At 74.3% G+C, this 56911-nt stretch carries 50 protein-coding genes and 1 rRNA gene (1 of these 51 cut by a window edge); 35 read left to right on the top strand and 16 right to left on the bottom strand.

Annotated elements, in window-relative coordinates; translation table 11 throughout:
• The 4 genes from NJC10_RS09685 to NJC10_RS09670 form a co-directional block, all read left to right on the top strand.
• Nucleotides 1-294, top strand: partial view of a cysteine desulfurase family protein gene (locus NJC10_RS09685; protein ID WP_319076246.1) — the 3' portion only. 927 nt of this gene lie to the left of the window's left edge; the window shows 294 of its 1221 coding nt (coding positions 928-1221); its start codon lies beyond the left edge, outside the window; the stop codon is at nt 292-294.
• 310 nt (nt 295-604) lie between these two features.
• Complete coding sequence (gene mnmA, locus NJC10_RS09680; protein ID WP_248117201.1) at nt 605-1741, top strand: tRNA 2-thiouridine(34) synthase MnmA; 1137 nt, start codon at nt 605-607, stop codon at nt 1739-1741.
• A gap of 10 nt (nt 1742-1751) precedes the next feature.
• Complete coding sequence (locus NJC10_RS09675) at nt 1752-2168, top strand: chorismate mutase (RefSeq protein WP_319076244.1); 417 nt, start codon at nt 1752-1754, stop codon at nt 2166-2168.
• Nucleotides 2161-3267 carry a hypothetical protein gene (locus tag NJC10_RS09670; RefSeq protein WP_319076243.1) on the top strand — a complete coding sequence of 369 codons (1107 nt, stop codon included), beginning with the start codon at nt 2161-2163 and terminating at the stop codon, nt 3265-3267. The genes NJC10_RS09675 and NJC10_RS09670 overlap by 8 nt, the downstream gene beginning before the upstream one ends.
• Before the next feature lie 20 nt (nt 3268-3287).
• On the opposite strand, the gene NJC10_RS09665 is transcribed toward NJC10_RS09670, so the two are convergent.
• Both NJC10_RS09665 and NJC10_RS09660 read right to left on the bottom strand, forming a co-directional pair.
• Entirely contained in the window at nt 3288-4349 is a 1062-nt protein-coding gene (locus NJC10_RS09665; protein WP_319076241.1) for a CU044_5270 family protein, read from the bottom strand.
• Entirely contained in the window at nt 4340-5056 is a 717-nt protein-coding gene (locus NJC10_RS09660; protein ID WP_319076240.1) for an RNA polymerase sigma factor, read from the bottom strand. The genes NJC10_RS09665 and NJC10_RS09660 overlap by 10 nt, the downstream gene beginning before the upstream one ends.
• A 168-nt stretch (nt 5057-5224) precedes the next feature.
• Here NJC10_RS09660 and mtrA point away from each other — a divergent pair, with 168 nt between their 5' ends.
• The 6 genes from mtrA (at nt 5225) to secA (ending at nt 14168) form a co-directional block, all read left to right on the top strand.
• Entirely contained in the window at nt 5225-5905 is a 681-nt protein-coding gene (mtrA, locus tag NJC10_RS09655; RefSeq protein ID WP_248117191.1) for an MtrAB system response regulator MtrA, read from the top strand.
• 59 nt (nt 5906-5964) lie between these two features.
• Nucleotides 5965-7662 carry an MtrAB system histidine kinase MtrB gene (gene mtrB / locus NJC10_RS09650; protein WP_413466425.1) on the top strand — a complete coding sequence of 566 codons (1698 nt, stop codon included), beginning with the start codon at nt 5965-5967 and terminating at the stop codon, nt 7660-7662.
• A complete protein-coding gene (locus NJC10_RS09645; protein ID WP_319076239.1) occupies nt 7659-9443 on the top strand; it encodes an LpqB family beta-propeller domain-containing protein in 1785 nt (594 codons plus the stop codon). Before mtrB ends, NJC10_RS09645 begins: the two co-directional genes overlap by 4 nt.
• Before the next feature lie 98 nt (nt 9444-9541).
• Complete coding sequence (locus NJC10_RS09640) at nt 9542-10333, top strand: ComF family protein (protein WP_319076238.1); 792 nt, start codon at nt 9542-9544, stop codon at nt 10331-10333.
• 209 nt (nt 10334-10542) lie between these two features.
• A complete protein-coding gene (gene hpf, locus NJC10_RS09635) occupies nt 10543-11232 on the top strand; it encodes a ribosome hibernation-promoting factor, HPF/YfiA family (RefSeq protein ID WP_248117171.1) in 690 nt (229 codons plus the stop codon).
• Nucleotides 11233-11432: 200 nt separating this feature from the next.
• A complete protein-coding gene (secA, locus tag NJC10_RS09630) occupies nt 11433-14168 on the top strand; it encodes a preprotein translocase subunit SecA (protein WP_298713777.1) in 2736 nt (911 codons plus the stop codon).
• A gap of 15 nt (nt 14169-14183) precedes the next feature.
• On the opposite strand, the gene NJC10_RS09625 is transcribed toward secA, so the two are convergent.
• Together NJC10_RS09625 and NJC10_RS09620 are read right to left on the bottom strand one after the other, a co-directional pair.
• Nucleotides 14184-14702: an Rv3235 family protein gene (locus NJC10_RS09625; protein ID WP_319076237.1), complete on the bottom strand. Its 519-nt coding sequence runs from the start codon at nt 14700-14702 to the stop codon at nt 14184-14186.
• A gap of 83 nt (nt 14703-14785) precedes the next feature.
• A complete protein-coding gene (locus NJC10_RS09620; protein ID WP_319076236.1) occupies nt 14786-15559 on the bottom strand; it encodes a hypothetical protein in 774 nt (257 codons plus the stop codon).
• Between the two features lie 197 nt (nt 15560-15756).
• On the opposite strand from NJC10_RS09620, the gene NJC10_RS09615 reads away from it, so the two are divergent.
• Nucleotides 15757-16320, top strand: a complete 564-nt coding sequence (locus NJC10_RS09615) for a hypothetical protein (RefSeq protein ID WP_248117162.1) — start codon at nt 15757-15759, stop codon at nt 16318-16320.
• Nucleotides 16321-16341: 21 nt separating this feature from the next.
• Here NJC10_RS09615 and NJC10_RS09610 read toward each other — a convergent pair whose 3' ends face one another.
• Nucleotides 16342-16578 carry a helix-turn-helix domain-containing protein gene (locus NJC10_RS09610; RefSeq protein WP_248117160.1) on the bottom strand — a complete coding sequence of 79 codons (237 nt, stop codon included), beginning with the start codon at nt 16576-16578 and terminating at the stop codon, nt 16342-16344.
• Between the two features lie 256 nt (nt 16579-16834).
• Between NJC10_RS09610 and NJC10_RS09605 the strand changes: the two genes are divergently transcribed.
• Genes NJC10_RS09605 through NJC10_RS09595 form a run of 3 tightly spaced genes read left to right on the top strand, consistent with a single transcriptional unit; the run spans nt 16835 to nt 20582 of the window.
• Nucleotides 16835-17476, top strand: a complete 642-nt coding sequence (locus NJC10_RS09605; protein ID WP_319076301.1) for a flagellar biosynthesis protein FlgA — start codon at nt 16835-16837, stop codon at nt 17474-17476.
• A gap of 2 nt (nt 17477-17478) precedes the next feature.
• Nucleotides 17479-19104: an ATPase gene (locus NJC10_RS09600; RefSeq protein ID WP_319076235.1), complete on the top strand. Its 1626-nt coding sequence runs from the start codon at nt 17479-17481 to the stop codon at nt 19102-19104.
• Entirely contained in the window at nt 19074-20582 is a 1509-nt protein-coding gene (locus NJC10_RS09595) for a sensor histidine kinase (protein ID WP_319076234.1), read from the top strand. Before NJC10_RS09600 ends, NJC10_RS09595 begins: the two co-directional genes overlap by 31 nt.
• Before the next feature lie 15 nt (nt 20583-20597).
• Here NJC10_RS09595 and NJC10_RS09590 read toward each other — a convergent pair whose 3' ends face one another.
• Nucleotides 20598-20846, bottom strand: coding sequence for a WhiB family transcriptional regulator (locus NJC10_RS09590; protein ID WP_248117155.1), 249 nt, complete (start codon nt 20844-20846; stop codon nt 20598-20600).
• 369 nt (nt 20847-21215) lie between these two features.
• On the opposite strand from NJC10_RS09590, the gene NJC10_RS09585 reads away from it, so the two are divergent.
• Nucleotides 21216-21635, top strand: coding sequence for a hypothetical protein (locus NJC10_RS09585; protein WP_298713762.1), 420 nt, complete (start codon nt 21216-21218; stop codon nt 21633-21635).
• An 87-nt stretch (nt 21636-21722) separates the two neighbouring features.
• Here NJC10_RS09585 and NJC10_RS09580 read toward each other — a convergent pair whose 3' ends face one another.
• Nucleotides 21723-22094 (bottom strand): DUF1844 domain-containing protein, encoded by a 372-nt coding sequence (locus NJC10_RS09580; RefSeq protein WP_319076233.1) that lies wholly within the window; start codon nt 22092-22094, stop codon nt 21723-21725.
• A 285-nt stretch (nt 22095-22379) separates the two neighbouring features.
• Here NJC10_RS09580 and infC point away from each other — a divergent pair, with 285 nt between their 5' ends.
• The 4 genes from infC to NJC10_RS09560 all read left to right on the top strand — a co-directional run bounded on the left by infC (nt 22380) and on the right by NJC10_RS09560 (nt 25357).
• Nucleotides 22380-23558 carry a translation initiation factor IF-3 gene (infC, locus tag NJC10_RS09575; protein WP_319076299.1) on the top strand — a complete coding sequence of 393 codons (1179 nt, stop codon included), beginning with the start codon at nt 22380-22382 and terminating at the stop codon, nt 23556-23558.
• 117 nt (nt 23559-23675) lie between these two features.
• Nucleotides 23676-23870, top strand: coding sequence for a 50S ribosomal protein L35 (gene rpmI, locus NJC10_RS09570; RefSeq protein ID WP_248117147.1), 195 nt, complete (start codon nt 23676-23678; stop codon nt 23868-23870).
• An 86-nt stretch (nt 23871-23956) separates the two neighbouring features.
• Nucleotides 23957-24343 carry a 50S ribosomal protein L20 gene (rplT, locus tag NJC10_RS09565; RefSeq protein WP_248117145.1) on the top strand — a complete coding sequence of 129 codons (387 nt, stop codon included), beginning with the start codon at nt 23957-23959 and terminating at the stop codon, nt 24341-24343.
• 126 nt (nt 24344-24469) lie between these two features.
• Nucleotides 24470-25357, top strand: coding sequence for an RNA methyltransferase (locus NJC10_RS09560; protein WP_319076232.1), 888 nt, complete (start codon nt 24470-24472; stop codon nt 25355-25357).
• 112 nt (nt 25358-25469) lie between these two features.
• Here the strand turns inward: NJC10_RS09560 and NJC10_RS09555 are convergent, their stop codons facing one another.
• Both NJC10_RS09555 and NJC10_RS09550 read right to left on the bottom strand, forming a co-directional pair.
• Nucleotides 25470-25745, bottom strand: coding sequence for a GlsB/YeaQ/YmgE family stress response membrane protein (locus NJC10_RS09555; RefSeq protein WP_319076231.1), 276 nt, complete (start codon nt 25743-25745; stop codon nt 25470-25472).
• 119 nt (nt 25746-25864) lie between these two features.
• Nucleotides 25865-27094 (bottom strand): MFS transporter, encoded by a 1230-nt coding sequence (locus NJC10_RS09550; RefSeq protein ID WP_319076230.1) that lies wholly within the window; start codon nt 27092-27094, stop codon nt 25865-25867.
• A gap of 56 nt (nt 27095-27150) precedes the next feature.
• Between NJC10_RS09550 and NJC10_RS09545 the strand changes: the two genes are divergently transcribed.
• A complete protein-coding gene (locus NJC10_RS09545) occupies nt 27151-27633 on the top strand; it encodes a (deoxy)nucleoside triphosphate pyrophosphohydrolase (RefSeq protein WP_319076229.1) in 483 nt (160 codons plus the stop codon).
• An 18-nt stretch (nt 27634-27651) separates the two neighbouring features.
• On the opposite strand, the gene NJC10_RS09540 is transcribed toward NJC10_RS09545, so the two are convergent.
• Complete coding sequence (locus NJC10_RS09540; RefSeq protein WP_319076228.1) at nt 27652-28764, bottom strand: Rv2578c family radical SAM protein; 1113 nt, start codon at nt 28762-28764, stop codon at nt 27652-27654.
• Between the two features lie 72 nt (nt 28765-28836).
• On the opposite strand from NJC10_RS09540, the gene NJC10_RS09535 reads away from it, so the two are divergent.
• Nucleotides 28837-29493: a pyroglutamyl-peptidase I gene (locus NJC10_RS09535; protein WP_319076226.1), complete on the top strand. Its 657-nt coding sequence runs from the start codon at nt 28837-28839 to the stop codon at nt 29491-29493.
• Between the two features lie 89 nt (nt 29494-29582).
• Here the strand turns inward: NJC10_RS09535 and NJC10_RS09530 are convergent, their stop codons facing one another.
• Both NJC10_RS09530 and NJC10_RS09525 read right to left on the bottom strand, forming a co-directional pair.
• Nucleotides 29583-30017, bottom strand: coding sequence for a hypothetical protein (locus NJC10_RS09530; RefSeq protein WP_319076224.1), 435 nt, complete (start codon nt 30015-30017; stop codon nt 29583-29585).
• Entirely contained in the window at nt 30014-30436 is a 423-nt protein-coding gene (locus NJC10_RS09525) for a CHY zinc finger protein (RefSeq protein WP_319076222.1), read from the bottom strand. Before NJC10_RS09525 ends, NJC10_RS09530 begins: the two co-directional genes overlap by 4 nt.
• Nucleotides 30437-30522: 86 nt before the next feature.
• Between NJC10_RS09525 and pheS the strand changes: the two genes are divergently transcribed.
• From pheS to NJC10_RS09510, 3 genes are read left to right on the top strand one after another with little or no spacing between them, the layout of a single operon-like run.
• Nucleotides 30523-31605 (top strand): phenylalanine--tRNA ligase subunit alpha, encoded by a 1083-nt coding sequence (pheS, locus tag NJC10_RS09520; protein ID WP_248117127.1) that lies wholly within the window; start codon nt 30523-30525, stop codon nt 31603-31605.
• 4 nt (nt 31606-31609) lie between these two features.
• A complete protein-coding gene (gene pheT / locus NJC10_RS09515) occupies nt 31610-34186 on the top strand; it encodes a phenylalanine--tRNA ligase subunit beta (protein ID WP_319076219.1) in 2577 nt (858 codons plus the stop codon).
• An 11-nt stretch (nt 34187-34197) separates the two neighbouring features.
• Nucleotides 34198-34851 (top strand): 4'-phosphopantetheinyl transferase superfamily protein, encoded by a 654-nt coding sequence (locus NJC10_RS09510; protein WP_319076217.1) that lies wholly within the window; start codon nt 34198-34200, stop codon nt 34849-34851.
• A 28-nt stretch (nt 34852-34879) separates the two neighbouring features.
• On the opposite strand, the gene NJC10_RS09505 is transcribed toward NJC10_RS09510, so the two are convergent.
• The 3 genes from NJC10_RS09505 to NJC10_RS09495 form a co-directional block, all read right to left on the bottom strand.
• On the bottom strand, nt 34880-36280 hold the full coding sequence (locus NJC10_RS09505; protein ID WP_319076216.1) for a M1 family metallopeptidase: 1401 nt from the start codon (nt 36278-36280) through the stop codon (nt 34880-34882).
• Nucleotides 36277-40278 (bottom strand): Pls/PosA family non-ribosomal peptide synthetase, encoded by a 4002-nt coding sequence (locus NJC10_RS09500; protein WP_319076215.1) that lies wholly within the window; start codon nt 40276-40278, stop codon nt 36277-36279. The genes NJC10_RS09505 and NJC10_RS09500 overlap by 4 nt, the downstream gene beginning before the upstream one ends.
• A 185-nt stretch (nt 40279-40463) precedes the next feature.
• Nucleotides 40464-41468, bottom strand: a complete 1005-nt coding sequence (locus NJC10_RS09495; RefSeq protein WP_319076214.1) for a quinone oxidoreductase — start codon at nt 41466-41468, stop codon at nt 40464-40466.
• Nucleotides 41469-41530: 62 nt separating this feature from the next.
• Between NJC10_RS09495 and argC the strand changes: the two genes are divergently transcribed.
• The 6 genes from argC (at nt 41531) to argR (ending at nt 47515) form a co-directional block, all read left to right on the top strand.
• The gene (gene argC, locus NJC10_RS09490; RefSeq protein WP_319076213.1) at nt 41531-42571 is read left to right on the top strand and encodes an N-acetyl-gamma-glutamyl-phosphate reductase; all 1041 of its coding nucleotides are present in this window, start codon (nt 41531-41533) and stop codon (nt 42569-42571) included.
• Nucleotides 42568-43728, top strand: coding sequence for a bifunctional glutamate N-acetyltransferase/amino-acid acetyltransferase ArgJ (argJ, locus tag NJC10_RS09485; RefSeq protein WP_319076211.1), 1161 nt, complete (start codon nt 42568-42570; stop codon nt 43726-43728). Before argC ends, argJ begins: the two co-directional genes overlap by 4 nt.
• Before the next feature lie 11 nt (nt 43729-43739).
• Complete coding sequence (gene argB / locus NJC10_RS09480) at nt 43740-44711, top strand: acetylglutamate kinase (RefSeq protein ID WP_319076210.1); 972 nt, start codon at nt 43740-43742, stop codon at nt 44709-44711.
• Entirely contained in the window at nt 44708-45967 is a 1260-nt protein-coding gene (locus tag NJC10_RS09475; RefSeq protein WP_319076208.1) for an acetylornithine transaminase, read from the top strand. The genes argB and NJC10_RS09475 overlap by 4 nt, the downstream gene beginning before the upstream one ends.
• A 73-nt stretch (nt 45968-46040) precedes the next feature.
• Complete coding sequence (gene argF / locus NJC10_RS09470) at nt 46041-47027, top strand: ornithine carbamoyltransferase (protein WP_319076207.1); 987 nt, start codon at nt 46041-46043, stop codon at nt 47025-47027.
• Nucleotides 47027-47515 (top strand): arginine repressor, encoded by a 489-nt coding sequence (gene argR / locus NJC10_RS09465; RefSeq protein ID WP_298987419.1) that lies wholly within the window; start codon nt 47027-47029, stop codon nt 47513-47515. Before argF ends, argR begins: the two co-directional genes overlap by 1 nt.
• Before the next feature lie 135 nt (nt 47516-47650).
• Here argR and rpf read toward each other — a convergent pair whose 3' ends face one another.
• Complete coding sequence (rpf, locus tag NJC10_RS09460; protein ID WP_319076204.1) at nt 47651-48670, bottom strand: resuscitation-promoting factor Rpf; 1020 nt, start codon at nt 48668-48670, stop codon at nt 47651-47653.
• Between the two features lie 575 nt (nt 48671-49245).
• On the opposite strand from rpf, the gene NJC10_RS09455 reads away from it, so the two are divergent.
• The 5 genes from NJC10_RS09455 to NJC10_RS09435 all read left to right on the top strand — a co-directional run.
• Entirely contained in the window at nt 49246-50487 is a 1242-nt protein-coding gene (locus tag NJC10_RS09455) for an argininosuccinate synthase (RefSeq protein WP_319076203.1), read from the top strand.
• Nucleotides 50488-50503: 16 nt separating this feature from the next.
• On the top strand, nt 50504-51964 hold the full coding sequence (gene argH / locus NJC10_RS09450; RefSeq protein ID WP_319076201.1) for an argininosuccinate lyase: 1461 nt from the start codon (nt 50504-50506) through the stop codon (nt 51962-51964).
• Nucleotides 51965-52150: 186 nt separating this feature from the next.
• On the top strand, nt 52151-54439 hold the full coding sequence (locus NJC10_RS09445; RefSeq protein WP_319076199.1) for a HelD family protein: 2289 nt from the start codon (nt 52151-52153) through the stop codon (nt 54437-54439).
• 92 nt (nt 54440-54531) lie between these two features.
• Nucleotides 54532-55860 (top strand): tyrosine--tRNA ligase, encoded by a 1329-nt coding sequence (gene tyrS / locus NJC10_RS09440; protein WP_413466428.1) that lies wholly within the window; start codon nt 54532-54534, stop codon nt 55858-55860.
• Nucleotides 55861-56586: 726 nt separating this feature from the next.
• Nucleotides 56587-56911 (top strand): 16S ribosomal RNA (locus tag NJC10_RS09435); the annotation flags it as partial.

The following is a 56911-nucleotide window of genomic DNA, read 5'->3' as shown; positions in this document are numbered from 1 at the left end:
GAGCGGCTGCCCGCCGGGACACGGCGGCTGCCGGGGAACGTGCATGTCACCGTGCCGGGGAAGAGCGCGGATGCGCTGCTGTTCGGCTTCGACATGGCCGGGCTGGACACGTCCTCCGGCTCGGCGTGCACGGCCGGCGTCGCCGAGCCGTCCCACGTGGTGCTCGCGCTGCCGGGGCGGACCGAGGCGGATGCGCGGGCGACGCAGCGGTTCACGCTGGGGCACACGAGCACGGCGGAGGACGTGGCGGCGCTCGTGGGGGCGCTGGGGCGGCTGCGTCCTTCCGGACGGTGAGCAGTCGATGAAGCCCCGCGTCCTGGGGGCGCTGAGGTGATCGTCTGCCCTGGGGTCGCGTGAGCGCGCGGCAGATGGAGGGGACATGCCGACGGGGACGGCGCCGAGTGCAGAGGCGTCCCTGTCGTCACTGAGCGGCTGGGACGCTCTTCTGGTGGGGGTTGGGCCTCTCTGCGGTGCTGGTGGCTGCGCTCCTGATCCCCCCCGCGCCTTCGCGGCAGGAGGACCCATCGGGCGGCGGCGACCATGCACGGTCTTGGGGCCGGCTCGGTAGACTGTCCAGCCCTGCTCCCCGTCGAAAGGCATCCCCATGAAGGTCCTCGCCGCCATGTCCGGGGGAGTGGACTCGGCCGTGGCCGCCGCGCGGGCGGTGGACGCCGGTCACGACGTCGTCGGGGTGCACCTGGCGCTGTCTCGCATGCCGGGCCTGCTGCGGACCGGCTCGCGGGGCTGCTGCACCATCGAGGACGCGCAGGACGCGTGGCGCGCGTGCGAGCGGCTCGGCATCCCCTTCTACACGTGGGACTTCTCCGAGCGGTTCCAGGAGGACGTGGTGGACGACTTCGTGGCCGAGTACGCCGCGGGCCGCACGCCCAACCCGTGCCTGCGCTGCAACGAGAAGATCAAGTTCGCAGCCCTGCTCGAGCGTGCCCTCGAGCTCGGCTTCGACGCCGTCTGCACGGGCCACTACGCCGCCGTGCGCCCCGGCGCGGACGGGGCGCTCGAGCTCCACCGCGCCGCCGACGACGCGAAGGACCAGTCCTATGTCCTCGGCGTGCTGACCGCGGACCAGGTGGCCCACTGCCTCTTCCCGCTGGCGGACACCCCGTCCAAGGCGCTCGTGCGCGCCGAGGCGGCCGAGCGCGGCCTCACGGTCGCCCAGAAGCCGGACTCCCACGACATCTGCTTCATCCCTGACGGGGACACGCGCGGCTGGCTCGCCGAGCGCATCGAGCTCGAGCCCGGCCCCATCGTCGGCCCCGACGGCGAGCGCCTCGGCACCCACGCCGGCGCCCAGGCCTACACCGTGGGCCAGCGCAAGGGGCTGGCCATCGGCCGCCCGGCCGCCGACGGCCGGCCCCGCTTCGTCCTGGAGGTGCGCCCGAAGGACAACACGGTGGTGGTCGGCGGCCGCGACCTGCTGGACGTGGACCGCATCACCGGCATCCGCCCGACGTGGGCGGGGTCGCCGCTGCCGGAGGCCGCCGCCGGGCACTGGTTCGACTGCGAGCTGCAGTTCCGCGCCCACGGCGAGATCGTCCCGGCCCGCGCCCGCCAGGCCGCCGGCGACGACGGCGCCCCCCGTTGGGAGATCGAGCCCGCCGCGGCACTGCGCGGGGTCGCCCCCGGACAGTCCGCCGTGCTCTACCGGGGCACGCGCGTGCTCGGCCAGGCCACCATCGACGCCGCGCGCAACGCCCGCCTCGCCGCTCCCGCGGGTGCGTAGTCTTCCCGTCATGAGCGCCGACTACGACCCGCATGCCAGCTCCCTCGACGCGTCCACCGACCCGGCCGTCCTCGACGAGCTCTTCGCGATCCGCGGAAGCATCGACAACATCGACGCCTCGCTCGTCTACCTCCTCGCCGAGCGCTTCAAGTTCACGCAGCGCGTCGGCCGGCTGAAGGCCGAGCACGACCTCCCTCCCTCGGATCCGGGACGAGAGGCCGCGCAGATCGAGCGCCTCCAGCGCCTCGCCCACGACGCCGAGCTCGAGCCCGCGTTCGCCCAGAAGTTCCTGAACTTCATCATCGCCGAGGTCATCCGTCACCACCGCGCCATCGCGGCGGGCGAGGACGTCGGCCCCCGCACCGGAACGATCCCCGTGGTCCGGCAGGACGCCGCCCGTGATGCTGACGGAGGGGCCCGTGCCTGAGCCGGTCGCCACTGAGCCACCGTCGGCGACGTCGGTGCGCGCCCTCGGCGGGTCCCCGTGGTCCGGGACCGATGCCGCGGAGGCCCACCGCGCGACCCACGGGGAGCTCGAGGGCCAGCACTGGCCCGTGCTCCCCGAGCTGCCGGACCGCGGCCCCGGCGCGGACGACGTGGGACGCTCGGCCGCCCTCCTGCACGAGCTCCCCGTGGACCTGCAGCCCCACGGCTGGCGGGTGAGCCCGCCCGGTGTCGTCGGCTCCGGCATGGACCGGCGGCGGGCGGTGTCCTTCTGGCGCGAGGACGCCCACCGCTGGGCAGACACGGCCGGCGCCGAGGGGGTCTCCACCGAGCGTCTCGCGGTGCGCGTGCGCGGGCCGCTGAGTCTGCTCGGGGCGCTGTGGCTGCCCGGCGGTGAACGCGTGCTCATCGACGCCGGTGCACGCCGCGACGTCGCCGAGTCCTACCGGGAAGGGCTCATCGAGGCGCTCGGGCGCCTGCGGGAGACCACCGGGGCGCGCCGTCTCGGCGTCGTGCTGGACGAGCCGTGGGCCGCCGCGGTGCTCGCCGGAGCCCTGCCCACCGCGAGCGGCTACCGCACCGTGCGCTCGATGCCCCGGGACGAGGCGCGGCACGTGTGGCGCGAGCTGTTCACCGGGCTCATGGCGCGCGGGGGGATCGAGGATGCGTGGCTCGCTCCGGGCCGGGCGGGCGTGGGGTCCGAGGACGGCGCGCCGGACCATGCCGCGCTGGCTGCGCTCGCGGCCGAGGCGCTCCCGGACGCGCCGCCCCCGTCGGAGACGGTGACGACGCGGCAGCCGGTGTCCCTCATGCTCCCCGTGGGCGCGCTCGAGGGGCCGGGCTCCACGCCTGAGGAGTGGGGCGTCGTCGCGGGCTGGGCCGACGCCGGCCGCCGCGTCACCCTGCGCACCGCCGAGCGGCCCGCGACGATCGTCCGGACGTGGGACCGGATGGGCATGGACCCCGCCCTGCTGCGCCGCGTGACGCTGACGGTCGGCGGGCGGCACGACGCAGCCGTGCTGCGCCGGCTGCGCACCGACGCCGAGGAGCTCGACGCGCGGGTCGGCGAGCTCCTCGGCTGAGACGTCGGGTGTCCCGGGGTTCAGGGGAGGTGGGTGATGTCCTCCCCGTTCGGCCCCATGTGGTCGTCGATGTGCACCTGGGCCCTCGGGGCCTCGTCGACGATCGAGAGCCGGGTGGTCGACTCCGAGACGACCTCCGTCGTCCCGAACTCCCCGACGCCGAATCCGACGAGATCGCGCTCGCCGATCACCTGCCCCGTGGTCGGGTCCAGCACCATCTGCTCGACGGCCCCCATCTGCAGGACTTCGGCGCGGCTCACGCCGACACCCGTGCGCCCATCGGACAGCGTGACCGCCTCCTCCACCCGGACCCCGGGTGCCTGGGCCAGGGCCGCGACGAGGCCTCGACGCAGGTCGGCGGGGAGGCCGGGCTCGCGCAGCGTGTCGGTCAGCTGCACGAACAGGTTCTCGTCCCTCGAGGCGGAGCCGCCGTGATACCGGTCCCGGAAGAACCGGATCAGCTGGTCGGGATCCCGGGGCACGTCCTCGAGAGTGTCGACCTCGAGCCTCCGCGGCAGGCTGCCCGGCCCCATCGCGTCCGCCCGGTAGGAGGTCGAGGGCTCCTGGGAGAGCACGCTGCCGTCCGCCGCGAGCGTCGGATCGGGCACGTCGACGGCGTCGCGGCCCGGGTCGGCCGGGAGGTAGCGGGCCCGGCCGTAGGAGAGCGCCTCCTGCACTCCGCCCGGCCCCGACATCGCCTTCTGGGTGTGGCGGTAGTCCACTCGGATGTACTGGCCCGGCCCGGGGACCAGGTCGTCGGTGAACCGGATCCCCGCGGCCGTGTCGGTGAGGACCTGGCTCGCCTCCGCCTCCGCGACGGCACCCGGCACCACGCCGAGGCCCGTGACGACGACGGCGCCGACGGCGGCCGCGGCGAGCCACCGCTGAGCGCGGGGACGGCGCGAGGAGTCGGTCTCCGAGGCCTGGAGGACCGCCTCGGACGAGGCGTCCTCCAGGATGCGCTCCCGCAGCGCCGCGACCCGATCGGGGGAGGGGGAGCGGTCTGCGCGGCCGAGCAGTGCGGAGTCGAGGGCGGGGCCGAGCGCGTCGGCAGGGGGCTGGTGACGGGTGCTCACGGACATGAGGCGGTCCTCTCGGTGAGGGTGGGCGACGCGGGGCGGGTGACGATGCGAGGCGTGTCGGAACGGCGGGCAGGGACGGGGCCGGCGGCCGGCACCGAGGGGAGGGCGGTGACGGGGGCGTCCGGTGCGGTGTCCTCGAGGGCCCGGCGCAGGCTGCGCCGGGCCCGGTTCAGCCGTGACTTCACGGTGCCGACGGGACAGCCGAGCACCTCGGCCGCAGCGGCCATCGGGTGGTCCTCCAGCACGCAGAGGGTCAGGACGTCCTGGGCGATCGGGTCGAGCCGCGCGAACGCCCGCCGGACGGTGTCGGCGCGCCGCTCGGCGTCGACGAGCTCGGCGACGTCGTCCGCGTGGTCGGGGGCCGACGTCGCGCTGCGGCGGCGCAGCCGCTCCATGGCACGGCTGCCGCGCACGGCGGAGCGGGCACGATTGCGCTGGACGTTGTTGGCTGCGGCGAGGAGCCAGGGGAGGACGGATCCGTCCACGACGCTCACGTCCTCCCGGCGACGCCATGCCTCCAGGAATACGGCGGCCACGAGGTCGTCGGCGTCGTGCGGCGTGACCGTCCAGCGCCGGGCGTGACGGTGCACTCGCGCCTGATGGCGATCGAAGGCGGCGGCGAAGGCGTCGGCGTCGTCGCCCCGCACGAGGGCCCAGAGGGCGACGTCGCCGAGGTCCGTCAGCGGCGGAGTCGAGGAGGTGTCCATGCCCCATCATGTCCGCGGGCGGCGCAGGGTTCCCACCGGGGTCGGCCGTCGTCACGAATCGGTGACGTTCCGGGCGGCGGTGACGGCCGAGGGCGCCCGGCGTCCGCCCGGGGCGCTACGATCCGAAGTGTCGGGGACGCCCGGACGTGAAGCGGACGAGGAGGAACGATGAGCAGGGCCAAGATCCTGGTGGTGGACGACGACGAGGCGCTCGCGGAGATGATCGGCATCGTCCTGACCAACGACGGCTTCGAGCCCGCGTTCGCCGCCGACGGCACGTCCGCTCTGCCGACGTTCCGCGCCGAGCGCCCGGACCTCGTGCTGCTGGACCTCATGCTGCCCGGCATCGACGGGATCGAGGTCTGCAAGCTGATCCGCGCCGAGTCGGACGTGCCGATCGTGATGCTCACGGCCAAGTCCGACACCGCGGACGTGGTCCGCGGGCTGGAGTCCGGCGCGGACGACTACGTGCCCAAGCCCTTCAAGCCGGCCGAGCTCGTGGCCCGGGTGCGCGCGCGCCTGCGCGAGGGCGAGACCCGCCCCGCGGAGCTGCTGCGCATCGGGGACGTGGAGATCGACGTGGCCGGCCACCAGGTCACCCGCGGCGGCACCGCCCTCTCGCTCACGCCCCTTGAGTTCGACCTCCTCGTGGCGCTGGCCCGCAAGCCGCGTCAGGCCTTCACGCGCGAGATGCTGCTCGAGGAGGTCTGGGGCTACCGTCATCAGGCGGACACCCGCCTCGTCAACGTCCACGTCCAGCGCCTGCGCTCGAAGGTGGAGCGTGACCCCGAGAACCCGTCCGTGGTGCTGACCGTCCGCGGCGTGGGGTACAAGGCGGGCCAGTCCTGACGCGCGCGTGGACGGCACTGCGCCACCGCTGGGCCCAGTCCCTCCGGCTGCGCAGCGCTGTGCTCGCCGCCCTGCTGACACTCGTGGCCGGCCTGGCCCTCTCCGGGCTCCTCACGCAGCAGATCACCCAGGCCCTCTTCCAGTCCCGGTACCAGCAGGTGGAGGCCGAGGCCCGGCGCGGTCTGAGCCGGGTGCACGAGACCTTCGCGGGCTCCACCGCCTCGGACGACCAGAGCACGGACGCGCTCGTGAGCCAGACGCTGCGTGCGCTCGAGGGGGACACCGGCACCACGATCCGCCGTCGCTTCCACCTGACGCCGCTGCCCGAGTCCGAGTCCGCCTATGTCGGCACCATCTCCTCCGCGCAGTTCGATCCGTCCGTGATCCCGGAGGACCTGCAACGGGCCGTGGCCCAGGGCCCCGGGGTGTACGACGCGAGCATCTCCCTGCCCGACGCCGCCGGCGTCCCGCGGCCCGCGCTCGCCTTCGGCACCCAGGTGGTGCTGCCCCCGGGGGCCGGCTACGCGCTGTACCTCGTCTACGACCTCTCCGACGTCCAGGAGTCCCTCGACTCCGTGCTGCGGGTCCTGCTCGTGTTCGGCGCGGGCTTCATCGTCCTCAACGTGGTGCTGTCCACGTGGGCGGCGGGCCGTCTCGTTCGCCCGGTCCAGGAGGCCGCCAGCGCCGCCGAGGCGATCTCCGGCGGGAACCTGGCCGTGCGGATGCCCGTGCGCGGCGAGGACGAGCTGGCGCGTCTGGGGACCTCGTTCAACCGGATGGCGGACAGCATCCAGGATCAGATCACCCAGCTGGCCCAGCTCTCCCAGATGCAGCAGCGGTTCGTCTCCGACGTCTCCCACGAGCTGCGCACCCCGCTCACCACGGTGCGGATGGCCGCCGACGTGCTCTACGGCTCCCGCGAGGACTTCGACCCCGTGAACCGACGCTCCACCGAGCTGCTGCACCACCAGGTGGACCGCTTCCAGGCCATGCTCGCGGACCTGCTGGAGATCACCCGCTTCGACGCCGGCGCGGCCTCGCTCGCGCTCGAGCGCACCGATCTGCTGGAGCTGGCGCGTGACGTGGTGCTCACCGCCCAGCCCCTCGCCGAGCAGGCGGAGGTGCCCGTCTACCTCGTGCCGCTCGGCCGGGCGGAGGGGCAGACCTTCGAGGCCCAGGTGGACCCTCGACGCATCGAGCGGATCCTGCGCAACCTCGTCAACAACGCGATCGAGCACGCGGACGGCGCGCCCGTCGACGTCGTGGTGGGCGCCGACGTCAAGGTGGTCACGGTGGCGGTCGTGGACCACGGCGTCGGGATGAGCCCCGAGCAGGTCCAGCGCGTGTTCGACCGCTTCTGGCGGGCCGACCCGTCGCGCAAGCGCACGACGGGCGGCTCCGGTCTGGGCCTCTCCATCGCGACGGAGGACACCCGGCTGCACGGCGGCCGCCTCGAGGCGTGGGGCGAGCTGGGCGTGGGATCATGCTTCATGCTCTCCCTGCCCCGCCGGCGGTCCGCCACCCCGGCCGGGATGGAGGCGCCCGAGCCGCTCGTGCGCGCCGCGATGAGCACCCCGCCCCAGTACTCCGAGTCCGGCCGGCGGCGCGCCGACGACCTGGACCGCCCGCTGCCCGAGACGCGCTGGAACGACGTGATCGCCGCGGCGGCCGCGGACGGCCGGAGTCCGGGGGGCGACCCCTCGGGGGCCGGATCCCACCCGATCCCCGCCCCGCCCCTGTCCGAGGAGGAATCGTGAGCGATCCACATCGAGCCGAGCCGCGCCGCCGAGCCCCGCTCCGCCCGCCCACCTCCCGCGGGCGGCGCACGGCCGCCCTGTCCGCGACCCTCGCGGCCTGCCTGGTGCTGGCGGGCTGCACGCAGATCCCCCAGTCCTCCCCGGTGCGCACCGGAGAGCCCCTCGCGGACAACCGTGCCTCCGCCGACACCCCGCAGTTCCGTCCGCCCGGCCCCGCCGACGGGGCGGACGCCGAGGAGGTGATCCGCGGGTTCATCCTGGCGGGCACGAGCCCGCAGGACGACTACGAGATCGCCCGCGAGCACCTCACCGGTCCCGCCACGCGGCAGTGGAACCCGGCCCAGCGCACGGTCGTCTACTCGGCGCAGCCCACCATCACGCGGGTGGCCGAGGACTCCTACCAGATCCAGGTGGAGGTGGACTCCGAGGTGGACGAGTACGGGCTGCGCACCATGGCCCCGCCCGGCAGCACACGCGCCTGGGAGATCACCCTCGACGAGACCGAGCAGGGCCCGCGGATCTCGGCGGTCGACGACGGCACACTGCTCTCCCTCTCCCAGTTCACCCAGGTCTACGCTCCGCACGACCTGGTGTTCTTCGACCAGACCATGACCTACGCCGTCGCGGACGTGCGGTGGTTCGTCAATCGCGGGACCACGGTGACGGCCGCGACGCGCGCGCTGCTCCACGGCCCCGCGCCCTACCTCACGGGGGCCACGGTGTCCGCGTTCCCCGTGCGCTCCGGGACCGACCTGACCCACCCCGCGGTCCCCGTGGACGAAGCCGGCGTGGCCCGCGTGGACCTCGTGGACGCCGCCGTCGAGGGCGCGGACGCGGAGGCGCGCTACCGCATGGAGGAGCAGCTGCGGCTCACGCTCACGGGCCTGGCCTCCGTGAACCGGGTGGAGGTCTCGGTGGAGGGCGCCCCCCTGGCCTCGAGCGGCGGCGACGCCACCCCCGTCCCGGTCCAGGTCGACCCGCCCGCCGAGTCGGTGCAGGTGGGCGTCGCCCCCTCCACCGGCGGACTCGCGTTCTTCCAGGGTCTGAGCGTGACGCCCGTGGGCGGGGTCCCGAACGTCGCCGACCTGCACCCCGCGGTCCCCGCGATGAGCCGTGACCGCACCCGGTTCGCGTTCCTCACTCAGGACCGGACCTCCCTCTACCTCGCCACCGCGGAGGGCAGGCTGGAGCAGGCCGTGAGGGGCACCGGCCTGACCCCGCCGAGCATCGACGCGCTCGGCTGGGCCTGGACGGTCGACGCCGGCGGGTCCGCCCGGATCCAGGCGAGCCCCCTCGAGCCCGAAGGAGACGGCTCCGGGCGCGTGGTCACCGCCCCGTGGCTGGAGGACGGCGAGAGCATCGTCGCCCTGCGGATCTCCCGCGGCGGCGCCCGGGCCGCGCTCGTGGTGGACGACGGCGAGCGGCGCACCGTGCGGGTGGCCGGCGTCGTGCGAGGCTCCGACGGCGTGCCCGCCTCCCTGACCGAGCCGCTGCTGCTGCCGAGCCAGGAGGATCCGGACCTGGTGGAGTGGGTGGGGGACACCAGCCTGATCGCCAGCGCGACAGCCGGGGACGAGGACGACCGGGTGACCCCGGAGATCATCGACCTCGACGGCACGACGCGTCAGCTCAACCCGCTCTCCGGGCTCACCGGCGTCTCGGCCGGGGACCGCGGCACGCTGTACGCCGAGACGCGGGACACCGTGTTCATGCTGGTCGGGTCCTCGTGGCGGGCACAGGAGCTCAGCCGGCCCGTGCGCGATCTGGCCTTCCCCGGCTGAGCCGCGAGGCCCCTGCACAGGAGTCACCGGGGGCGCCCTCGTCCCCAGCGGGGGCACGCGCGGGGGCGGGCCGTCCACGGCGGTGCTTGCCTGGTCCCATGCGGGGGAGTGAGAGCCGGCACGGGAGCGGTGCCGGAGGAGTCGGCGCGATCGTCGAGGGGCTGGTGGACCTGGTCCTGCCCGCGGAGTGCGTCGTGTGCGGGGAGCCGGCCACCCGGCTGTGCCCGGCGTGCCGCCGTGACCTGGAGGCGGCGCTCGCGCGGCCGCGGCGCGTGGAGGAGGGGGCGCTGGCGCTCCCGCTCGGCCCCGGCGGCGCACCCCTGCCCGTGATGGCCGCCGGGGTGTACGAGCCGCCGTTGTCCACCGCGCTCCTGGCCTTCAAGGACCACCACGCCCTGCACCTGCGTGCGCCGCTGGGGGAGGCCCTCGCCCTGGCCGCGGCGGCCCTGCGGTGCGACCCCGGCGTGCCGGACGCCGCTGCCGCCCTCCTCCTCCCCGTGCCGGGCAGCGCGGCCGGATTCCGCCGGCGCGGCTACGACCCGGTGGCGGAGCTCGCCCGTGGTCTCCCGCCGGAGTGGGTGCGCTCCGACCTCGTGATGGCGCCCCGGGGCGCGCTCACGGCCCTGCCGAGCTGGGCGGGCGGTGCGCCGCAGCATGCGGGATCCGGCGCCACGCAGCGCCGCCGCCGTTCCCGCCGCTGGCGGCCGATGCCCGGTCGCGTGCCCGCGGGGACGCCGGTGCTCCTGGTGGACGACGTGGTCACCACCGGAGCCACCCTCAGGGCGCTCGCCGCGGCCGCGTGGGAGGCCGGCGCCCGGCCCGTGGGAGCGGTGGTGGTGGCCGGGGTGGAGCCGGGGCGGCGGGGGACCACGACGAGACCTGGACCGTGAGGCGCGTCACGAATCCACTGGAATGCGGGAGCCCCGCGGCGTAAGGTGGCGGGCACGGAACCGGTTCCCCGGTTCCCGTCCCGCCGGCGGCTGGAAGGAGGTCTCCCCTCTGACCGGTCGCCGACCTGCAGGGTCGGGAGGCGGTCCGAGAGGTCGTCCACCCCTTCTGCGCGGCGGGGCGTCTGTGACTGTCGGACCAGGAGGACGCCATGACCATGGATGTCAGCTACATCGCCCACGACCTCAAGCTCACGGACGGGTTCCGCGAGCATGTGGCGGAGCGAGCGGCACGGCTGGAGCCGCTGGCCGGCGACGCCACCCAGCTCGAGGTGAAGGTCACCAAGTCCTCGCACCACCGACACTCCGAGGAGTCCGTGACCGTGGAGCTCACCGTGCGCGGGCCGCGGGACGTGATCCGGGCCGAGTCCTCGGCGGACGACAAGCTCGCCGCCTTCGACCTGGCCTGCGGGCGACTCGCCGAGCGCCTGCGCCGCCTGCGCGACCGTCGCAAGGACCGCCGGACGGGCCGCGGCGCGGCGTCCTCCCGCGGTGCCGGGGAGGTGGCCTTCGTCCCGCCGCTGCCCGCGACCGGAGCGGACCTTCCGGCCGCCGGCGCGGACGCCGCCGACGACGGCGAGCCCCAGCCCGGCACGCCCGTGCGGATCCGCGAGAAGGCGTTCCCCGCCACCCCGATGGGCGTGGACGAGGCGGTGGACGCCATGGAGCTGGTGGGCCACGACTTCTACCTCTTCCAGAACGCGGAGACCGGCGTCCCCTCCGTGGTCTACCGCCGCCGCGGGTGGAGCTACGGCGTCATCCGCCTCGACGAGTCCCTGCCGGCCGACCACGTGGCCGGCCAGAGGGTCCAGGAGCGGGAGTACCAGGCCTCCGCCGACTGAGCACGGGCACCCCGGCGGCAGGCACGTCGTCGCCGGGGTGCTCCGCGGACTGCCCCGTGCGCCGCGGCACCCGCGCCACCGAGCGGGCGCCGCGGCGCGTCCGGGCTCGGACCGTAGACTGTCGCAGAAGACCGCGCATCGGCCGGCCGAGGGGGCGCTCCCCGCGTGCTCGGCCACACCGCTAGGGAGCAGAGGAACCAGTGCCTTCGATCATCGACCGCGTCCTGAAGATCTCCGACAACCGTGTGCTCTCGCGCATGAGGGGGACGGTGGACGCCGTGAACCTGCTCGAGGAGGACTTCCGAGCGCTCAGCGATGCCGAGCTCCGCGCCGAGACGGACGCGCTCAAGGCGCGGCACGCGGACGGCGAGTCCCTGGACCTGCTGCTGCCGGAGGCGTTCGCCGCCGTCCGGGAGGCCTCGGGACGCACCCTCGGCCAGCGGCACTACGACGTGCAGCTCCTCGGCGGCGTCGCCCTGCACCGTGGCAACATCGCGGAGATGAAGACCGGCGAGGGCAAGACCCTCGTGGCCACCGCGCCGGCCTTCCTGAACGCCCTGACCGGCAAGGGCGTCCACGTCATCACCGTGAACGACTTCCTGGCGTCCTACCAGGCGGACCTCATGGGCCGCGTGTTCCGCTTCCTCGGCATGGAGACCGGCGTGATCCTCTCCGGCCAGGACCCGGCCACGCGCCGCGCGCAGTACAACGCGGACATCACGTACGGCACGAACAACGAGTTCGGGTTCGACTACCTGCGGGACAACATGGCCTGGTCCCTCGACGAGCTGGTCCAGCGCGGCCACCACTACGCGATCGTGGACGAGGTGGACTCGATCCTCATCGACGAGGCCCGCACGCCGCTGATCATCTCCGGGCCCGCCCAGGGCGAGGCCAACCGGTGGTACGCGGAGTTCGCCCGCGTGGTGCGGCGCCTCGAGGAGGGCACCCACTACGAGGTGGACCACAAGAAGAAGACGGTGGGCATCCTCGAGCCGGGCATCGAGGCCGTGGAAGACCACCTCGGCATCGTGAACCTCTACGAGTCCCAGAACACCACCCTCATCCAGTTCCTGAACAACGCCGTGAAGGCCAAGGAGCTGTTCAAGCGGGACAAGGACTACGTGGTGCTGGACGGCGAGGTCCAGATCGTCGACGAGCACACCGGCCGCGTGCTCGCGGGCCGACGCTACAACGAGGGCGTCCACCAGGCGATCGAGGCCAAGGAGGGCGTGGAGGTCAAGCCCGAGAACCAGACGCTGGCCACCGTGACGCTGCAGAACTACTTTCGCGGCTACGACAAGCTCTCCGGCATGACCGGCACCGCGGAGACCGAGGCCGCCGAGTTCACGTCCACCTACGGCCTGGGCGTCGTGGTGATCCCCCCGAACAGGCCGAAGCAGCGCGTTGACCGCAACGATCTCGTGTACAAGAACGAGAAGGTCAAGTTCGACGCCGTCGTCAAGGACATCGTCGAGCGCCACGCCGCCCGGCAGCCCGTGCTCGTGGGCACCACGTCCGTGGAGAAGTCCGAGTACCTCTCCACGCTCCTGGCCAAGGAGGGCATCCGCCATGAGGTGCTCAACGCGAAGAACCACGCGCGCGAGGCCGCGATCGTCGCGCAGGCCGGCCGCCCGGGCGCGGTCACCGTGGCCACCAACATGGCCGGCCGCGGCACCGACATCATGCTCGGCGGCAACGCCGAGTTCGCGGCCGTGGCCCGCATGCAGGAGCTCGGCCTCGACGCCACCGAGCATCCGGAGGAGTACGAGGCCCGCTGGCCCGCCGTGCTCGAGGAGGCGACGGCGGCCGTCCGGGAGGACCACGACGCCGTGATCGAGGCCGGGGGCCTCTACGTGCTCGGGACCGAGCGCCACGACTCCCGCCGCATCGACAACCAGCTGCGCGGCCGCTCCGGCCGTCAGGGCGACCCGGGCGAGTCCCGCTTCTACCTGTCCCTGACGGACGAGCTGATGCGCAACTTCAACCCGGGCGCGGCGCAGCGGATCATGAACAGCTCCTCCATCCCGGACGACATGGCCCTCGAGTTCAAGATGGTCTCCGCGGCCATCCAGAACGCGCAGACCCAGGTGGAGGGCCGCAACGCGGAGCAGCGCAAGAACGTCCTCAAGTACGACGACGTGATGAACCGCCAGCGTGAGGCCATCTACGCGGACCGCCGCTCCATCCTCGAGGGCGAGGACCTCGCGGCGCGGGTGCGCCAGTTCGTGGAGGACGCCGTCGGCGGCATCGTGGACGCCGCCACCCAGCACGGCCACCCCACGGAGTGGGACCTGGACGCCCTGTGGGCGGACCTCGCCCAGCTCTACCCGGTGGGCATCAGCCAGGAGGACGTGCTCGCCGAGACCGGCGGACGGGGCCGCCTCAAGGCCACGACCCTGCGCCGCGAGCTGGTCTCCGACGCCCTGCTGGCCTACGAGGATCGCGAGGCGCAGGTGGGCTCCGAGGCGCTGCGCGAGGCCGAGCGGCGCGTCGTGCTCTCCGTGATCGGGCGCAAGTGGCAGGAGCACCTCTACGAGATGGACTACCTCAAGGAGGGCATCGGCCTGCGCGCGATGGCCCAGCGAGAGCCGCTGGTGGAGTACCAGCGCGAGGGCTACACCCTGTTCCAGGCGATGCTCGCCGCGATCCGCGAGGAGTCCGTCCGCACCCTCTTCCAGGCGCAGATCTCCGCCGCCCCGGCCCCGACGAGCCTGCCGGGGATCAAGGACGCCCGCGCGGCCACCATGACGCCGCAGATCAGCGTGGAGGGCGTGGACGCCCCGCGGCAGCCCGCGCAGCTGCGCCTGAGCGGTCCCTCGGAGGACGGCACGGCCACGGCCACCCAGGTGACCACGGAGTCCGGGGCCACTGTGGAGGCCGGCACGAACCGCCGGTCCCGCCGCGCCGCCCAGCGACGCGAACGCCGCGACTGACGGGGCGGGCCGGCGTCAGCCCATCTCGACCGTGGTCACCTTCCACCGGCTGAGACGGCGCTCGAGACGAAGGGCGAAGGCCCGGGCGCGCCCGTCGGTGAACACCGTGGCGCTGGCCTCGATCCGGCCGGGGGCGACCTCGCACACCCGTGCGCCCACCGGTCGGGGCGGCGGCGTGCCGGTGCCGCGCGTCGCCGGAGACGAGGCGAGCAGCTCCAGCCGCCGTGCGACCTTGTCGTAGACCTCCGGGGAGAGCCAGCCGGCGAGCTCGCGCAGCGGACGCCGACCCGCCTCCACCTCGACGCACGCGACGGCGACGACCGCGACGAGCGACCTGGCGCGACGCAGCTCCTCACGTCCCTGCTCCGCGGCGGCCCGCCGCGCCAGCTCCTCCGTGCCGGGCAGTGCGGAGGGCCGGCGGGCAGGGCCGTGCAGCAGGCTCTCCTGGCCAGGGCGGCCCTGCCCTCGGACGGGTGGTGCGGACGACGGGCGGGACATGGCGACGGGCGGGCGGGCGGCGGCGAGAGCGGTCATGGGATCCTCCGGGAGGCTGAGGGCAGGGGGACGGCGGGCGGAATGGTCGAGACGGGTGCCGGGGTCGGAGTGGACCGCGCGTGTCATCGGCGGGCTCCGCCGGCCTCGGGGACATGGGGGGAGAAGACCGGGGCCACCAGCACGGTGCCCGGCAGGATCAGGTGGGGGTCGTCGCCGATGACCGCCCGATTGGCCCGGTACCACTCACGCCAGCGCAGGTCGACCTCGCGCAGCGTCGCGTCCGGGCCGAGCTCCTCCTCGGCGATGTCCCACAGGCAGTCCCCGGACCGCACGGTCACCGTGGGCCGATCCTGCGTCGGCCGCTCCGCGGAGCCGGGCGGGGCAGGGGCGGGGGAGCGCGGCATCCAGCCAGCGTCGGGCAGCGGTCCGGGGACCGTGCCGATTCGAGGCGTGGGGCTCGGTGCGGCTGTCCACGACGCATCGGCGAGCGCCGCCGCCGTGGCGGGGGCCGGCGCGGGTGCGGCCCAGGCGGCGGGGGCACCGATGAGGTGGAGCCCCAGGACGGCGCAGGCCGCCCGCCGCATCACGGCGGGGGCCATGCGGGAGCCGATCCGGGTGAGCCCGCGGTGGCCCGCGCGCTCACCGAACGCCATGAGGGCGATGCCGAGCGCGCCGAGACACCACCACAGGAGGAGGAGGGCACCGGCGCCCCCGGCCGCGAGGCCGAGGGCGTGCGTCAGCTGAGGGCCGGGGCCGTGCGGAGCGGACGCCGTCAACGTGGCGGCCGAGAGGAGCAGGACGGGCCCCGAGAGGGTCAGCAGGACGGTCCCCGCCACGTCGGTGCGCGTCGCGGACCCCGCTGTGTGGGCGGCGTGATGGTCAAGGATGTGCGGCATGGTCCCCTCCAGGCCTGGTGCGGTGCCGGCCCCGTGGCCGGTGTCGCTTGACGATCCATAGTCAAACCTGGTCCCGTTCGATTGTCAATGGTGTCCTTTGATGTCGTTTGCTGTCGTTTGCTGTCGTTCGGTGACGTGGCGACGTCGGACGGACGGCGCACCTCATCCCGCCGCTGCCGCACCCCTAGGCTGGCGGCATGCGGTGGGACGGACTGTTCGAGGACATCGAGGCGCGCTGGGCAGACCTCGGGTGGCAGGGCACGGTGGCCGAGGCCGCCGAGCTCACGCGCGCGGAGTGGGCCGGGATCACGCTGGCGGACCGGCTCCGCGGCGCCCGCGGCGCGGACCTCCGCGTGCACCTCGTGGGGGGACAGGCCCTCCACGTCCGGGTGCGGACCGTGGGGCGGACGTGGTTCGGCGTCGACCTGACCGGAGGCGGCTCCGCCGTCGTGCGGACGGCCGCGGTGGCGGCCGTCGAGGGGTCGCTGGGCGCCGCCGTCCCCGAGCCTGCCGGCGTGGCCGGCGAGATCGGGCTGGCGGCGGTGCTGCGCGGCGTGGCGCGTTCGCGTGCCGCCGTCACGGTGGTCGGCCTGCGGGGCGATGTGATCGTGGAGGGGACGGTGGACCGGGTCGGCGCGGACCACCTGGACATCGCCCGCCACGCCCGCGACGAGGCGCGCCGCCGCGGAGCGGTGCGGGGCGTGCTCGTGGTGCCGTTCTCCGCGGTCGGGCTCGTGCGGGGCGCGGAGGGGCTGGAGTGAGGACGGGACCGACGGGCCGGCTCAGCGCACGTCCGCGTCCATGTCCGTTCCGGACTCCGCCCACTCCCGCACGCGGGCCTGCGTGCGCTCCATCTGGCGCTGGATGAACTCGTCCAGCCAGGACTGCTCGATCCGCCACTGGCCGCGGCCTCCGACCTGGATGGCCTGGAGCTCGCCGCTGCGCACGAGCGCGCGAGCCTGCCCGGCCGAGACGTTGAGGACCTCGGCCACGTCCGTCAGGGTCAGAAAGCGCTGCACGATGCTCCTCCACGGTCGTCGCCCCGGAGCTCCGAGGCGGGCGGACGCGGTCGGGGTCGCGACCGCGTCGTCGTCCCCCATTGAATCGTGTCCGGGACGGCTCCGGACACTTTTCCACACCCAGGCGCCAGGCATGGGATCCCGCGCCGTCGGTGGATACCCTGGTGCCAGCGCGGGGCGGGGGAGGCACCGACGGGGTGCTCGGGCCCGCGCGGCCCCTCGCCGGGCCCGTCCTGAAGGGGGACCCACCGTGTCCATGCACGTCAACGCGCCGGCCGAGGGCACGCGACTGCGTCGTCCGCGGTGGCGGGATCCGCGTCTGATCGTCGGGCTCGTGCTGGTGCTCGTCTCGGTCGCGGGGGTCGTCGCCCTGGTCTCCGCCTCCCAGCGCACCCAGTCGTACTGGGCGGCCACGCGGGACATCGTCCCCGGAGCCCCCGTCGAGGCGGAGCAGTTCGCGCCCGCGGAGGCCAACCTCGGCGACGCCGGGCACCTCTACCTGCGCGCAGACGGGCCGCCGCCCGCGGGCCGCGTGGCGTCGGGGACCGTGCGGGCGGGCGAGCTGGTGCCGCTGCGCCTGCTCGGAGAGGTCGACCCCCAGCGTCGCCGGCCCGTCGGGGTGGAGCTCGACGAGCCGCTGCCGGACGGCGTCGGGGTCGGTGACCGGGTGGACGTGTGGGTCGCCGCGCCGGTGGAGGGCGGCCGCGGTCACGCGGACCCGCAGCGGCTCGCGGAGGGGATCGAGATCATCGAGCTCGCCGAGGACCAGGGCGCCCTGGGGGGAGGACCCACCGCACGCGTGCAGCTCATGGTGGACGAGGACGTGCTGCCGCGCCTGCTCGACGCGAAGGTCACGGACGCCCGCATCACGGTGGTCCCCGCCCTCGGGGCGGCCTGATCGTGCGGATCTCCCTGGCCGTCACCGTGGCGCCCGGCACGGACCTCATCGGGGTCCTCGAACGCAGTCAGAGGGAGGTCACGGTCCTGCGTCGCGCCGCCGACCTCGCCGAGCTGATCGCGGCCGCACGCTCCGGCATGGTGGACGCCGTGCTGGTGGCCGGTGGATCGGACGAGCTGACCCGCGCGTTCCTGGACGAGCTCGAGGCGGCCCCGCGGCCCGTGGGCATCGTGGCCCTGAGCGACATCCGCTCCGAGCGGGTCCGCCTCCGCGGGCTCGGCGTGCCGTGCCTGCGCGCCGACGCCGCGCCCCTCGAGCTGGCCCGCGCGATCCAGGACGCGGCGCGCGCCGCCGCACTGGGGGTGCAGCCCACGGCCGGCCTGGCCGAGGAGGAGTCGGATGGAGTGGAGGCCCTCGTGGACTCCGTGGACGCCGTCCCCGGCACCGTGGAGGTCGACACCGGATCCCTCCCGGTGGGCGTCGATCCCACGGCGCGCTGGGATCTCGCAGGGCAGCCCGTGCCGGACTCCGCGTTCTCCGAGGTGTGGGGCGGCCCCGCGCCGGACACCGGCGAGGGTGCCGCCACGACGGACGGCGGTGCGGCCCTCACGGTGCTGACCGAGGACGTGGGGGACGATGCGCCGAAGGCGGCGACGGACGACGGCGGCCCGGGCGACGGTGCGTCGGGACGGGGGCCGAGTCGGGTCGTCGTGGTCTGGGGACCCACGGGCGCCCCGGGCCGCACCACCGTCGCGGTGAACGTGGCGGCCGAGCTGGCGCTCACGGGGCTGGCCACCCTCCTGGTAGACCTGGACACCTACGGACCGGCCGTCGGCGCACATCTGGGCTTGGCCGACGAGACGGCGGGCGTGTCCCGGGCTGCACGACGGGCGGACCGTGAGCGCATCACGGCCGCCGACCTCGTGGAGGCCGCCGTGCGCGTCCGTGTGGCCGGCGCGGAGATGGACGTGCTCACGGGCTTGTCCCGGCCGGACCGCTGGCCGGAGGTGCGGGGCTCGGCCGTCGAGCGCATCCTGGGCGCGGCACGCGAGCACTGGGACCGCGTGGTCGTGGACGTGGGCTTCAGCCTCGAGGAGGACGAGGAGCTCTCCTTCGACGTCCCCGCCCCACAGCGCAACGCCGCCACGCTCGCCGCGCTCGGCGCCGCAGACCGGGTGCTGGCGGTGGGGACGGCGGACGCCGTGGGCCTCCCGCGGCTCATCCGAGGGGTCGAGGCGCTCGGCCGCACGGTGACCGCCGAGGGCATCGGCGTGGTGGTGAACCGCACGCGGGCCGGGGCGTCCGGGGTGTCGCCGCGGGCCCAGGTGAGCTCGGTCTGGGCGCGCTACGGACCTCCCGTGCCCGTGGCCGCGTTCCTTCCGTGGGACCCGGGCGCCGCGGACCGTGCACTGCTGGGCGGGCAGGTGCTCGCCGAGGCGGCCCCGTCCAGCCCCCTGCGCCGGGCCGTCGCGTCCCTCGCGCGCAGGGAGGGGGCCGTGCCGCCGGGGGACGGGCGCCGTCGGCGGCGGGCGACGCGGTCGGGCACGGAGGACGACGCTGCCGCAGGGCGGCGGGGGAGCGGCCGTAGGCTGGTCCCATGGTCAGCACTCTCGCGTCGGACCCCCTGAACTCGCACCCCGACCTGGGGGAGCAGGAGCGCTCCTGGCTGCAGATGCTTGTGGGGGACTGGCAGCTCGTCGCCGACCTCGGCCTCGCCGACCTCGTCCTCTGGTACCCCGTGCCGCACACCGAGCCGGCCGGCGGCTACGTGGCCGTGGCCCAGGTGCGTCCCTTCACGGCCCCCACGCTGTTCCAGCGCGACATCGTCGGCTCTCGGGTCCGCGCCGACCTGCGTGCCCTCGTGGACCGGGTGTGGCGGGCCGACGCCCCGGGCGAGGGCGTGGAGCCCGTGGTCGCTCCTGGCGGCACCCTCCAGGTGCGGCTGTGGCCCGTGGTCCGCGAGGGGCGGGTAATCGGCGTGGTCAGCGCCCACGCGGACCCGAACAGCCGGCCCGCCCGCTCGGCGATCGAGGAGAACTACGGCGCTGCCGCGGACCAGCTGCTCGACATGATGCAGCATGGCCGCTGGCCCGACCCGGAGGATCCGCCGGCCTTCTGGATCGGGGGAACCCCGCGCGTCGGCGACGGGCTCGTGGTGCTGGGCGCGGACTCGCGGGCGCGCTTCACGAGCCCGAACGCGGTCTCGGCCCTGCGACGCCTCGGCGTGACCGCACCGCTGCTCGGGCGTGCGCTCACGGACATCCTGCTGAGCACCGCCGCGGCTCGGCGTCCCGTGGAGGAGGGCGCGTGGTCCATCCTCGGCGGCCGGCGGGCCGGGCGCACCGAGGTGCAGGCCGGCGGCGCCACCCTGACGGTGCGCAGTGTCCCCCTGCGTGGCGGTGACGGCTGGACGGGCGCGCTCCTCATGCTCCGCGACGTCACTGAGCTCCGCCGTCAGGAGCAGCGTCTCGTGAGCAAGGACGCCACGATCCGCGAGATCCACCACCGCGTGAAGAACAACCTGCAGACCGTGGGCTCGCTGCTGCGGATCCAGGCCAGGCGGATGGACTCCACTGAGGCCGGGCGTGCACTGCGTCAGGCGATGCAGCGCGTGGACACCATCGCGCTCGTGCATCAGACGCTCAGCGAGGAGATCGACGGCCACATCCCCGTGGACGGCCTCCTGCAGCGGCAGTTCCGGCTCGCGGTGGAGGTGGCGGGCGACGGCCGGCCGCTCGCCACGGAGGTGACGGGGGAGTTCGGCGAGCTCCCGACGCACGTGGCCACGCCGCTGGCCCTCGTGCTCAACGAGCTGGCCACGAACGCGGTGGAGCATGGGACCGGGCCGGGCGGGGGGCACGTCGCGCTGCGCGCGCGTCAGGAGGACACGCCCTCGGGCCGTGTCCTGGTGGTCACGGTGGAGGACGGCGGAACAGGGGCTCCCCTCGAGGGGGAGGCGGGCGACTTCCAGCCGGCGCCGACGTCGTCGGGGCTCGGGCTGCGGATCGTGCAGACGCTGGTGGAGGGGGACCTGCGGGGCGCCATCCGCTGGGAGCGGCGCCCCGACGGCGGCACGCGTGTCAGCGTGCGGGTGCCAGCGTCCTGACGCCGCGTCGGCGGGTCAGGACGCGCGGCGCGCGCGGGCGGCCCGGCGCTTCATGGCCCGGCGCTCGTCCTCGCTCATGCCGCCCCAGACGCCGGAGTCCTGGCCGGACTCCATGGCCCACTTGAGGCACGTGTCGATCACGTCGCACGTGCGGCACACGGCCTTGGCCTCCTCGATCTGGAGGAGGGCCGGGCCGGTGTTGCCCACCGGGAAGAAGAGCTCCGGGTCCTTGTCGAGACACGCGGCCTTGCTGCGCCAATCCATGGGGATGCTCGCTTTCTGTCTAGTGTCCCGGGTCCGTCGTGGGTCCCCGGGGAGTCGTGGCCGCGGCCTGGAGTGGGCGCTCGGGGCTCCACGGGCTCTGGGCCGGGCCCCGGGGCGTGCACGACCCGGTCATCAGAACGGGGACCGAGTCTTGGCGATTCGGCCCCCGTCGATTGCATTGGGAACAATCCTCGCACGGGGCCCCAGTGTGAACAAGAGGTGAATGACAACGATCACAGGCCGCGAGGGTGAGTCGTTCGTCACCTCGGCGACCGGCATCCGCGGCCGGGAGCGCGTAGCGTGGAGCCGGCCGCGCGCACCGCTGCCGACCGCCCATCGTCGTCTCGACCACCCGAAGGGGAGTCCGCCATGGCCCCGTCCCGTCGCCGCCCGCCCGCGGCCGTCCTGCTGGTGGCGGGCGTGCTCGCCGCCCAGTCGATCGCCCTGCTGTGGCTCGCCGTGGACGCCCTGGCCCACGTGGGCGGCGGCGTCCTGCCGTCCGGAGCCCAGGTGTTCCTCGCGGTGCTCTACCTGCTGCTCGGGGTGTGGGTCGGCGCCGCCGCCGTGGCCATGGTGCGCGGGCGTGCCTGGAGTCGGGGCGCCACCACCGCGGTGCAGCTGTTCGCCGTGCTGCTCTCGTGGTGGCTCATCAGCATGGGCGCCGCACCGCTGGGGGCGGGGCTGCTGGTGCTCTCCGGCGCCGCCCTCATCGCGCTGTTCACGGGTCCGGTCACCCGGCACCTCTCACCCGCCTCCGATGGGACGCCCGCCGGCGCGGACCGCCGCTGAGGGGTCAGCCGGCACGGACCCGGGCTCCGGGACGACGACGGGCCGCCGCCTCCGAGGGAGGCGGCGGCCCGTCTGTGGCGGGCGCGGTCAGTTGACCGGGCCGGTGAGCTTCTCGCCCGGGCCCTTGCCCGGCGCGTCCGGGAAGGGGGAGGCCTCGCGGAAGGCGAGCTGCAGGGAGCGCAGGCCGTCGCGGAGCGGGCCGGCGTGCTGACTGCCGATCTCGGAGGCGGCGGACACCACGAGGCCGGCGAGGGCCGTGATGAGCTTGCGGGCCTCGTCGAGGTCGATGAGCTCTCGCGCGTCCGGGCTGTCGGCGAGTCCCACCTTCACGGCGGCGGCGGTCATGAGGTGCACGGCCGTGGTGGTGATGACCTCCACGGCGGGGACCTCGTGGATGTCGCGGATCTCGGCCGGCGCGCCGGCGTCCTGCGGGGCCTGGGGGTGACGTTCATCGGTCATGGTGGTAAGCTTCCCACAGACCACTCCCGGTCTGCGCACGCAGCAGTCTGGCCCACGGGCCCGGCGCCGCGGCGTCAGCCCCGGGAGGACAAGTGGAGGCCTCCTCCCACCCGCGTCAGCAGCATGTCCGGCACCACCGGGCCGAGTTGCCGGGTCACCGATCGGTCCGCCGGGTGCATCACGCCCGTCGCGTCCCGTTGTCGAGGGTCCCGTCCGTCGGGATCGCGTCGAGGCCTCCGTCTGCGTCACCGCAGGGGAGGCCTTCTCTCGTTTCAGAGGCCCGTCCTGTCGCGCCGCGCGGAGTCCACCCCGTCGTCTCAACACAGGAGTAGCGCCATCAGCGATCCCCGCATCAACGAGCGTATTCGCGTTCCGGAAGTCCGCCTCGTCGGCCCGAACGGCGAGCAGGCCGGCATCGTCCGCATCGAGGACGCACTGCGGCTCGCGGCCGAGGCCGACCTCGACCTCGTGGAGGTGGCCCCCACGGCCAAGCCTCCGGTGTGCAAGCTGATGGACTTCGGCAAGTACAAGTACGAGGCCGCCGTGAAGGCCCGTGAATCGCGCAAGAACCAGGTGAACACGGTCCTCAAGGAGGTCCGCTTCCGCCTGAAGATCGACACGCACGACTACGAGACGAAGACCGGCCACGCCAAGAAGTTCCTGGGCCAGGGTGACAAGGTGAAGGCCATCATCCAGTTCCGCGGCCGCGAGCAGCAGCGCCCGGAGCTCGGCATCAAGCTCCTGCACAAGTTCGCGGAGGACGTTGCGGACCTGGGCAGCGTCGAGTCGCAGCCGCGCCAGGACGGTCGCAACATGGTCATGGTCATCGGCCCGCACAAGACCAAGGCGGAGGCCCGCGCCGAGCAGCGCAAGGACTCCGGCGAGGGTCATCGCGAGCGTGCCGACGGCGGCTCGCGCCGTGACCAGGCCGTCCGTGAGGCGCGTGCCGCCGCGGAGAAGAAGGCCAAGGAGAACGCCGCGCCCGTCTCGAACTCGGTGGGCGACGCGTTCCCGGAGGAGCTGCGCCGTCTCGCGGCCGAGCCGCGCACCACCCCGTCGGCTCCCGCGGTGGAGGCCCCCGAGGCCGCGGCGTCGCAGGCGCCCTCCGAGTCCGTGAAGGCCCCCGCGCCGCAGGCCCGCCCGGCGGCCCAGGAGCGGCCCGCCCGCCCGCAGGCGGCTCCGCGTCCGCAGTCCGCGCCCCGCTCGGCCGCGCCCCGCTCGGCCGAGCCGCGGCGCGGCGCCGCGCCGACCTCGGAGTCCGCTCCGCGCCCCGCGGCCCAGCCGAGCGCCCCGGCACCGGCCACCCAGCCGGCGTCGGCGCCGAAGCCCGCCGCCGCCCCCAAGCCCGTCGCGGCCCCGAAGCCCGGTGCCCCCAAGCCGGGCGCCGGTCGGCCGATGCCCACCCCGCCCAAGCCCGGCGCCCCGCGTGGCGGTGCGCCGAAGCCGGGCGCCAAGGGGGCCTGAGCGTCGACGTCGGCCCTCGGGCCGTCCCAGTCCAGCCCATCCCGCACGGGATGGGTGAGCACAGCACTGCCGCACCACCCGCGTCCGGCAGCTGAAGAACGAAGGAGAACGGCAGCCATGCCGAAGATGAAGACCCACAGCGGTGCCAAGAAGCGCTTCCGCGTGACCGGCTCCGGCAAGATCATGCGCCAGCAGGCCAACCGCCGCCACTACCTGGAGCACAAGTCCTCGCGCCTGACCCGCCGCCTCGCCGGCGACAAGGTCGTCTCCAAGGGCAGCATCAAGACCATCAAGCGGATGCTCGGCATCTGATCACCCCCGTCCGGCCCTGTGCCGGGCACCCTCCCGCCGACGTGCTCTCGGACGCACCGGCGGGGCATCACAGATAGGAGTCGCACGTGGCACGTGTGAAGCGGGCAGTGAACGCCCACAAGAAGCGTCGGACCATGCTGGACCGCGCGTCCGGCTACCGCGGTCAGCGGTCTCGCCTGTACCGCAAGGCGAAGGAGCAGCTGCTCCACTCGTTCACCTACAACTACCAGCACCGTCACAAGCGCAAGGGCGACTTCCGTCGCCTGTGGATCACCCGCATCAACGCGGCCGCCCGCGCCAACGGCATGACCTACAACCGCTTCATGCAGGGCCTGAAGCTGGCCGGCGTCGAGGTCGACCGCCGCATGCTGGCCGAGATCGCCGTCTCGGACGCCGCCACCTTCACCGCCCTGGTGAAGACCGCGCGCGCCGCGCTGCCCGCGGACGTGAACGCCCCGGCCGCCGGCCGCTGAGCCGACACGGAGCGCGCGTCGCGCGGTTCGCGCGCGAACGTGAGCACCACGCCGATGGGGGCGGGCCGATTCCGGCCCGCCCCCATCGGCGTCCCCGCCCCTGCCCCACCCCGAAGGAGCCCCCGCATGACCCCGGACGCCGCCCTGCTGGCCAATCCCCGGGCGGACCGCGTCCGTGCCGTGGCCGCACTGGCCACCCGTTCCGCCCGACGCCGCACGGGCACGTTCCTCGTGGAGGGCCCCCAGGGGTGCCGCGAAGCCCTGCGCGCCCACCTGGGCGAGGGGCCGGCGCCCGTCGAGCAATGGCCCGCCGGCCACGTCCTGGTGCAGGTGTTCGTGGGGGAGGGGCTCGCCGAGCGCGACCCGGACCTTGCCGCACTGGTGGGGCGCCTGACCGACGTGCCCGTGCGCACGGCCACGGCCGAGGTGCTCGGCGCGATGTCGGATGCGGTGACGGCACAGGGGATCGTGGCGGTGGCCCGGATCCCCGAGGAGCGCTCGGCGTCGGCCGTGCTGGAGGGCGCCCGCCTGGCCGCGGTGCTCTGCCGGGTGCAGGACCCTGGCAACGCGGGGACCGTCCTGCGGGCCGCGGACGCCGCGGGCGCGGACGCCGTGGTCCTCACCCCGGGCTCCGTGGACCCCTTCAACCCTAAGGTGGTGCGGTCCACCGCGGGATCGCTCTTCCACGTGCCGTTGGCGGTCGGCGTGCCGGTGGGAGAGGCGGCGGAGCGGGCGCGGGCCGCGGGCCTGCAGGTGTGGGCGGCCGACGGCTATGCGCCGGACCGCCTGGACACGCTGCCCCGTGACATCACGGGCGGGCCCACGGCGTGGCTGTTCGGCAACGAGGCCCAGGGCCTGGACGACGAGGAGATGTCCCGGGCCGACCGTCGCGTGGCGGTGCCGCTGTACGGGGCGGCCGAGTCCCTGAACGTGGGCACGGCCGCCACGGTGTGCCTCTACGCCTCCGCGATGGCGGCTCCGCGCGACGGAGACGCCCGGGCCGACCGGGCCTGACCTCGGGACCCGGCGGACGCGGGAGGCCCGCGATGCGGGCATGCGAAAGGGGTGGGAGACCGGGTGTCCGGTCTCCCACCCCTTTCAGGCGGTGCGTGTCAGATCGCGAGAATCAGACGCGGGTGCCGCGGCCCATGCGGCCGGCGACGGCCTGCCAGATGGCGGCAACGATGACGCCGCCCAGGATCGCGAAGATCCAGGTGGTCAGGGAGAAGAACTCCTGGTTGGGGTTGAAGCCCAGGAGCTGGCCGATCCAGCCGCCGAGGAGGGCGCCGAGGACGCCGGTGATGAGCGCGCCGATCCAGCCCGAGCCCTGCGAGCCGGGGAGGATCATGCGGGCGATGGCGCCGGCGATGAGGCCGAGGATGATCCAAGCAATGAAGCCCATGATGAAGACCTTTCGATGGTGGGACGTGCACTTGTGTGACGCCGTTACGCCTGCGACTGTATCAACCCCTATGGGGGTATGTCACCCGCTGACAACCGATCAATGCGGTGACCCGACTCTCATTTTCCCGATGCGGAAATCCGTCTGCGGCTCACCAGGATCAGGGAAAGTGCCAGTCCGAGCGCCGCGATCCCCGCGCCGATCGTGGGCGGGACCTGCAGGGATGCCCCCGCGCCGATCGCCGTCGCCCCCACCCAGGCGCCCATCGCGTTGGCCATGTTCAGCGCGGAGTGATTGAGGGACCCGGCCAGCTGCGGGGCGGACGGCGCGGAGTCCACCAGCAGCACCTGGAGGGCCGGGGCGATGCCGGAGCCGGTCACCGCCACCAGGAAGAGGAACACGATCATGACGGGCAGCCACGAGGCGGTGAGGCCGACACCGAGCAGCGCCACCGCGCTCGCCGCGAAGCTCACGCGCAGGGTCAGCACGGGGTCGCGGTCGGTGAGGGCGCCGCCCACGAGCGTCCCGACCACCATGCCCACGCCGTAGAGCGCCAGGACGGCGGGGACCCACCGCGGATCCAGCCCCGCGACCCGGGTCAGGAGCGGGGTGATGTAGGTGTAGAGGGCGAACATCCCCGCGAACCCGATCACCCCGACGGCGACGGTCGCCCACAGCCGCGGGGAGGCCAGGCCACGGACCTCGTTCGCCACGGACGAGCCCGGCGGGGCGGGCACCGGAGGCACGAGGAACGCGGTCGCCGCGATGCAGCCGACGGCGCAGATCGCCACGATCACGAACATCCAGCGCCAGCCGGACGCCTGGCCCACGGCCGTGGCCAGGGGCACCCCGATCACGTTGGCCACCGAGAGCCCCGCCATGACCCATGCGATCGCCTGGCCGCGCCGGGCGGGGCCGGCGAGGTCCGCGGCCGCGAGGGCGGCGGCGGAGAAGAACGCACCGTGGGGCAGGCCCGAGACGAAGCGCGCGAGCATCATGGTGGTGATGTCCGGGGCCAGCAGGGAGGCCGCGTGGCCGATCGCGAAGAGGGCCATGAGCAGCATGCTCGTGAGCCGGCGGTCCATGCGCGCGCACGCGGCGGCCAGGACGGGGGCGCCCACGACCACGCCGAGGGCGTACATGGAGATGAGCACGCCACCGGTCTCCAGTCCCACGCCGAGGTCGTCGACCGCCTGCGGCAGGAGCCCCATCATCGCGAACTCAGTGGTGCCGATCGCGAAGCTGCCGAGGGCGAGCGCCAGGATCGCGGGGAGCAGGCGCGCGGGGCGGCGCCGCACGAGGGCGTCGGGCCCGGAGGGGGTGGGGGAGTCGGGAGAGGGGGTCAGCACCGCTCAAGCCTACGGAGTGCACCGGGCGGGTCGCCGCCGCTGGCTAGGGTGGCCACATGACCTCCGACACATCGCACGCCACGCCCACCGTGCCGCCCCCGCTGCCGAGGCGGACGGTGGTGGGTGTCGCCCTCCTCGACGACGCCGCGGCCCCGCGCGTCCTCCTGGCGGCCCGCCGCAGCGCCCCCGCGTCCCTGGCCGGGCTGTGGGAGTTCCCGGGCGGCAAGGTCGAGCCGGGGGAGTCGGACCGCGAGGCGCTACTGCGCGAGGTCCGGGAGGAGCTCGGCGCGCGCGTGCGGCTGGGCGCGGAGGTGGCGGCCCCGGAGACGATCGGATGGAAGCTGGCCGACGGCGCCCGGATGCGCGTGTTCTACGGCGTCCTCGAGGAGGGATCGGCCGAACCGGCGGCCCTGCAGGACCATGACCGGCTCGCGTGGACGCCCCTGACCGCCGAGGACCTCCACGCCCACCCGTGGATCCCCGCCGACCGGCCGATCGTGGACGCCGTGCTGGCGCAGCTGGAGGACGCCTTCGCCTGACCGCGGCGGCCGCCGCTCTCAGAAGAGCGCGGGCTGCGCCTCCGCGAGGTCCGAGCGACCCGCCGTCGGCCCGGGACGCCCCGTCCGCCGCGGCGCGGGAGCGGGGGAGCCGTCCGGGCGCGGGCCGTCGTCGCGCCGCACGCCGTGCGCGCCGTGGCGGCCGAGCCCGTGCCGCCGGGCGGCCTCGGCCGCGGACCGCGCGAGCGTGCGGCGGTAGGCGGCCGGGGCATACGAGGACCGGGCGTACATCTGGCGGTACCCCTCCAGCAGATGGGGATGGTCCCGCTCGATCCACGCGAGGTACCACTCCCGGGCGCCGGGACGCAGGTGGAGGGCGCCGGCCAGCGCGTGGGCGGCGCCCGCTCCGGAGACCGCCCGCATGAGCGCGTCGATCTGCCCCTCCGAGTCCGTCAGCCACGGCAACAGGGGCATGGCCATGACGGTGACCTCGGCCCCGGCGGAGGCGAGCTGCTCGATGAGGCGCAGCCGCGCGGCCGGGGACGGCGTCCCCGGCTCCACCGCCGCCGCCACGGACGGGTCCAGGACCGCCAGGGAGAGGGAGACCTGCACGGGCACGGACCGGGAGGCGGCACGCAGCAGCGGGACGTCCCGAGCGAGCAGGGTGCCCTTGGTGAGCACGGAGAACGGGGTGCCCGAGTCCGCGAGCGCGGCGATGATCCCGGGCATGAGCCGGTACCGGCCCTCAGCGCGCTGGTAGGGGTCCGTGTTGGTGCCCAGCGCCACGCTCTGGCGGCCCCACGTGGGCCGCGCGAGCTCCCGGCGCAGCACCTCGGGGGCGTTCACCTTCACCACGATCTGCCGGTCGAAGTCCGCCCCGGCGTCCAGGTTCAGGAACGAGTGCGTGCTGCGGGCGTAGCAGTACCGGCACGCGTGGGTGCAGCCGCGGTACGGGTTCACGGTCCAGCGGAACGGCATGGCCGAGGACTCCGGGACGGAGTTCAGCACGCTCTTGGCCAGGACCTCGTGGAACGTGATGCCCGCGAACTCGGGCGTGGTGATGCTCCGCTGCAGGTCCGAGAGCGGGAGCAGAGCGGGGGCTCCGGCCGGTGTGCCGTCCTCCGCCTGCTCGGATCCGCCCTCGGACCGCAGGGTCTGCGCTTCCCATCGCATGACCTCAGTAGAACACATGTTCGAATGCCATCGCAAGCATGTTCGAGTCCTCCTCGCGCCTACCCTGGGCGCATGACCGTCCACGCCACCCCCGTCCGCGTCCTCCTCACGGGCTTCGAGCCCTTCGGCGGGGACGCCCACAACCCCTCGATCGCCGCCGCGCGCGCCGCCGTCAGCCTCCTTTCGGCGCAGGGGGTGAGCGCGCACGCCGTCGAGCTGCCGTGCGTGTTCGCCGCGGCCGGGCCCGCGCTGGCCGCCGCACTGGAGGAGACGCGCCCGGAGGCCGTGGTCGCCGTCGGGCTGGCGGGCGGCACCGGGTCCGTGCGCGTGGAGCGCGTGGCCGTGAACCTGCAGGACGCCCGCATTCCCGACAACGCGGGGGACCAGCCGGTGGACCGGCCCGTGCGGCCCGGCGGCCCGGCCGCGCACTTCGCCACGCTGCCCGTCAAGCGCGCCGTCGCCCGCATCCGCGCGGCCGGCGTGCCCGCAGAGCCCTCGCTCTCGGCGGGCGCCTTCGTGTGCAACCACGTCATGTACGCGCTGCTCGACGCCCCGGGGACGGCGCGCGCCGCCGGGTTCGTGCACGTGCCGTGGGACCTCGAGCACCGGCCGACGGCGGACGCACCCGGGCTGCCGGCCGCCGACCTCGCACGCGCCGTGGCGGAGGCCGCGTTGGCCGCGCTCGACGGCGGCGCGGATCTGACCGTCCCCGGCGGCACCCTGCACTGAGGGACGCTCCGTCCGCGTCCGCGCCCGCGCCCGCGCCCGCGCCCGCGCACCGTTCCGCCCGGCCCCGATCCGCCTGACCCGGCCGCCGCTCAGCCGCGTCGCCCGAGCGGCCGGAGCGTGAGCGTGCGGATCACGGGCCGCTCCACGTAGCCGCCGCGCACCAGCCCGGCGCCACGCTCGAACGCGTTGCGGGAGGCCGGGTCGCCCGTGCGCCAGGAGGACCACGCCGCCGCGAGCGCGTAGGCCGGCAGGAACGGCAGCCCGAGGCACGCCGCGTACTGCGCCGCGTGGGCGCCCTCGTGCCGCCACAGCTCCGGTGTCATCCGCAGGCCGGGCCGGGTGAACACCACGTCGCCCACCGTGAACGCGGCCCCACCCGGGAAGGGGGCCGTCCACCCGCGCGCCTCGACGAGGCCCAGGGGACCCGGCCGCAGCTCGCAGCGCGCGACGACGGCGCCCACGAGTCCCAGGGGCGTGGACAGGTTCACGAGGTTCCACAGGCCGCGGGCCCGGGCGGCCCTCATCGGTCGGACCCCTCGGCCGCGGCCCGGCCCGGCTCCGGCACCGCGAAGTACAGGTGCGCGTGGGCCGAGCAGCCGGGGTTGAAGCCCGCCCCGCACGAGGGGCACGCCGGCGAGGCGGGGGAGGCGCCGCCGTCGCCGTCCGGGGAGGCGGCCATGGCCGCGCGATACGCGTGGACGCTCAGCTCGGCGCGGCACACTCCGCACAGGACGTGCGGCCGGTCGAAGTCCGTGGCCGGTACGGGGACGGCCGGGTGGCCGGCGAGCTCGGCGTGGCACCGGTGGCAGGGCCAGTAGGCGTCGCAGCACGCGAAGCGCATCGCGACGACGTCGCGGGGGCTCGCGTAGTGGGCGCACCGGGTCTGCCCGTCCACGGCGACCCCGCGGACGGGCACGGACGGCGGGACGGGGGCGTCGGTCATGCCGCTCAGCGTAGAGGTGTCCGTCCCCACCCGGACACTAGACTGGGCCCGCCCCCATCAGCCAGCACGCGAAGGTCGTTGCCCCCATGACACCCAGCACCGAGCCCGGCGCGGAGTCCGCCGCGCCCGCTCCGGAGATCTCCCCCGTGGACGCCGAGGCGGTGGACGCGGCCGTGCAGGCCGCCCTCGCCGCCTTCGAGTCCGCGGACGACCTGGACGAGCTCAAGGCCGCCCGCCTGGCCCACACCGGCGACCGCGCCCCGCTCACCCTGGCCAACAAGGGGATCGGTGCCCTGCCCAAGGAGCGCAAGGCCGAGGCCGGCAAGGTCATGGGCGCCGCGCGCGGCCGCATGAACAAGGCGCTCGCGGCCCGCACCGCGGTGCTGGAGGCCGAGCACGCCGAGCGGATCCTGCGCGAGGAGACCGTGGACGTGACGGCCGCCGTCCGGCGCCGCCGCCCGGGCGCCCGCCATCCGCTGTCCCTGACCATGGACCGGGTCTCCGAGATCTTCGTCGGCATGGGCTGGGAGATCGCGGAGGGCCCCGAGCTGGAGTCCGAGTGGTTCAACTTCGACGCGCTCAACTTCGCCCCGGACCACCCGGCGCGCGAGATGCAGGACACCTTCTTCGTGGAGCCCGCCGAGGCCCATCTGCTCCTGCGCACCCACACCTCCCCCGTGCAGATGCGCTCCCTCCTGGAGCGCGGCGCGCCCACCTACGTGCTCTGCCCGGGCCGCACGTTCCGCACGGATGAGCTGGACGCCACCCACACCCCGGTGTTCCACCAGTTCGAGGGCCTGGCCGTGGACCGCGGCCTCACCATGGCCCACCTGCGCGGCACGCTCGAGTACTTCGCGCGGCAGATGTTCGGCGCGGAGGCGGCCATCCGCCTGCGTCCCAACTTCTTCCCCTTCACCGAGCCCTCCGCCGAGCTGGACATCTGGCATCCTGGCGCCAAGGGCGGCCCCCGCTGGATCGAGTGGGGCGGCTGCGGCATGGTCCACCCGAACGTGCTGCGCGCCGCCGGCCTGGACCCGGACGAGTTCTCCGGCTTCGCGTTCGGCATGGGCGTGGAGCGCACGCTCATGTTCCGCAACGAGGTCCCGGACATGCGGGACATGATCGAGGGCGACGTCCGCTTCTCCCAGCACTTCGGCATGGAGGTCTGATCCAATGCGCATCCCCCTGAACTGGCTCCGGGAGTTCGTCCCCGTCCCCGCCGACCACCGCGCGGAGGACGTCATGGCGGACCTCGTCCGCGTCGGCCTCGAGGAGGAGGACGTCCACCGTCCCGCCGCCGAGCTCGAGGGCCCCATCGTGGTGGGCCAGGTGCTCACCAAGGAGCCCGAGCCCCAGAAGAACGGCAAGACCATCAACTGGTGCTCCGTCCGCGTGGTGCCCGACGGCGCCGAGCAGACCCTCACGGGCGAGGGCGTCGACCCCTCCGGCGTGCAGGGCATCGTGTGCGGCGCGCAGAACTTCGAGGTCGGGGACAAGGTGGCCGTGTGCCTGCCCGGCGCCGTCCTGCCCGGCGACTTCCGCATCAGCCCCCGCCAGACCTACGGCCACGTCTCGGCCGGCATGATGGCCTCCGTCCGCGAGCTCGGCCTGGGCGAGGACCACGAGGGCATCCTGGTGCTCTCCACCCTCGGCCTGGACCCGGAGCTCGGCGCCGACGTGCGCGACGTCCTGGACCTGCGGGACGAGGCCGCCGAGATCAACGTGACGCCGGACCGTGGCTACGTGTTCTCGATGCGCGGTGTGGCCCGCGAGTACGCGCACGCCACGGGCAGGCCGTTCACGGACCCGGCGGAGGCCGTCACCCCGCCCGCGGCCGACGACGCCGGCGTGCCCGTCACGCTCGACGACGACGCGCCCATCTACGGGAACCCGGGCTGCACGCGCTTCGTGGCCCGCACCGTGACCGGCGTGGACGCCTCCCGTCCGACGCCGCCGTGGCTGGCCTCACGGCTGCGCCTGGCCGGGATCCGCTCCATCTCCCTGCCGGTGGACATCTCCAACTACGTCATGTGGGAGCTGGGCCAGCCGCTGCACTTCTACGACGCGGACAAGCTCCAGGGCGGCATCACCGTGCGCCGGGCGGCCCCGGGGGAGACCCTCACCACGCTCGACGGCAAGGAGCGCACCCTCGACGCCGAGGACCTGGTCATCGCGGACGAGGCCGGCGCCGTGGGCCTGGCAGGCGTCATGGGCGGGGAGCGCACCGAGGTCTCGGACGCCACCACGGCCGTCGTGATCGAGTCGGCCAACTTCGATCCGGTCTCCATCGCCCGCACCCGCCGCCGCCACCGCCTGCCCTCCGAGGCCTCGAAGCGCAACGAGCGCGGCGTGGACTGGGAGGTCGCGGACGAGGCCGCCGAGCGCGCCGTGCAGCTGCTCGTCGAGCTGGCCGGCGGCGTGGCCGCCGAGGGCGTCACGGACGTCGGCGAGCGCCCGGCCCCCGCCGTCGTCGAGATGGCGGCGGACTACCCGACCGCCCGCGTGGGCGTGGAGTACACCGCGGACGAGGTCGTGGAGACCCTGCGCTCCCTCGGCGCCGAGGTGGAGGTCGGCGAGACCGGCGACGGCGGTGCGCCGCTGCTGCGCGTCACCGCTCCGTCCTGGCGCACGGACCTGCAGATCCCCGAGGACCTGGTCGAGGAGGTCGCGCGCCTGCGCGGCTACGACCAGATCCCCTCCGTGGTCCCGGTCGCGCCCCCGGGCCGCGGCTTCACGCGCGCCCAGGCCCAGCGCCGCCGCGTCGCCGCCGCGCTCGCGGCCGGCGGGCACACCGAGGTCCTGACGTACCCGTTCGTCTCCGAGGAGCAGAACCGCCGGTTCGGCGCCGCGACGGATGCGGCCGCCGACGCGCTCGAGACGGTCTCGCTCGCCAACCCGATCTCCTCCCAGTTCCGGTTCCTGCGCACCTCGCTGCTGCCGGGCCTCGTGGAGACCGCGCGCCGCAACCTGGGCCGCGGCTTCCGTGACCTCGCGCTGGCCGAGGTGGGCCGCGTGTTCCTGCCCTCGGGCGCGCTCGGCTCGCCCGAGGTGCCGCCGCGCGGCGTGCACCCCTCCGCCGAGGTGCTCGAGGGACTGACCTCCGGCGTGCCCGCGCAGCCGTGGCACGTGGGCGGTGTCCTCGTCGGGCACGAGGCCCCCGTGGGCCCCGGCGCCGCCGGGCGCGCCGTGGACTGGCAGGACGCCGTGTCCGCCGCGCTGGACGTCGCGGACCTGCTCGGGGTCGAGCTCACGGTCCGGCAGGGCGCGCACCACGCATTCCACCCCGGGCGCGCCGCCGAGCTCGTCGTGGCCGTCGCGGACGGCGCGGCCGTCGTCGGCGTGGCCGGCGAGCTCCACCCCCAGTGGCTCGAGGCGGAGGACCTGCCCGCGCGCCTGAGCGCGTGGGAGCTGGACCTGGACGCGCTGTCCGCGGCGGCGCCCGAGGCCGTCGTCGCCGAGGCCATCTCCACGTACCCGCTCAGCACGCAGGACGTCGCCCTCGTCGTCGACGCCGCCGTGGTGGCCGGGGACGTGCGCGCGACCCTCGCCGAGGGGGCGGGCGAGCTGCTCGAGGACGTCGCGCTGTTCGACGTGTACGAGGGGCCGGGGGTGCCCGAGGGCACGAAGTCGCTGGCGTTCTCCCTGCGCTTCCGGGCCCCGGACCGCACGCTCACCGCGGACGAGGCCTCCGAGGCCCGCGCCGCGGCCACCGAGCTCGCGGCCCGGCGCCACGGCGCGGTGCAGCGCTGAACGGTCCTCCCGTGGGCGCGCGCCACGCTCCCGCCCCGGGTGGCCTTCCGGGCCGCTGGGGTCTGACGACGGCCGTCTCCGCACCCGCGGGGGCGGCCGTCGCCGCCTCCGCCGCCCTCCTGGAGGAGATCGCGTCGGCGCTCGCCGACGTGTGGGGGGAGCCGGTGGGCCCGCTGGGGCTGGGGCACGCGTGCCCGGCCTGCGGGGGGACGGACCACGGGGCGCCCACCCTCACGGGGCTGCCGACCGGCCGCTGCGCGCTCGTCTCGTTCACGCACGTGGCGGTGCCCGGGGCGCCGGGCATGCGCGTCCGGCTCGGCGCGTGGTGGGCCGGAGCGGGGCGGGGGGCCGGCCTCGGGCTGGACCTGGAGCGGGAGGACGCGCCGGCCTTCGCGACGGACGCCGCGCTCGGGGACGTCGCCTTCTCGCCTCGGGAGCGCGGCTGGCTCGCGGATCACGACGAGGCCGCCCGCCCGGCCGCCCGCGCGGTGCTGTGGACCCGCAAGGAGGCGGTCGTGAAGGCCGCCGGGACGGGCTTCACCGGTGATCCGACCGACGTCCCCGCCCTGCGGCCTCCCGCGGGCGTGCGCGTGGTCGACCTCGACGACACGGTCGTCCCCGGCGCCGTCGGGGCGCTGGCCTTCCGGGTGCGACGCGGACGATGACCGCGCGCGGGCGCAACCGCCGCCGGCGTCAGCCCGGGAACGCCGGCAGCGGCGCCCTCGCGGTCCACGCCTCGAACAGCGCGTCGACGTCTGATCCCTCCACGCCCTCCGCCTCGGCCCACGCGCGGACGTGGGCGCGCAGCGCGGCGGTGTCCACCGTGCCGAAGCGGTGCTGCGCCACCCAGGCCCGGACCATGTCGCGGAAGGCGCGCGGGCCGAGGAGCTCGCGCAGCGCGAACACGGTGAGGGCGCCGCGCTTGTACACGCGGTCGTCGAACATGTCCCGCGGCCCGGGGTCCACGAGCACGAGGTCCTCCGGCTCCTCGCGCAGCCGGTGCCACGCGCGGCGGGCCATCGAGGCGATGCTGGAACGGCCCGACGCCTCGGCCCACAGCCACTCCGAGTAGCACGCGAAGCCCTCGTGCAGCCACAGGTCCGACCAGCGGCCCAGCGTCACGGCGTTGCCGAACCACTGGTGGGACATCTCGTGGGCGATCAGCCGCTCCGACTCCCACGAGCCGTCCAGGTGGTTGGTGCCGAACAGGGACATGCCGGCCGCCTCGAGCGGGATCTCGAGGACCTCGTCCGCCACGACGGCGGTGTACTCCTCGAATGGGTAGGCGCCGTAGGCGTCCACGAACGCGGCCATCATCCGCGCCTGGGGCGCCAGCGCGGCGCGGGCGCGCTGCTCCTGGCGGGGCGAGACCACGAGCCTCAGCGGCGGCAGGCCCGCGTCGGCGTCGGCGGCCACACGGGAGGTGGCCGCGTGCGCCCCGCTGCCGGCCGGGACGGGCACGGCCGTCGGTGCGTCCACGCGGCGGTACCGCCCGATCTGCACGGTGAGCAGGTACGCGGGAACGGGCCGGTCCATGCGCCACTGCCACGTCACGCGGGAGCCGCGGGTGCGCACGGGCCGGCCGGTCCCGTTGGCCACGGGGAGGTAGCCGGCGTCGCAGGTCAGGGTGATCTGTGCCGTCGAGCGGACCGCGGGGGAGTCGATGCACGGCAGCCACGTGGACGCGCCGTGCGGCTGCCCGGCCACGAGGACGCCGTCGGTGAGCTCCTCCCAGCCGATGGTGCCCCACGGGCTGCGGCGCGGCGCGGGGGTGCCCGCGTACGTCACCGTCAGCTCCACGAGGGCGCCCTCGGGGAGGCTCTCGCCCAGCTGCACCACGAGGCGGTGCGGCGTGCGGCGCGGCTGGGAGTGCCGGACCTTCAGCGTGCGCCCGTCCACCGTTCCGGTCACGGACTGCGCCGCGAGGCGGTGCAGGTCCAGCTCGACGCTCGAGGTCTGGCGCCGCAGCCGCACGCGCAGCACGGCCACGCCGGCCACGCGGTTGGCGGCCAGCCGGACGTCGAGCGTCAGGTCGATGTGCTCGATGGTCGCCACGTCCGTGCCGACTCCGGGGATGTAGGGGTCCGTGCTCATGATTCCTCTGCGGTGGTGGCGGGGGCGGCGGTGCTTCCGTGCTCGACGAGGGCGACCGGTCCGTCCGGCATGCGCCACGGCGCGACGGGGTTGCCGAGCCACCAGGTGCCGGCGGGCAGGTCCTCGCCGCGCATGACGAGCGAGCCGGCGCCGACGGTGGTGCCCGCGCCCAGGCGCGCCGCGGGCAGGACCACGGAGTTGGGGCCCAGCGTGGCGCCGTCGCCCAGGGTGACCTCGTCGAGGGCCATGACGCGGTCGTGGAAGAGGTGCGTCTGCACCACGCATCCGCGGTTCACGGTGGCCCCGTCGCCGAGGGTGACGAGGTCGGCCTCGGGCAGCCAGTAGGACTCGACCCACGCGCCGTGCCCGATCCGCGCGCCCATCGCCCGCAGGAACCACACGAGTGCGGGGGTGCCGGCGGCGGCACGGGCGAACCACGGGGCGGCGAGGAACTCGGTGAACGTGTCGGCCACTTCGTTGCGCCAGATGAACGAGGACCACAGCGGGTGCTCCGAGGTGCGGATGCGCCCCACGAACAGCTTCTTCGCCAGCACGGTGATGCCGGCCGCCACCGCGCCCGCGGCCAGCAGCACGACCCCGCCCAGCACGGCGGCCAGGAGCCAGCCCCCGACGGCGGCCAGCGCGGCGAGTGCCGCACCGACGGCGATGGTGAGGGCGACGTGGAGCCACACGGGGATGGCGCGCAGCAGCTCCCACGCGGTGCGCGCGGCCTTGAGCCGGGCCGGCGGGTCGTAGGTCAGGGCCGCGTCCGCAGCGACCTCGGTGCGGCGCAGGCGCACGGGTGGAGAGCCCATCCAGGAGGAGCCGGCCTTCGTCTTGGCCGGCGTCGTGGAGAGCACGGCCACGAGGGAGTCCCGGCGCAGGGTGCGCCCGCCCGGGACCATGCCCGAGTTGCCCACGAAGGAGCGCTTGCCCACCTTCGCCGGGCCCACGTGCATCCATCCGCCCTGCAGGGTGTAGGAGGAGACCATGGTGTCGTCGGCGAGGAACGCGCCGTCGCCCACGCGGGTGAACTTCGGCAGCAGGACCACGGTGGAGGCCTCCACGTCGCGGCCGATCTCCGCGCCGAGCCAGCGCAGCCACACGGGCGTGAAGCGCGAGGCGTAGAGGGGGAAGAGCTGGTCTCGCGCGGCGTCGAGGACACGCTCGGTGGCCCAGATCTGCCAGCCCACCCGCGAGCGGACGGGGTGGTGGCCCTCCGTGATGCCCACGGAGAGCACGCGCACGGTCAGCAGGACCAGCAGCATCTGCGTGCCGAACCACACCGCCGCCATGAGCGGCGAGGCGGCCAGCAGGCGCAGGGCGGTCTGCCCGACGGCGGCCAGCGGGGTGGCCGCGGCGGCCGCCTCCGGCCACCACGCCAGGGACCACGCGCCCACGGCGAGCGCGGCGGTGGCCGCCACGAGCGGCAGCAGGGCCAGCACGGTGGAGCCCACGGTGGAGGCGATGCGCCAGCCCGTGGCCCGGGGCGGCGCCACGGTGGGCCCGTCCGCCTTGACCTTGCCCACCTTGGCGGCGGGAGATCCGGCGTGGCGCTGGCCGCCGCGCAGGCGGCCGGCCACGGTCGAGCCGGCCTCCACGTGCGCTCCGGCGCCCACGCGGGCCCCCGGCATCAGCGTCGTGCGGGCGCCGACCACGGCGCCGGCGCCCACGTGCATCCGGCCGATCCGGACGACGTCGCCGTCCACCCAGTAGCCCGAGAGGTCGACCTCCGGCTCGATGGACGCGCCCTCGCCGATCTCGAGCAGGCCGGTCACGGGGGGCACCGAGTGCAGGTCCACGTCCGGGCCGATCTTCGCGCCGAGCAGGCGGGCGTAGGCCGGGACCCACGCGGCGCCGGCGAGCGAGTACGGGTCCACGAGGTCCGTGACGTGCTGGGCCAGCCACAGGCGGAGGTGGACGCGGCCGCCGCGCGGATAGGAGCCGGGCTCCACGCCGCGCAGCAGCAGCCGCGCCGCGAGGCCGGCGATGAGCATGCGGCCCGGTGCGGTGACGACGAGCAGGGCCGCCACGCCGAGCACCCACCACGACACGGTCGGCAGCCCGGGGGCGAGGCCGGTCAGGGCGAGGACGTTGAGCACGAGGCCCGTCCACACGCCCAGGCGGAGCGCGGGCAGCACGAACACGGGCAGGCCCACGAGGGTCTGCGCCCACTGCGTGCGGTGCCGGGTGCGGGCCACGTGGCGGTCGTGCACCTCGATGCCCGGGGCGTCGCCCTCCTCACCCACGACGGCGGCGACGAGCGCGCCGGCCTTGGAGTGGCGGTACACGTCCTGCACCGTGACCGCGGGGTGGCGCTGGCGCAGTCGTGCCACGAGCTGCGCCGCGGCGAGGGAGCCGCCGCCGGCGGCGAAGAAGTCGGTCTTCGGCCCGGCGGGGGCCTGGCCGAGGATGTCCGCCCACTGCCGCAGGACCCAGCCCGCTGGGGTGGACTCGTCGATCTCGGGGGCGTCCTCGTCCGCGGCCTCGGCGCCCGGCAGGGGCCAGGGCAGGGCGTGGCGGTCCACCTTGCCGGAGGTCTTGGTGGGCAGGGACTCCACGAGGGCGAGGCGCGGGACGAGGGCGGCCGGCAGCTCCTCGGTGAGGCGCTCGCGGGCGTCCGCGAGGTCGAAGTCCTCGAGCGGACCGCCGGGCTTGAGGTAGCCCACCAGGATCTGGTGCCCGGCGGGGGTGGAGCGCACCGCGGCCGCGCCGCCGTGCACCCCGGGCAGTGCCTGGAGGGCGGCGTCGACCTCGCCGAGCTCGATGCGACGGCCGCCGAGCTTCACCTGGTCGTCGGCGCGGCCCACGAACAGCAGGCCCGCGGGGTCGAAGACCACGAGGTCGCCCGAGCGGTAGGCGCGCTCCCAGCCCAGCGAGGGCAGGGGAGCGTACTTCTCGGCGTCCTTCGCGGGATCCAGGTAGCGGGCCAGCCCCACGCCGCCGATGATCAGCTCGCCCGTCTCGCCCGCGGCCACGGGGACCCCCGTGGCGGGATCGACGACGGCGAGGTCCCAGCCGTCCAGCGGCAGGCCGATGCGCACGGGCCCCTCGCCCGTGAGCGGGGCAGCGCTGGCCACCACGGTCGCCTCGGTGGGGCCGTAGGTGTTCCACACCTCGCGGCCCTCCACCGCCAGGCGCGCGGCGAGCTCCGGCGGGCAGGCCTCGCCGCCGAAGATGAGCAGACGCACGTTGTCCATGGCCTCGGTCGGCCACATCGCGGCGAGGGTGGGCACCGTGGAGACGGCGGTGATCCGGCGCTCGGCCAGCCACGGGCCGAGGTCCATGCCCGAGCGCACGAGGGCGCGGGGGGCCGGCACGAGGCATGCGCCGTGACGCCAGGCCAGCCACATCTCCTCGCAGGAGGCGTCGAAGGCCACGGAGAGGCCCGCCAGCACGCGGTCGCCGGGGCCGAGCGGGTCCTGCTGGAGGAAGATCCGCGCCTCAGCGTCCACGAACGCGGCGGCGGAGCGGTGCGAGACGGCCACGCCCTTCGGGGTGCCCGTGGAGCCGGAGGTGAAGATGATCCACGCGTCGTCGCCCAGGCCCGGGCGCACGGGATCGCCCGTCCCGACGTCGGCGGCGGGCTCGCGGGAGGCGCTCAGCACGCGCTCGTCCGTGAGGATCCCGGCCACGCGAGCCTCGCCGAACACGAGGCGGGCGCGCTCCTCCGGGTCGTCCGCGTCCACGGGGACATAGGCGGCGGCGGCGGCCAGCACGGCGAGGATGGAGACGTAGAGGCCGACGGTGCCGGACGCGATCCGCACGCCGATCCGGTCCCCGGGCCGCACGCCGCGCTCCGCGAGGAAGCGGGCGGACTCCAGCACGCGCTCGTGCAGCTCCGCGTAGGTCAGCTGCTCGCGGCCGTCGTCGAGGGCGGGGGAGTCGGGATGCTCACGCACCGTGGCCTCGAAGAGGTCGAGGAGGGTCCGTGGGGGCGGGGTGCGGTCGGATCCGGGGAGCTGGGGCGGGTGGACGCGGGCGGTCGGCTCGGTCATGGGACCTCCGATGAAGGGTCAGTCGATGGGTGGGCGGCGCGGCGTCGGGAGATTCACGACGGGCCGCCGAACCAGCCCAATGTAGTTCACCTGACGACTCGTGCTCGGTGTCCTCCGTCCCCGGGCGGCGGCGGAGGCTCTTCCGCGCCGCCCCGCGAGGACGTCGTGACACCGTCACGGCGGGGTCACGGCAGCGTCAGGAGCACCTTGCCGGTCGTCGCGCGGGACTCGAGCAGCTCGTGCGCGCGTCCGGCGTCGGAGAGCGGGATGCGGGCGCCGATCCGCACGTCGAGGGAGCCCTGAGTCCACGCGGAGAAGAGCTCTGCGCCGCGCTGCCGGGTCTCCTCGGCGGTGCGTGTGTAGGCCGCCAGGGACGGCCGGGTCACGTAGAGCGAGCCGCCGGAGTTCAGGCGCTGCAGGTCGAACGGGGGGACCTGGCCGGAGGCGCCCCCGAAGAGCACCAGCAGGCCGCGCACGCGCAGCATCGTCAGCGAGGCCTCGAAGGTGTCCCGGCCGACGCCGTCGTAGACGACGTGCGCCCCCTCTCCGCCGGTGGCCTCGAGGACCGCGTCCCTCAGCTCCGCATAGCCGACGGCGGCGTGTGCCCCGGCGGCCCGCGAGAGCTCGCGCTTCTCCTCGGTGGAGGCGGCGGCGATCACGCGCGCCCCGCGGGCCGCCGCCAGCTGGGTCAGGAGCAGGCCCACGCCGCCCGCGCCGGCGGTGAGCGCCACCGTGTGCCCCTCGGACACCTCGAACGTCGAGCGGCACAGGTAGTGCGCCGTCATGCCCTGCAGGGGCAGGGCCGCCGCGTCGGCCAGGTCCATGGCGTCCGGCACGTCGAGGAGCTGGTCGGCGGGGGCTGTGAAGTGCTCGGCGTACGTGGCGTGCCCGGCGGCCGTCGCCACGCGGCGCCGCACGAGGGAGCCGTCGACGCCGTCGCCCACGGCCACGACCTCGCCCGCACCCTCGGTGCCGGGGGTGAAGGGGACGTCCACGGCGTACACGCCGGAGCGCTGGTACGTCTCGATGAAGTTCAGGCCCGCCGCCGCCGTGCGCACGAGGACCTGCCCGGCGGCCGGCGTCGGCACGGGGACCTCGGTCCACGCCAGTGCCTCGGGTCCGCCCGCGGAGGCGACGACGACGGCGTGGTGGGTGGAGGGGTGGGCGGGGGAGGCGTGCTCGAGGCTCATGCCGTCCACTGTACGATCGCATACATATTCCGTATCTCGCATACACCAGGTAGGGTGGGCCCATGACTCACACCGTCGCCGTCTCCGGCGCCAGCGGCTATGCCGGGGGAGAGGCCCTGCGCCTGCTCGCGGCCCACCCCGAGGTCAGCATCGGCGCCATCACGGCGCACTCGAACGCGGGGGAGCGCCTCGGCGCCCTCCAGCCGCATCTGCACACCCTCGCGGACCGCGTGCTGCAGGAGACCACCGCGGACGTGCTCGCCGGGCACGACGTCGTCCTCCTCGCCCTGCCCCACGGCGCCTCGGGCGCGCTCGCCGCGCAGATCGCGGAGCGCTCCCCGGACACGCTCGTCATCGACGCCGGCGCGGACCACCGCCTCGAGTCCGCCGAGGACTGGGAGGCCTTCTACGGATCTGAGCACGCGGGCACGTGGCCCTACGGCCTGCCCGAGCTGCCGGGCCAGCGCGAGAGGCTGACCGGCGCCCGCCGCATCGCCGTCCCCGGGTGCTACCCCACGACGTCGATCCTGGCCCTGGCCCCCGGGTTCGCGGCGGGCCTGCTCGAGACCTCCGACGTCGTGATCGTGGCCGCGTCCGGCACCTCGGGCGCGGGCAAGGCCGCCAAGCCGCACCTGCTCGGCTCCGAGGTCATGGGAGGCATGAGCCCCTACGGCGTGGGCGGCGGGCACCGGCACACCCCCGAGATCGAGCAGGGCCTGTCCCAGGCGGCCGGGGAGCGCGTGCAGATCAGCTTCACGCCGACCCTCGCCCCCATGCCCCGCGGCATCCTCGCGACGGCGACCGCGCGCCTGCGCCCCGGGGTCGCGCCGGACGCGGTGCGCGCGGCGTGGGAGGCCGCCTACGCGGGCGAGCGCTTCGTCCACGTGCTTCCCCAGGGGCAGTGGCCGGCCACCAAGGCCGTGCTGGGCTCCAACCACGTGCAGCTGCAGCTGGCCGTGGACGGGCGCGCCGGGCGCGTGATCGTCACCGCCGCCCTCGACAACCTCACCAAGGGCACGGCCGGCGGCGCCGTGCAGTCCATGAACATCGCCCTGGGACTGCCGGAGCAGACCGGGCTCGAGCACCAGGGGGTCGCGCCGTGAGCGTCACCGCAGCACAGGGGTTCCGCGCGTCCGGCGTCACGGCCGGGCTCAAGCCGTCGGGGAGGCCGGACGTCGCCGTCGTCGTGAACGACGGGCCGCAGCACGCCGCCGCCGGCGTGTTCACGACGAACCGCGTGGCGGCCGCCCCCGTGCGCCTCTCCCGCGCGGCGCTCGCGGACGGGCGCGCCGCCGCCGTCGTGCTCAACTCGGGCGGGGCCAACGCGGCCACGGGCGCGGCCGGCCTCGAGGACGCCCGGCGCACGGTGGAGCACACGGCAGCGGCCCTGTCCGTGGACCCCGCCGACGTCGTGGTCTGCTCCACGGGTCTGATCGGCGAGCGCCTCGCGATGCCGCTCCTGCTCGAGGGCGTCTCTGCGGCGGCGGGCTCGCTCTCCGCCGACGGCGGCGGGGACGCCGCCGTCGCGATCATGACGACGGACACCGTGCCCAAGCAGGCGCTGGCGACGGGCGAGGGCTACGTCATCGGCGGCATGGCCAAGGGCGCCGGCATGCTCGCGCCCGGACTGGCGACCATGCTGTGCGTCCTCACCACGGATGCGCTGCTGCCCTCCGCCGTGCTCGACGCCGCGCTGCGGGAGGCCGTGCGCACCACGTTCGACCGCGCCGACTCCGACGGCTGCATGTCCACGAACGACACCGTGGTGCTGCTGTCCTCCGGCGCCTCGGGCGCCGCGCCGGATCCGGGCGAGTTCACCGAGCTGCTGCGCGGGGTGTGCGCGGACCTCGCCCGCCAGCTCATCGGCGACGCCGAGGGCGCGTCGCACGAGATCGCGATCCGCGTGGTGGGAGCCAGCACCGAGGCGGCCGCCGAGGCGGTGGCCCGCGCGGTCTCCCGGTCCAACCTCTTCAAGGCCGCCGTGTTCGGCCAGGACCCGAACTGGGGACGCGTCATCTCGGCCGTCGGCACCGTGCCGGAGGCCCTCGCGCCCTTCGACGCGGACGCCCTGGACGTCTCCTTCAACGGCGTGCAGGTGTGCCGCGCCTCCGGCGTGGGGGAGGACCGTTCCCTCGTGGACCTGGGCGCCCGGGAGGTGCGCGTGGAGATCGACCTGCACGCCGGCTCCGCGGAGGCCACCGTGTGGACCAACGACCTCACCCACGACTACGTGCACGAGAACTCCGCCTACTCCACGTGAGGAGACCCGACATGAGCGAGAACCCCACCGCCGCCCCGCCCGTGCTCTCCACGGCGGACCGCCTCGAGCGGGCCGCCTCGAAGGCCGAGGTCCTCGTGGAGGCACTCCCGTGGATCCGCCGCTTCGCCGGCACCACCATGGTCATCAAGTACGGCGGCAACGCCATGGTCTCGGAGGAGCTGCGGGCGGCGTTCGCCGAGGACGTGGTGTTCCTGCACCACGTGGGCGTGCACCCCGTGGTGGTGCACGGAGGCGGTCCGCAGATCAACGCGATGCTCGACCGCCTCGGGATCTCCTCCGAGTTCCGGGGCGGACTGCGCGTCACCACGCCGGAGGCCATGGAGGTGGTGCGCATGGTCCTCACCGGCCAGGTCGGCCGCGAGCTCGTGGGACTGATCAACTCGCACGGGCCGTACGCGGTGGGGTCCTCGGGGGAGGACGCCGGCCTGTTCCGCGCGCGCCGGACCGGCGCCGTCGTGGACGGCGTCGAGGTGGACCTCGGGCTGGTGGGCGAGGTGACGGGGGTGAACCCCGCCGCCATCCGGGACGTGATCGACGCCGGGCGCATCCCCGTGGTCTCCTCCGTCGCCCCCGAGATCGGGCCGGACGGCGACCCCACCGGCCACGTGCTCAACGTCAACGCCGACACGGCCGCCGCCGCGCTCGCGGCCGCCCTGGGGGCCACGAAGCTCGTCCTCCTCACGGACGTCGAGGGACTCTATGCGGACTGGCCCGACCGCGGATCCCTCATCAGCTCCCTCACCGCCGGCCAGCTGCGCGCACTGCTGCCCTCCCTGGCCTCGGGCATGATCCCGAAGATGGCCGCGTGCCTGGACGCCGTGGAGGCCGGCGTGCAGCGCGCGCACGTGGTGGACGGCCGCCGGCCCCACTCCATGCTGCTGGAGGTGTTCACGTCGGCGGGCGTGGGCACCCAGGTGGTCCCCGACGACGACGCACCGGCCCCGGGCCAGGAGGACGCATGAGCACCACCCAGTCCCAGCTGCTCCAGCGCTACGGCGCCTCCCTGACCGGCGTGTTCGGGCCCCCCTCGCGCGTCCTGGTGCGCGGGGAGGGCAGCCGCGTGTGGGACGCGGACGGGAAGGAGTACACGGACCTGCTGGCCGGGATCGCCGTGAACTCGCTCGGCCACGCCCACCCGGCGATCGTGCGCGCGGTGACCGAGCAGGTCGGCACGCTCGGGCACGTCTCCAACCTCTTCACCTCGGAGCCGCAGGTCCGGCTCGCGGAGGAGCTGCTCGCGGCGGCCGGCGCACCCGAGGGCTCCACCGTCTTCTTCGCCAACTCCGGCACCGAGGCCAACGAGGCCGCCTTCAAGCTGGCCCGCCGCCACGGCGGCGAGGACCCCTCGGGGCGGCGCACCCGGGTGATCGCCCTCGAGCGGGCCTTCCACGGCCGCACCATGGGCGCCCTCGCCCTCACCCACAAGCAGGCCTACCGCGCCCCCTTCGAGCCGCTGCCCGGCGGCGTCGAGCACGTCCCGGGCGGGGATCTTCCCGCGCTGCGCGCCGCGCTCGCCCCGGACGCGGACGGGGCCACCGTGGCGGCCGTGCTGCTGGAGCCCGTGCAGGGCGAGGCAGGCGTGCACGGCTGGCCCGCCGGCTACCTGTCCGGGGTCCGCGAGGCCACCCGTGAGGCCGGCGCCCTCATGATCCTCGACGAGGTGCAGTCCGGCATGGGCCGCACCGGGGCGTGGTTCGGCTTCCAGAGCCCGGAGGTCACCGGCTCGGACGTGCCCGTCCTCCCGGACGCGTTCACCCTTGCGAAGGGCCTGGGTGGCGGCGTGCCGATCGGCGCGCTCGTATGCGTGGGCGAGCGAGCCTCCGGCCTGCTCACCGCGGGCCAGCACGGCACCACGTTCGGCGGCAATCCACTCGCAACGGCGGCCGGCCTGGCCGTCGTCGAGACGATCCGCGCCGAGGGGCTGCTGGAGCGTGTCCGCGCGGAGGGCGTGCGCCTGGCCGCCCGCCTGTCGGCGCTGCCGGAGGTGAGCGCCGTGCGCGCCTACGGCCTGTGGATCGGCGTGGACCTCGCCGAGAGGGCGGGCGCGGACCCGGAGGGCGGGCTCGCCCCCGGCGTCGTGCGGGCCGGCCTCGACGCCGGATGGATCCTCAACGCCACCGGTCCCGCCACCCTGCGCCTGGCCCCGCCCCTGACCATCGGGCGGGCCGACCTCGACCGCTTCACGGACTCGCTGCCGGCCCTCGTGGCCGCCGCCTGAGCGACCTCGCGCCACCGACCTGGCGGGCCCGCCCGCCCCACCCGTCCGCCCCACCTCTCCGGGAGGAGACCCCATGAGCACCGCCCCCCACCCCCCGACCCGCCACTTCCTGGTGGACACGGACCTGAGCCCCGCGGAGCAGGCCGAGGTCCTCGACCTGGCCCTGGAGATGAAGGAGGACCGCTTCCTGCACCGCCCGCTGGCGGGTCCCCGCACCGGCGTGGTCTTCTTCGACAAGACCTCCACGCGCACCCGCGTGTCCTTCTCCGCCGGGATCGCGGAGCTCGGCGGCAGCCCGCTGATCGTCAATCCGGGGGAGTCGCAGCTGGGCCACAAGGAGTCCGTCGCGGACACGGCCCAGGTCCTGGAGCGCATGGTCGGGATCATCGTGTGGCGCACGTTCGCGCAGGCCGGTCTCGAGGAGATGGCCGCCCACTCCCGGGTCCCCGTGGTCAACGCGCTCTCCGACGACTACCACCCGTGCCAGCTGCTCGCCGACCTCCTCACGGTGCGGGAGCACAAGGGCCGCACCGCGGGCCTGACCCTGGCGTACGTGGGGGACGCGGCCAACAACATGGCCAACTCCTACCTCCTGGCCGGCGTCACGGCGGGCATGCACGTGCGGATCGCCGGCCCCGCCGGCTTCCTCCCCGCCGAGGACGTCGTGGCGGCCGCTCGGGAGCGTGCCCTCGAGACCGGCGGCTCGGTGCTCATCACCTCGGATCCGGGCGAGGCCCTGGACGGCGCCGACGTGGTCGTGACGGACACCTGGATCTCCATGGGCCAGGAGGACGAGAAGGAGGAGCGGCTCACCCTCTTCCGCGCCTACCAGGTGGACGGGGCCGCGATGGCCCGGGCCGCCGAGGACGCGATCTTCCTGCACTGCCTGCCGGCCTACCGCGGCTACGAGGTGAGCGCCGACGTCATTGACGGCCCGGCCTCGGTGGTCTTCGACGAGGCGGAGAACCGCCTGCACGCGCAGAAGGCCCTCATGGCCTGGCTCCTGTACCGCTCCGGGCTGGCGGAGGATCCGCGCGCGACGGCGGAGGGGGCGCGCTGATGGCCGTGCCGACCACCAAGACCGCCCGGCAGGCCGCGATCCGCGAGCTGCTGGCCACGCGCGAGGTCCGTTCGCAGGCCGAGCTCTCCGCCGCCCTGGGGGATCGCGGCCTCTCCGTCACCCAGGGCACCCTCTCCCGCGACCTCGTGGACCTGGGCGCCGTCCGGGTGCGCGGCGCCGCGGGGATGGTCTACGCGGTGCCGGCCGAGGGCGAGGAGTCCGCGGTCCCGCCGCGCAGCTCGGAGTCCCAGCAGGGCCGCCTGGCGAGCATGGCCCGCGAGCTGCTGATCTCCGCCGAGCCGAGCGAGAACCTGGTCGTGCTGCGCACCCCGCCGGGGGCCGCCCAGTTCCTGGCCAGCGTGATCGACCACGCCCGGGTGGAGCACGTGCTCGGCACGATCGCCGGCGACGACACCATCCTGCTGATCACGGCCGGCTCGGAGAACGCACCCGTCGTGGCCTCCCGGCTGCTGGGCCTCGCCGGCTGACCGGGACCGGCGCCCCGGGGCGTCCACCTGCCGGCCGCCGGCGTGGGCGCCACCGCTCCGGACACGCAAGAAGGCCCCCACCGGACGGCGGGGGCCTTCTTGTGGTGCGTGACGCTGAGGGTCACGCGAGGCTCATCAGGCCTGGGGGAGGACGAACTCCTGGCCGATGAAGATGAGGTTCGGATCCTCGATGAGGTCCTTGTTGGCCTCGTAGATGGCCTTCCAGCCACCGTCGACACCGTGCTCGGCGGCCAGCTTGTTCAGGGTGTCGCCCTTGACGACCACGACGGTCTGCTCGGCCTTGACGGCGGGAGCGGCCTTCGCAGCCTTGGCGGCGGGGGCGGCCTTGGCCGCGGGAGCCGCAGCCTTCACCGGAGCGGACTTCGCGGCAGCGGCCTTCTTGGCCTCGGCGCGCTCCGCAGCGGCCTGCTTGGCCTCGGCGCGCTCCGCGGCGGCGGCACGCTGGGCCTCGGCCCGCTCAGCAGTGGCCTGCTTGGCCTCGGCGCGCTCGGCGGCTGCGGCACGCTTGGCCTCGGCGCGCTCGGCGCGCTCGGCGGCTGCGGCACGCTTGGCCTCGGCACGCTCCGCGGCGGCACGCTTGGCCTCGGCGCGCTCGGCGGCTGCGGCACGCTTGGCCTCGGCACGCTCGGCACGCTCGGCACGCTCGGCACGCTCGGCACGCTCGGCGGCGGCGCGCTCAGCAGCGGCACGCTCGGCGGCAGCGGCATCCTGACGCTGCACGGTGGCGGTGCGCTCGACGGCCACGGACGGGGTGCCCGCGGCATCGGAGGCGGTCAGGCCCAGCTTCTTGGAGCAGGCGGGCCAGGCGCGCCAGCCCTGCATGTCGAGGAGCATCTCGCCGCGCTTGATCTGCTCGGCCTTCGAGGCCTGGTGCGGGTAGCCCGAGCCACCGACCATGCGCCAGGAGGAGTAGGTGAACTGGATGCCACCGTAGAAGCCGTTGCCGGTGTTGATGGACCAGTCGCCGCCGGACTCGCACTGGGCCAGGCGGTCCCAGGTGGCCACCGAGGCGGCCTGGGCGGGAACGGCGCCGCCGACAGCGGCAGCACCGGCCAGGGTCATGCCGGCGACGACGGTCGCGGTCGCACGGCGGGAGCGGGTGGCGGAAGAAGCGAAGAGAGTCATGATGTCCATGTGTCGAGTCCTCGCTGTTCGGCGGGCCGGGGCGCACCGGGGTCGTCTACTCCTTGGTCGGGTCAAAGACTCCGTCGGCTCGGGACGACCCCACAGCGGGCGACCGACGAAGCGTTTCGATCACGAGATCATCGCGTCATCCGCTCAGGCAGATAACGGTGAGATCACGAATCGGCTACGAACGAGTCAACGCCCTTCGGGGGCGGCCCGTCAAATCGGGCACCCGTGGCGGCGGCCGGGAGGGACCGAAGGGCTGTATGCGAGGACGATCCGCTCCGTATCGCCCATCCCGGTCGGACGATCCGGCATGAAGCGGCTCGTTGCCGCGCGATCCGTCCACCCAGGGGTGTGGACAACGGTGGAGGGGGCGTGCCCCCGGGGGATGTCCCCCCGTGCATCGAGGGGGTCCGGACGCGCTCGATGTGTGGCAGACGTCATCCCTGCGCCGCGGGGGTTCCATATGCGACGCATTGAATATTTATGCAAAGACTGGGTACGATCGGTCAGCAGTGCGGGGCCGACCGGGCCCGCGCGCCCGCCCCGGACGCAGCACACAGGAGACAAAGGAGTTCATCGTGAAGGAACGCATCATCCTTGCCTACTCAGGAGGCCTGGACACCTCCGTGGCCATCGGCTGGATCGCGGAGGCCACGGGTGCCGAGGTCGTCGCCGTCGCCGTGGACGTGGGCCAGGGCGGCGAGTCCCTCGAGACCATCCGCCAGCGCGCCCTCGACTGCGGCGCGGTGGAGGCCTACGTCGCGGACGCGCGCGACGAGTTCGCGGAGCAGTACTGCATGCCCACCTTGAAGGCGAACGCCCTGTACATGGACGCGTACCCGCTGGTGTCCGCGATCTCGCGCCCCGTGATCTCCCGCCACCTCGTGGCGGCTGCCCGCCAGTTCGGCGCCTCGACCGTGGCCCACGGCTGCACGGGCAAGGGCAACGACCAGGTGCGCTTCGAGGTGTCCATCCAGACCCTCGGCCCGGACCTGAAGTGCATCGCCCCCGTGCGCGACCTCGCGCTCACCCGCGACAAGGCGATCGACTACGCGGAGCGCAACGGGCTGCCGATCGCCACCACGAAGAAGAACCCCTTCTCGATCGACCAGAACGTCTGGGGCCGCGCGGTCGAGACCGGCTTCCTCGAGGACATCTGGAACGGGCCCACGAAGGACGTCTACGACTACACCGACGACCCCGCCTTCCCGCCGGCGCCGGACGTGGTCACGATCGCGTTCGAGAAGGGCGTCCCCACCGCCCTCGACGGCCGCGCGCTCTCGCCGCTGCAGATCGTCGAGGAGCTCAACCGCCGCGCCGGCGCCCAGGGCGTGGGCCGGATCGACATCGTGGAGGACCGCCTCGTGGGCATCAAGTCCCGCGAGATCTACGAGGCCCCGGGCGCGATGGCGCTGATCGCCGCCCACCGCGAGCTCGAGCACGTCACCCTCGAGCGCGAGCAGGCCCGCTTCAAGCGCCAGGCGGAGCAGCGCTGGACCGAGCTGGTCTACGACGGCCAGTGGTTCTCCCCCCTGAAGCGCAACCTCGACACCTTCATCGACGCGACTCAGGAGCACGTGAACGGCGAGATCCGCCTCGAGCTCCACGGCGGCCGCGCCACGGTGCAGGGCCGCCGCTCCGAGACGGGCCTCTATGACTTCAACCTCGCCACCTACGACGAGGGCGACGCGTTCGACCAGTCCTCGGCCCGCGGCTTCATCGACATCTTCGGGCTCTCGGCCAAGACCGCGTCCGAGCGCGAGCAGCGCCTGGCCGGCAACGCCGACCTCGCCGACGTCGCCCGCCTGAGCAACGACTGATCGCGAGGGGAGACACGTGACGGAGCAGTCCACGCCGCGGCACGGCACGAATGAGGGCGCCCTGTGGGGCGGCCGCTTCGCCGGGGGACCCTCGGAGGCCCTCGCCGCGCTCAGCAAGTCCACACACTTCGACTGGCGGCTCGCGCCCTACGACATCGCGGGCTCGCGGGCCCACGCCCGCGTCCTCCACGCGGCCGGCCTGCTCACGGCGGATCAGCTGGGGGACATGCTCGCGGCACTGGACCGCCTGGAGGAGGACGTGCGCTCGGGCGCGTACGCGCCCTCGGCCTCGGACGAGGACGTGCACGGCTCCCTCGAACGCGGTCTCATCGAGCGCGCCGGGCCGGAGCTGGGCGGGCGCCTGCGCGCGGGCCGCTCGCGCAACGACCAGGTGGCCACGCTCGGGCGCATGTTCCTCCGGGACCACGCCCGGATCGTGGCGCGGGGGGTCCTCGACACGATCGACGCCCTCCTGGCCCAGGCCGAGGCCCACCCCTACGCGCCCATGCCGGGGCGCACCCACCTCCAGCACGCCCAGCCGGTGCTGCTGTCCCACCACCTGCTGGCCCACGCGTGGGCCTTCGCCCGGGACCTGCAGCGCCTCGCGGACTGGGACGCCCGCGCCGCGGTCTCTCCGTACGGCTCGGGGGCACTGGCCGGATCCTCCCTCGGCCTGGACCCGAACGCGGTGGCCGCGGAGCTCGGCTTCGACTCGGCCGTGTGGAACTCCATCGACGGCACGGCCTCCCGCGACGTCTACGCCGAGTTCGCGTGGGTGGCGGCCATGATCGGCGTGGACCTCTCGCGCATCTCCGAGGAGGTCATCTTCTGGGCCACGAAGGAGGCCGGGTTCGTGGCCCTGCACGACTCCTTCTCCACGGGGTCCTCGATCATGCCGCAGAAGAAGAACCCGGACGTGGCGGAGCTGGCGCGCGGCAAGTCCGGACGTCTGATCGGCGACCTCACAGGCCTGCTGGCCACGCTCAAGGCGATGCCCCTGGCCTACAACCGGGACCTCCAGGAGGACAAGGAGCCCGTGTTCGACGCCGCGGACACCCTCGAGCTGCTGCTCCCCGCGGTCTCCGGGATGATCGCGACGCTGACCTTCCGCACCGAGCGGATGGCGGAGCTGGCCCCCCAGGGCTTCGCGCTCGCCACGGACGTCGCCGAGTGGCTCGTCCGTCAGGGCGTGCCCTTCCGCGAGGCGCACGAGCTCTCGGGGGAGGCCGTCCAGGCGGCCGAGGCCCGCGGCGTCGAGCTGTGGGACCTCCCCGACGATGAGTACGCGCGGATCTCCCCGCACCTGACGCCGGCGGTGCGCGAGGTGCTCAGCACCGAGGGCTCCCTGGCCTCGCGCAGCGGGCAGGGCGGCACGGCCCCCTCGGCCGTTGCCGCGCAGATCGAGGCGTTGGCCGCAGCCCTGGAGCCCCTCCGGGCGTTCGCGGCCAGCCGGGGCTCGGTGGTCGACGCGCGGTGAGGCGCGCCGGTGCCCTCGCGGGGGCGCCGGGGCCCGGATGGGACGGGGATGGCCGTGCGGGGAGGTCCACCGCGCGGCCATCTGTCGTTCATCTGTGTCGCTGTAGCATGGGTGGTCACTTTTCCACCGGGTGCGCGGCGCGCCGAGCCCGCCCACCCCCGACCGCCCCTGTGAAGGACCACCGCGATGACCGACGTCGTGTCCGCCCGCCAGACGGAGCTCGAACTCGAACAGGGGCGGGTGGCCGAGCGCTACGCCCGGCTGGACGCCCTGCGCGTTGAGAAGGAGGAGCAGCTCGCCCGCGTGCGCCGCACCGGGCTCGAGGGATCGCTCCAGAACCACTCCGAGCGGGACGCCTTCGCCACGCTCTACGAGGACCGCCTCGCCCAGCTCTACGCCGTCGATGAGCGGCTCGTGTTCGGCCGCCTCGACCTGGACCCGGACGAGGACGGCGTGTCGGAGCAGCGCTACATCGGACGCATCGGCCTCACCGACCCCCAGCAGGAGCGGCTCCTCGTGGACTGGCGCGCCGCCGAGGCCGGTGCCTTCTACCAGGCGACGGCGGCCCGTCGCCAGCACGTGCGCCGCCGGCGTCACCTCATGCTGCGCGGCCGCGAGGTGCGGGACCTGGACGACGAGATCCTGGACCCGGGCCTGCTCGCGGACGACGACCACATCAGCCCGGACTCCCAGGGCGCCCTGCTGGCCGCCGTCACGGCGCGCCGCACGGGCCGCATGGGGGACATCGTCGCCACGATCCAGGCGGAGCAGGACGAGATCATCCGCGCCGGTGTCTCGGGCGCGCTGGTCGTCCAGGGCGGGCCGGGCACGGGCAAGACCGCCGTCGCCCTCCACCGCGCCGCGTACCTGCTGTACACGCACCGCGACCGGCTGGCCCGCTCCGGCGTGCTCGTGGTGGGCCCCTCGACCGCCTTCATGCGGTACATCGAGCGGGTGCTGCCCTCGCTCGGCGAGACGGGCGTCGTGATGGCCTCGCTCGGCACGCTCATGCCGGGGTTCCAGGCCGGACCGGAGCCGCGGGCGGCCGCCGCGGCGGTGAAGGGCCGCCTCGAGATGGCAGAGGTGGTGGCGAACGCCGTCGCGCAGCGCCAGCGCCTCCTCGTGGAGCCCCGCCGGCTGAACATCGACGGCACGGTGGTCAAGCTCAAGCCGGCCATGGTGCGGCGCGCTCGCGAACGCGCCCGTGCCACGGGCAAGCCGCACAACGAGGCGCGCTCGACCTTCGTGAAGATCCTCGTGAAAGACCTCGCGGAGAAGCTGCGCAAGAAGCTGGAGAAGTCCTCCGGCGCCCCCGTGCAGCGGGACCTCCTCCTGGAGGACGTGCGCACCGCCCGCGACGTGCGGGTGGCGCTCAACCTGTGCTGGATGCCGATGACGCCGGAGTGGCTCATCGGGGACCTCCTCTCCCGCGAGCCCCTGCTGCGCGCGGCTGCCCCGTGGCTCTCCGACGAGGACGTCGCCGCGCTGCTGCGGCCCGCCGGCTCCCCGTGGACCGAGGCGGACGTGCCGCTCCTGGACGAGGCCGCGGAGCTGCTCGGCGCCGTGGAGGCCCCGCCGACCGGCCGGGAGTCCGAGGCGCAGCACCGCCGCAACGTGGACAACGCGCGCGCCTCGCTGGAGAACATGCACCAGAGCCTCGAGGACATGGGGATCGACGGCGTGGTGGACGCCGAGCAGCTCGCCGCGGCCAACGAGCCCGGCGGCGTCCGCAGGACGACGGCCGACCAGGCCGCCCACGACCGCTCGTGGACGTACGGCCACGTGGTGGTGGACGAGGCACAGGAGCTCTCCCCGATGCAGTGGCGGCTGCTCGCGCGCCGCTGCCCCATGAAGTCCTTCACGGTGGTGGGGGACATCGCGCAGTCCTCGCGGCTCGACGCGGCCGGCTCGTGGGACGCGGCGCTCACGCCGGTCTTCGGGGACCGCTGGCGGCTGGAGGAGCTGACGGTGAACTACCGCTCGCCGGCCCAGGTGACGCGCTGGGCGGCGCAGGTGGCACAGGCGGCCGGCCTCGCCGTCTCGCAGCCCGAGGCGGTGCGCGAGGGCGACCACGCCCCCGAGCTCGTCGCGGAGCCGGGCGGCACGCTCACCGGGCTGGTCGGCGACGCCGTCGCCCGCCAGCGCGACCTGGTCCCGGATGCGCTCACCGCGGTGATCGTGCCCGACGCCGAGGTGCCCGCCCAGCTGGCCGCCCTGCGGGAGCGCTGGGGAGCGGCGCGCGTGGACCGGGCGCCGCTGCCCGGGGTGGAGGTCGTCGTGGTGAGTCCCCGCGAGACCAAGGGACTGGAGTTCGACACCGTGGTCCTCGCGGCCCCCGAGCGGATCGTGGAGGACGCGCACGGCGTCGTCGGCGACCTCTACGTGGCCATGACGCGGTGCACGCAGGCCCTGACGATCGTCTCCACGGCGGAGGAGGCGCGGCTGCCCGCCGGCCTCAGCGCCGTGCCCCGCTGAGGCCGGCGTCGGCGTGGTCCCCCACGACGGCGGCGCGTCGCCGTCGCGGGGGAGCGGGACGTCGGTAGGGTGGCGGCGTGGCTGAATCGACCGTGAACCGTGCCCAGCGCCTGCGGGAGCAGGCCAACGATCCCTCCTTCGAGAACGTGTGGCAGGAGCTGCGCTGGCGCGGGCTCGTCCACGTCTCCACAGACGAGGCCGCCCTCGAGGAGGCGCTGGCCGGGGAGCCGATCTCGTACTACTGCGGGTTCGACCCCACGGCGGCGTCCCTGCACCTGGGCCACCTGGTCCAGCTGCTGCTCATGCGCCGCCTGCAGCTGGCCGGCCACCGCCCCGTCGCCCTGGTCGGCGGTGCCACCGGCCTCATCGGCGATCCCCGGCAGACCTCCGAGCGCGTGCTGAACACGCGCGAGACCGTGGCCGCGTGGGTGGACTCGCTGCGGGCGCAGATCGAGCCCTACCTGTCCTTCGAGGAGGACAACGCCGCCACGATGGTCAACAACCTCGAGTGGACCTCCCAGCTGAGCGCGCTCGACTTCCTGCGCGAGGTGGGCAAGAACTTCCGCGTGGGCACCATGGTCAAGAAGGAGATCGTGGCCAAGCGCCTCCACTCGGAGGAGGGGATCTCCTACACCGAGTTCTCCTACCAGGTGCTCCAGGGCAACGACTTCCTCGAGCTGTACCGCCGCCACGGGGTGCGCCTGCAGTCGGGAGGCTCGGACCAGTGGGGCAACCTCACCTCGGGCACGGAGCTGATCCGCAAGGTGGAGGGTGCGCACGTGCACGCCCTCGGGACCCCGCTGATCACGAACGCGGACGGCACGAAGTTCGGCAAGTCCGAGGGGAACGCCGTGTGGCTGAACCCGGAGATGTGCTCGCCCTACGCGTTCTACCAGTTCTGGCTCAACACCGCAGACGCCGACGTGGTCTCCCGGCTGAAGGTGTTCACCTTCCTCACCCGTGCCGAGATCGAGGAGTACGAGCGGAAGGTGGCCGAGGAGCCGTTCCGCCGGGAGGCGCAGAAGCGGCTCGCGTGGGAGGTCACCGCCCTGGCCCACGGGGAGGACGCGACCCAGAAGGTCATCGACGCGTCCGCGGCCGTGTTCGGGGGAGGGGACCTCTCCACCGTGGACGGGGAGACGCTGGCCGCGGTCCTCTCCGAGCTGCCCCAGGCGGATCCCGCGCAGTGGCAGGGCGAGGCCGGCACGGCGACGGCGGTCGAGCTGCTCGTCTCCACCGGCCTCGCCTCCTCGACGTCCGAGGCACGGCGCACCATCAAGGAGGGCGGCGCGTCCGTGAACAACGTGCGGGTGACGGACGCGGAGCAGAGGTTCGGCGCGGCCGACGCCCTCGCGGGTCGCTACCTCCTGGTGCGACGGGGCAAGAAGAACATGGCCGGCGCGGATCTGACCGCGCGGTGAGTGAGGGCGGCGTCACAGCCGCCGCCTCTGCCGCCAGCGTCCTGCCGGCAGAGACCCTAGGCCCCGTCCTCCGCAGGATCCTGCGGAGGACGGGGCCTCTCGCATGCCGATCGCACCCCGATTTTGCGTGGGGGTCGGGGTGTGTGTAGAGTTCCATCTCGTGCTGAGGCGCGGTTCGAGGAATCGGACGGCCGGGTGAAGAACATGGAATCCGCGGATTCTTGCCGAGAATGGCAGGTCCAGGGCGGATGTGCTCACACAGTGTGCAGTGTTCCTGTGAGGGGATGCTGGTATTCCTGAAGAGATGATCTGGTTTGACTGCTGGTGATCGTGTGGTATGCTTTCGTAGCCTTCTTCATGAATTTTCACTGGGTGACGACGTCGGATGACGGAGTTGACAGGAACTGGTCGTGTGGTAAGGTTGCGAAGCCGGATCACGTGAACAGTTGCTGAAGACTTCGGAAACGGGGTTGACAGGGTCTGATCGGATGGTCTAGGATGGAGAAGTTGCTCCAGAGCGAAACGTTCCGCGAGGCGGGATGGTGAGTCTGGAAGCGCCTGTTGTTTGAGAACTCAATAGTGTGCCAAGTTTGTTGATGCCAATTGTTTTAACACATTGGTTGACCATACACCCCGCACCCCCGTGTGAGTGGTGGTGGTCTGCCAGCGATTGAATTGATGTCATGACACTTATTTCCGGGTGTTGTGAGGTCGTTCTGTAATTTTTTTACGGAGAGTTTGATCCTGGCTCAGGATGAACGCTGGCGGCGTGCTTAACACATGCAAGTCGAACGATGAAGCCCAGCTTGCTGGGTGGATTAGTGGCGAACGGGTGAGTAACACGTGAGTAACCTGCCCTTGACTCTAGGATAAGCCCGGGAAACTGGGTCTAATACTGGATAGGAACGTCTACCGCATGGTGGGTGTTGGAAAGAATTTCGGTCATGGATGGACTCGCGGCCTATCAGCTTGTTGGTGAGGTAATGGCTCACCAAGGCGACGACGGGTAGCCGGCCTGAGAGGGTGACCGGCCACACTGGGACTGAGACAC

The organism is Micrococcus sp. M4NT (assembly GCF_033790745.1).
Taxonomy (GTDB): Bacteria; Actinomycetota; Actinomycetes; order Actinomycetales; family Micrococcaceae; genus Micrococcus.
The sequence above is the reverse complement of the archived record's forward strand: the minus strand, read 5'-3'. Positions and strand labels throughout refer to the sequence as shown.

Excerpts from the sequence above, each read along its gene's own strand:
- mnmA (WP_248117201.1), top strand. The coding sequence starts at position 605 with ATGAAGGTCCTCGCCGCCATGTCCGGGGGAGTGGACTCGGCCGTGGCC.
- NJC10_RS09675 (WP_319076244.1), top strand. The coding sequence starts at position 1,752 with ATGAGCGCCGACTACGACCCGCATGCCAGCTCCCTCGACGCGTCCACC.
- NJC10_RS09665 (WP_319076241.1), bottom strand. The coding sequence starts at position 4,349 with ATGTCCGTGAGCACCCGTCACCAGCCCCCTGCCGACGCGCTCGGCCCC.
- NJC10_RS09660 (WP_319076240.1), bottom strand. The coding sequence starts at position 5,056 with ATGGACACCTCCTCGACTCCGCCGCTGACGGACCTCGGCGACGTCGCC.
- mtrA (WP_248117191.1), top strand. The coding sequence starts at position 5,225 with ATGAGCAGGGCCAAGATCCTGGTGGTGGACGACGACGAGGCGCTCGCG.
- NJC10_RS09640 (WP_319076238.1), top strand. The coding sequence starts at position 9,542 with ATGCGGGGGAGTGAGAGCCGGCACGGGAGCGGTGCCGGAGGAGTCGGC.
- hpf (WP_248117171.1), top strand. The coding sequence starts at position 10,543 with ATGACCATGGATGTCAGCTACATCGCCCACGACCTCAAGCTCACGGAC.
- NJC10_RS09625 (WP_319076237.1), bottom strand. The coding sequence starts at position 14,702 with ATGACCGCTCTCGCCGCCGCCCGCCCGCCCGTCGCCATGTCCCGCCCG.
- NJC10_RS09620 (WP_319076236.1), bottom strand. The coding sequence starts at position 15,559 with ATGCCGCACATCCTTGACCATCACGCCGCCCACACAGCGGGGTCCGCG.
- NJC10_RS09615 (WP_248117162.1), top strand. The coding sequence starts at position 15,757 with ATGCGGTGGGACGGACTGTTCGAGGACATCGAGGCGCGCTGGGCAGAC.
- NJC10_RS09605 (WP_319076301.1), top strand. The coding sequence starts at position 16,835 with ATGCACGTCAACGCGCCGGCCGAGGGCACGCGACTGCGTCGTCCGCGG.
- NJC10_RS09595 (WP_319076234.1), top strand. The coding sequence starts at position 19,074 with ATGGTCAGCACTCTCGCGTCGGACCCCCTGAACTCGCACCCCGACCTG.
- NJC10_RS09590 (WP_248117155.1), bottom strand. The coding sequence starts at position 20,846 with ATGGATTGGCGCAGCAAGGCCGCGTGTCTCGACAAGGACCCGGAGCTC.
- NJC10_RS09585 (WP_298713762.1), top strand. The coding sequence starts at position 21,216 with ATGGCCCCGTCCCGTCGCCGCCCGCCCGCGGCCGTCCTGCTGGTGGCG.
- NJC10_RS09580 (WP_319076233.1), bottom strand. The coding sequence starts at position 22,094 with ATGACCGATGAACGTCACCCCCAGGCCCCGCAGGACGCCGGCGCGCCG.
- rpmI (WP_248117147.1), top strand. The coding sequence starts at position 23,676 with ATGCCGAAGATGAAGACCCACAGCGGTGCCAAGAAGCGCTTCCGCGTG.
- NJC10_RS09560 (WP_319076232.1), top strand. The coding sequence starts at position 24,470 with ATGACCCCGGACGCCGCCCTGCTGGCCAATCCCCGGGCGGACCGCGTC.
- NJC10_RS09555 (WP_319076231.1), bottom strand. The coding sequence starts at position 25,745 with ATGGGCTTCATTGCTTGGATCATCCTCGGCCTCATCGCCGGCGCCATC.
- NJC10_RS09545 (WP_319076229.1), top strand. The coding sequence starts at position 27,151 with ATGACCTCCGACACATCGCACGCCACGCCCACCGTGCCGCCCCCGCTG.
- NJC10_RS09540 (WP_319076228.1), bottom strand. The coding sequence starts at position 28,764 with ATGCGATGGGAAGCGCAGACCCTGCGGTCCGAGGGCGGATCCGAGCAG.
- NJC10_RS09535 (WP_319076226.1), top strand. The coding sequence starts at position 28,837 with ATGACCGTCCACGCCACCCCCGTCCGCGTCCTCCTCACGGGCTTCGAG.
- NJC10_RS09530 (WP_319076224.1), bottom strand. The coding sequence starts at position 30,017 with ATGAGGGCCGCCCGGGCCCGCGGCCTGTGGAACCTCGTGAACCTGTCC.
- NJC10_RS09525 (WP_319076222.1), bottom strand. The coding sequence starts at position 30,436 with ATGACCGACGCCCCCGTCCCGCCGTCCGTGCCCGTCCGCGGGGTCGCC.
- pheS (WP_248117127.1), top strand. The coding sequence starts at position 30,523 with ATGACACCCAGCACCGAGCCCGGCGCGGAGTCCGCCGCGCCCGCTCCG.
- pheT (WP_319076219.1), top strand. The coding sequence starts at position 31,610 with ATGCGCATCCCCCTGAACTGGCTCCGGGAGTTCGTCCCCGTCCCCGCC.
- NJC10_RS09505 (WP_319076216.1), bottom strand. The coding sequence starts at position 36,280 with ATGAGCACGGACCCCTACATCCCCGGAGTCGGCACGGACGTGGCGACC.
- NJC10_RS09500 (WP_319076215.1), bottom strand. The coding sequence starts at position 40,278 with ATGACCGAGCCGACCGCCCGCGTCCACCCGCCCCAGCTCCCCGGATCC.
- NJC10_RS09495 (WP_319076214.1), bottom strand. The coding sequence starts at position 41,468 with ATGAGCCTCGAGCACGCCTCCCCCGCCCACCCCTCCACCCACCACGCC.
- argC (WP_319076213.1), top strand. The coding sequence starts at position 41,531 with ATGACTCACACCGTCGCCGTCTCCGGCGCCAGCGGCTATGCCGGGGGA.
- argB (WP_319076210.1), top strand. The coding sequence starts at position 43,740 with ATGAGCGAGAACCCCACCGCCGCCCCGCCCGTGCTCTCCACGGCGGAC.
- NJC10_RS09475 (WP_319076208.1), top strand. The coding sequence starts at position 44,708 with ATGAGCACCACCCAGTCCCAGCTGCTCCAGCGCTACGGCGCCTCCCTG.
- argF (WP_319076207.1), top strand. The coding sequence starts at position 46,041 with ATGAGCACCGCCCCCCACCCCCCGACCCGCCACTTCCTGGTGGACACG.
- argR (WP_298987419.1), top strand. The coding sequence starts at position 47,027 with ATGGCCGTGCCGACCACCAAGACCGCCCGGCAGGCCGCGATCCGCGAG.
- rpf (WP_319076204.1), bottom strand. The coding sequence starts at position 48,670 with ATGGACATCATGACTCTCTTCGCTTCTTCCGCCACCCGCTCCCGCCGT.
- NJC10_RS09445 (WP_319076199.1), top strand. The coding sequence starts at position 52,151 with ATGACCGACGTCGTGTCCGCCCGCCAGACGGAGCTCGAACTCGAACAG.